Genomic DNA, 55,742 nt, shown 5'->3' with positions numbered 1-55,742 from the left:
CAGGGGGATCGCGAGCTGACCCTGTTCATGGATCCCGCCAGCGGCGCCCTGCTAGGCACCATGGACAACAAGTGGAACCTGCAGGCGGTGGCCCGCGCCCTGCATGCGGAACTGCTGCTCGGCACCACGGGGGATCGCCTGATCGAGCTGGCCGCCGGTTGGGGAATCGTGCTGCTCATCAGCGGCCTTTATCTCTGGTGGCCCCGCAAGGGGCCCGGTGTGGGTGGCATCCTCTGGCCCAGAATGCACCAGCGCGGCCGCCTCTGGTGGCGGGATCTGCACGCCGTGGTCGGCTTCTGGGGCGCGGGTTTCCTGCTGTTGCTGTTACTGAGCGGCATGACCTGGACCGGTTTCTGGGGCGATCAGTTTGCCGCCGTCTGGAACCGCTTCCCGGCCGCCATGTGGAACGAGGTACCGAAATCCGCTCCTCTCGCCCGCACCCTCAACCATGCCCATGAACAGACGGTCCCCTGGGCCGTCGAGAGCACTCCCATGCCGAGCTCGCAGCCGGTTCCGGAAAGTCATGATCACAGCGCCATGAACCATGGCGGAGAGCACGACGGCATGGTCATGGCCAGCCACCGCATCCCCCTGCAACGGGTGGTGGAGATCGCCACCGAACGTCGGGTTCACCCGGGTTACAGCATCACGCCGCCGGCCGGTGACACCGGCGTCTACACCATAGCCCTGTTCGCCGACGATCCGCGCAACGACGCCACCCTGCACATCGATCAATACAGCGGCAAGGTGCTGGCCGACGTGCGCTGGCAGGATTACGGTCCGGTCGCCAAGACGGTGGAAACCGGCGTCATGCTGCACACCGGCAAGCTCTACGGCTGGCCCCACCAGCTCGTCATGCTGCTCATCTGCCTGATGGTGCTGGCCAGCTCGGTGAGCGGGCTCTGGATCTGGTGGAGCCGCCGTCCCCGGGGCAGACTCGCCGCCCCGCCGCTGCCTGCCAAGCTGCCTCCCATGCGCGGTGCCATCGCAGTGCTGGTGCTGCTCGGGATCTGCTTCCCGCTGGTGGGCGCCTCCATGCTGGTCATCTGGTTGCTGGACTGCCTCTTCTTCGCTCGCCGCACGGCCGTGGCACCCGCCAACTGAGATCACTCCCCTGCGATGGCGACAAACAACCAGAAGGGCCCCTCATCCGGAGCCCTTCTGGTCTCTTCCCCGCCCTATCTCATCGCCTCGACCAGTGCGATGATCTTCCGTGCCTTCTCGAAGTGGTCGAGTCTGTGGGTCTGGATCCACCAGGTCGCCGCCTCCATCAACAGCTCGGGGTCGTCGTTCCTGTTGGCGAAAAAGGCATAGAAGGAGACACCCACTCCCTCCCCCTTCCGGGCAATTTTCTGGTGGCAGACCTGGATGATTTTCTGCTTGAGCGAGTCGCGCATGGTGACGTTCCTGCCTGATGAGTGAAATGGCGGACAGCATACCTCAGCCTGCAAAAAGGGCTCCCATTCGGGAGCCCTTTGCATGACCGATAGCATGCCACTGGGTCAGGAGAGGGCCAGCCCCGCTGAGAGCAGCAGGCTGAACAGGAAGGCGCTGATGGCGGTCTTCTTGAGGGCGCCGGTCAACACCTCGCCATCGAGGCTCTCCCGCAGGGTACGGGCGGCATCGGTGAGCGGCTTCATGGCGGGCAGGAAGATCCAGGGCCAGACGCTCGCGGGCTGAGTCAGCAGGAAGGCGATGGTGGCCAGCAGCGCTGCCCCCAGCAGCCCCCAGTGATAGGCGATGGCGCGATGGCGGCCAAGCCGCACCGCCAGGGTGATCTTGCCGCTGGCGGCGTCCGTCTCGATGTCCCGCACGTTGTTGATGTTGAGCACGGCGGTCGCCAGCAGGCCGCAGGCGGTGGCAGGCAGCAACAGGTCCCACTCCAGGCTATGGGTGAACAGGTAGTAGGAGCCGAGCACCCCCAGCAGGCCGAAGAACAGGAATACCGAGATGTCCCCGAACCCCCGATAGCCATAAGGAGTCTTGCCCACCGTGTAGGTGATGGCCGCGACGATGGCCGCCCCCCCCAGCAGGATGAACGTCAGGATCTGCTGCCAGGCCTCCCCGAAGGCGCAGACCAGCAGGGAGAGCCCACTCACCACGGCCGCCAGCGCGGTCAATCCCATGGCCACGCACATCTGGTGACGGGTGATGAGGCCGGAGACCACGGCGCGCTGGGGCCCAATCCGCTCCCCGTTGTCGGCACCGGAGACCGCATCACCATAGTCATTGGCCAGGTTGGAGAGGATCTGCAGCAGGATGGCGGTCAAAAGAGAGAGACCCATGATGGCGCCGTCGAAGGCTCCCCGGCTGGCTGCGAGCCCCGAGCCCAGCAAAATGGAGGAGCACGCCAGAGGCAGTGTTCGCAAACGCGCCGCCAGCAACCAAACAGAGAAGGTATTTGTCATATTGTGATGGCCAAACAATCAGATATTGATCGTGTTAAGGGTTATCGAACCGGATTTCGGTATACTTGGCCCCTAGGGAGGTAGCTCCCCGGGCGATTTACATGGAAGAATGGGCAGATAATATATAGGAAATCATCGCCCTTTGGCATCAACCTGCGCCATCCTCCCCCGGAGCGATTGCGACTATCCGGCTCAGACAAGACATCCATGTTGGCTCAGACCCATCTCAAGCAACAACTGGACGCCCTGCGTCACAGCACTGTCAGCGGTTTCGTGCGGCTGCGCGTGGCGGCCAACGTCGACCTCTTCCCGGGCTGGCTGGCGGCGCAGACCCTCTACCCCCGCATCTATTGGCAGGCCCGTGGCCCCAAGAGCCCGGAGTATGTGGCGCTCGGCGCCATCCACGAGCTGACCCGGCCAGAGGATATCCAGCGAGTCTGCGATCTCGCCAATACGAGCAGTGAAGACAGCCCCCGCTACTACGGCGGCCTGGCGTTCGATCCGGCACAGCCCGGCTGGCAGGGGTTCGGTCCCTGCCGCTTCGTGCTGCCCCGTATCGAGCTGGTACGCCGTGGGGAGTGCATCAGTCTCTGCCTCAATCTCTGGTTGCCCGCTCAGGATAAGGTGCACGAGTTCGATGCAGAGCTGCAGGCGGCCGAGGCCGCCCTCGACGCCCTGCAACCGGAAGCGCCCCTGCCCACGCTGCAAAAACGGTCGTGGCAGCGCCGGGATGTCCCGGGCCCGGCCCAGTGGCAACGCCTGGTAGAGCGGGTGACGGACCCCGCCTTTCAGGCCCACACCCCCAAGGTGGTGCTGTCGCGGGAGAGCCTGCTCGAAAGCGAGGAGAGCATTCCCCCCCTCTGCCCCTGGTCCCTGCTGACCCAGTGGGCCCGTCACGCTCAGGAGTGCTTCCACTTCGGCTTCCAGTTCTCCCCCGAGCAGAGCTTCATCGCCTGCTCCCCCGAGCGCCTCTATCGCCGGGAGCAGTGCCACCTCTTCACCGAGGCACTGGCGGGCACCATTCGCCGTTCCGGGGACGAGGCGACCGACGCGGCCCTGGCCGCCGAGCTGCTGGCAGACAGCAAGAACCGGCTGGAAAACCGGCTGGTACACGCCGACATCCTCAGCCGACTGGCGCCGCTCACCACTGACGCCACCCTGACCGAGCCGCGCATCCTGAAACTGCGGCTGCTGCAGCACCTCAAGTGCGACATCGAGGCCGAGCTCAAACCCGGCGTGTGCGACTGGCAACTGCTGGCCGCCCTGCACCCGACCCCGGCGGTGGGCGGTGCCCCCCGCGAGGCGGCGCTCGCCTTTATCCGCGAGAGCGAACCCTATGATCGCGGCTGGTACGCTGGCGCCTGCGGCATGCTGAGCCGGGAGACCTCGGAGTTCTCGGTTGCCATCCGCAGCGCCCGCATCACGGCGCAGGGCATCAGCCTGTTTGCCGGCGCCGGCATAGTGGCAGGCTCGGAGCCCACCGCCGAATGGGCCGAACTCGACAACAAGATCGCCAACGTGCTCTCCCTGCTGGGATAGCGTTTTTCATCGACCCCTCACCGCGAGAGCCTTATGCCCGCCAGCCAATTGCCTGAGCACCGAGCGTTTGCCAGCCAGCATGCCACCTTCAATCACGTCTGGTCTTCCCTCCTGCTGGAAGAGCTCCATCGCCTCGGCGTGCGCGACATAGCGCTGGCCTCCGGCTCCCGCTCGGCCCCGCTCACCATGGCTGCCGCCGCCCACCCCGGCTTTCGCCGTCATCTCCACTTCGACGAGCGCGGCCTCGGGTTCATGGCGCTGGGGCTGGCCAAGGGAAGCGGTCGACCGGTGGCGGTGATCATGACCTCGGGCACCGCGGTGGCGAACCTCTGGCCCGCCGTGGCCGAAGCGCAGCTGACCGGTGTGCCGCTCATCATCCTCTCCGCCGACAGGCCCCCCGAACTCATCGACAACGGCGCCAACCAGGCCATCGATCAGCAGGGGATCTTCGGGCGCTACCCCGTCCATCAGCAGAATCTGCCGAGCCCCACCCCCAGTATTCCGGCCGCCTTCGTGCTGAGCTCGGTGGATCAGGCGCTGGCTAAACAGGCACTGACCCCGGGGCCGGTGCACTTCAACTGCATGTATCCCGAGCCCCTCTATCCCGGCGAGGCGTACCTGGACTTTTCCGACTACCTGGCGCCGCTCGGTGACTGGCTCCATTCAAGCGAGCCCTGGAGCCCCTGGCTGCAGGGCGAACAACACTGCCCACACCAGCCCGACTGGGACGAGCTGCAGGGCAAACGCGGCGTCATCATCGCCGGCCGCATTCAGGATCCGGCCGAAGCGCAGAGGGTGGCCCAGCTGGCGGAGCGCCTCGGCTGGCCATTGCTGGCGGACTTGCAGAGCCAGATCCGCTTCGACAGCCGCAATCTCATCCACATGGATCTCGCCCTGCAAAACAGCAGCTTCGTGACCGAGCTGGCCCGGGCCGAGGTGTTGTTGCAGTTCGGTGCCCGCCTCATCTCCAAGCGGCTCGGGCAGTTCATCAAGCAGCACCCCTGGCAGGATTACTGGCTGGTAGACCCGCAACCGGCCAGGCTGGATCCGGACTACCGGCTGCGTCGCCGGCTGGTGTGTACACCCAGAGCCTTTGCCACGGCTCATCCGGTGAACCATCGCCATCTGCCCTGGCACCGGCTGGCGGAACGCCAGCAGGGCATCAGCCAGCAGGTGCGCAGCGCCTGCGATCGCTTCTCCGAACTCGGGGTCTGCCATCGGCTGAACCGGCTCATCCAGGGCCAGCTGTTTGTCGGCAACAGCATGCCGGCCCGGCTGATGGACATGCTTGGCGAAACCGGCACGGGCCCCAGCAGGGTGATGACCAACCGCGGCGCCTCCGGCATCGATGGCCTGATCGCCACAGCCTTCGGTTTCTCCCTGTCGAGGGATGAGCCGACCACCCTGCTGCTCGGCGATCTCAGCGCTCTGCACGATCTCAACAGCCTGGCCCTGCTTGGCAAGGGGAGCCGGCCCCTGGTGGTGATCCTGCTCAACAACGACGGCGGCAGCATCTTCCGCATGCTGCCGGTACCGACCAGGGACTCGCTGCTGGAGACCTACTACTGCCTGCCCCACGGCCTGCATTTCGAGCACGCCGCCGCCATGTTCGGCCTGAACTATCGGGCACCGACCACCCTCGACGAATTTGAACGGGACTACGCCACCGCGCTGAAAACCGGGGCAACCCTGATTGAAATCAAGGTGCCGAGCAACGAGGTAGCCGAGGATCTCAAGGCACTGGGAAGCGTAATCCGTGGCAGCTAGTGCCGACCAGCCGACGCTGGTGCTGCTGCACGGCCTGCTCGGCGATGCCGACGACTGGCGGCCGGTGATCGCAGCCCTGCCGGAGATCGAATGCCACGCGCTGGATCTGCCTGGCCACGGCCGCAGCAAGGCGCGGCGGGTGACCGGCTTCGAGCAGGCCCATGAGTGGCTCTGTGAGGAGCTAGCCGCACGGGATATCGAGCACTACCGGCTGGCAGGCTATTCCCTGGGGGGGCGGCTCGCCCTCTATCATGCCAGCCAGTCCCCCGCCGGGTTGCAGGCGATCTTGCTGGAGAACTGCCATCCGGGCCTGCCGGTGGCCGAGCGCGCCGCCCGGCTCGCCCACGATGAGGGCTGGGCCCGGCGCTTCGAGCAGGAACCCCTGCCCCTGGTACTGGCGGACTGGTACCGGCAGGGGGTGTTCGCCGATCTCGACGAGACCGCCCGTGCCCGCCAGGCAGCCCGCCGTCTGGGCAACGAGGGCCCTGCCATCGCGACCATGCTGCGCGCCACATCGCTGGCCAAACAGCCGGATCTCGTCCCCTGGCTGAGCCATACCCGATTGCCGGTGCGCTGGATCTCCGGCAGCAGGGATCACAAATTCCATCGCCTGGCTTGCCAGCTGGTCAAGCAAGGCTGCAATATCAATCACTTGGCTTTGGATGGCGGGCACAACCTGCACGCCAGCCAGCCCGACACCTTTGCCCGGCTCCTGCGGGAGTGGGTCAACCAACCAGAAGAGAAGAGTCATGACTGACGCAATGACGGAAGCGCAACCCCATGCAACCGTCGCCCCTGACAGGATTGCCCGGCTGACTGCTACCACACCAGAAGGAAAACACCATGATTGAGGCAATGACGGAAGCGGAACTGTACGCTCCCATTGAGTGGCAGGATTGCTCCGCCGGTTACGAGGACATCCTCTATCACAAGTCCCTGGATGGCATTGCCAAGATCACCATCAACCGTCCCCAGGTGCGCAACGCCTTCCGCCCCCGCACCGTGAAAGAGATGCTGCAGGCCCTGGCCGATGCCCGTTATGACGATCATATCGGTACCATCATCCTCACCGGTTTTGGCGAGAAGGCCTTCTGCGCCGGTGGCGACCAGAAGATCCGCGGCGACTACGGTGGATACCGTGACGACGAGGGCACTCACCACCTCAACGTGCTCGACTTCCAGCGCGACATCCGCACCTGCCCGAAACCCGTGGTCGCCATGGTGGCCGGGTATGCAGTCGGGGGCGGCCACGTGCTGCACATGATGTGCGACCTGACCATCGCCGCCGACAACGCCCAGTTCGGCCAGACCGGTCCGAAAGTCGGCTCCTTCGACGGCGGCTGGGGCGCCTCCTACATGGCCCGCATCGTCGGTCAGAAGAAGGCACGCGAGATCTGGTTCCTGTGCCGCATGTACGATGCCCAACAAGCGCTCGATATGGGGCTGGTCAACACCGTCGTCCCCCTGGCCGAGCTTGAGCGGGAAACCGTGCGCTGGTGCCGTGAGATGCTGCAAAACAGCCCCATGGCGCTGCGTTGTCTGAAGGCTGCCCTCAACGCCGACTGCGACGGCCAGGCCGGCTTGCAGGAGCTGGCGGGCAATGCCACCATGCTGTTCTACATGACCGAAGAGGGTCAGGAAGGGCGTAACGCGTTCAACGAGAAGCGCCGTCCCGACTTCTCCAAATACAAACGGAATCCCTGATGACACTCGCCCTCTATCGCTACCAACTGCCCTTTACCCAGCCCCTGACCTTTCACGGCAAGGTGGAGGTGGCGCGAGAGGGCCTGTTGGTGCGCATTGGCGACGGCTGGGGGGAGATAGCCCCCCTGCCCGGCTTCTCCAGAGAGAGCCTGGCCGAGGCGCAAACCGAGAGCCTCGCCTGCCTGGCGCAACTGGCCCGGGGGCAGACCATGGCCCCCCGGCTGCCCTCGGTGCAATTTGGTCTGGACTGTGCGCGGCGGGTCTGGCCGGAACAAACGGCGGCACTGCCCGACCCCTATCCCCTCATTCAGGGCTCCCCCCAGGAGCTGCTCAAGAACTGGAAGCAGTGGCTGCACGAGACACCCCTCAAGGCCAAGCTGAAGGTGGCTCGCTACCCCATGCGGGACGAGCTGGCGCTGATCCGCCTGCTGCTCGACAGGCGCCCCAATCTCAAGCTGGTGCTGGATGCGAACCAGGGCTGGACCCGCGAGGAGGCCTGGGCCTTCTGCGGTCACCTGGATCCGAACCGGATCGAATACCTGGAAGATCTGTGCGCCGACTTCGCCGACATCGCCTTCGTCGCCAGTCGTACCGGTATGCCGGTGGCCCTCGACGAATTGCTGGCCCAGGGCAAGTCCTGGGAACCCATACCCCAGCTGAAAGCCCTGGTGCTCAAGCCGACCCTGCTCGGTTCCCTGGCCAACAACGAGGCCCTGGTGGCCCGTGCCCGCGAGCTTAAGCTGAAGGTGATCGTCTCCTCCTGTTTCGAGTCCGGTATCGGCCTCGGTCAGCTCGCCCGCCTCGCGGGGGAGTGGGCGCCGGATCAGGCCCCCGGGCTGGACACCCGACGCTGGCTGGCAAGGGATCTGCTGGACAAACAGGGTCAACCCGACCCAAGTCTGATGGAACCTCTGTTTCACCGTGACTGAAGGAGCCCCCATGCCGCCCGCCCGTGCAGCTGATGCCTCACTGGCAGCCTGCCCGGTGCGCCACTGGGCACAGGCGGCCCCCGAGCGCATCGCCATCCACGGCCACATCTCTCTCACCTATCGGCAGCTGGATACTCGGCTAAACGGCCTGTGCCAACAGCTGGCACAGGCAGGATTGAAGCCGGGTGATCGCCTCACCGCCGTGGTGCGCGGCGCCCTGGAGGATGTGCTGCTGGCCTGGGCCTGCGTGCGCAGCGGCCTCGTCTTCTGCCCGCTCAATCCCGCCTTCCCCCTCGTCAGACAGGCCGAGCTGGCGCGACAACTCGAGGTGGTCGCCTGCTGGTCGGCGGGAGAGATGCCACCCGGCCCTTGGCGGCGGCTGCAACTGGAGTTCGAGGCCGAGGGGGAGCCCCCCCCCGAGCCTCTGTGGCTGGATCCCAACCGGCCGAGCAACATGATCCTCACCTCGGGATCCAGCGGCAGCCCCAAGGCCGTGGTGCACCGCCTCGCCAACCACCTCGCCTCGGCCCGGGGCTCGACCACCCTGATCCCCCTCGATGGCGACTGCGGCTGGCTGCTCTCCCTGCCGCTGTTCCACGTGGGTGGCTACGCCATCCTGTTCCGGGTCTTCCTGGCGGGGGCCAGCCTGGTGCTGGACGATCGCACCCAGCCCCTCAAGGAGCGGCTCGAGCGCCAGCCCATCACGCATCTCTCGCTGGTGCCGACCCAGCTCTGGCGCCTGCTGGCGCAAGGCTTCGACCCCGCTCGCACCCGCTTGCGCGAGCTGCTGCTCGGCGGCGCCGCCATCCCTGAGCCCCTGGTCAACCAGCTCAAGGCCCTGGGGTTCACCCCCAAGTCGAGCTATGGCCTCTCCGAGATGGCCAGCCAGGTCTGCACCGGCCAGCCTGCCGGTGCCGGGGTAGTGGGCAAGCCCCTGCCCGGGCGGGAGGTCTGCATACGGCAGGGGGAGATCTGCGTGCGCGGCGATACCCTGTTTGCCGGCTATTTCCAGGCCGGAGCGCTGGTGCTGCCGCTGGATGAGGAGGGCTGGTTCCACACCCGGGACAAGGGTCACTTCACCCCGGACGGCGAGCTGGTGGTGGAGGGGCGGCTCGACAACCTCTTCATCTCGGGAGGGGAAAACATCCAGCCCGAGACCATAGAGCAGCGCCTTGTGGATCACCCCGCCGTGGCCCAGGCCCTGGTGGTGCCCATCCCCAGCGCACAGTGGGGGCAGCGACCCGCAGCCTTTATCGACTGGCACGGAGAACCTGTTCCCCACGCCGAGCTGGCCGCCTGGATCAGAGCAACACTGCCCGGCTTTATGGTGCCGGATCGCTGGCTGTCCTGGCCTGATCTGACTGGCAGCCTGAAACCCTCCCGCACCCTGCTCGCCCGTACCCTGCGGCAAGAGGAGTGACGTAGCCCCCCATATGGGGCTGAGTCCTTGCTATCAACACAGTCCCTTTTGGGGCTGTTTTTATGTTGTTTCCTCCCGAATACATGGTTCCTCGGCGCCATCTGGCGCGTTGATATTCTTTTGGAGCCCAATACCCTGTCTGGTCCCCACGTCACTCCATCCACCAAAGGGATCATGATGAATCACCTCTCTACCCGGCTGCTGCTCCTGGCAGCCCCCGGCCTGCTCGCCACCTCGGCGCTGGCCAGCTACTCCCCCGACTGGCAACAGTATCAACTCATGGGCGAAGCCAGCCGTCAGCTGGGGGATCGTCTCACCGAAGTGACCTACGAGCTGAGCGCCCGCAGCACCGACGCCCCCTATCAGCAGCTGAGGGTGTATCGCCGCTTCGACTGGCGCGAGGCCAACCTGGCGGCCCTGGCAGAGCGGCAGTGTGGTGAACCGCAACTCAAGATCGAGCAGGGCTGGCAGATCCGCTACCTCAGCTGTGAAGAGGTGGTGCCGGCCGGCAAGGCCGTCCCGGCCAGCAGCTATGACTTTGGCTACGGCATGAAGCAGGGCCGCTGGGAGCCACTGGCAGGCACCCCGACCGCACCGCGTCAGGATCGTCTGCCGCTGGCGGAGCGGGTCATCCTGGGTCACAGCGAGCAGGAGCTGGATCGCTGCGAGCTCAACGCCGAAGGTCGCTGTGCCGATCAGGCATGGCAGTACCAGCCCCGAGACTGGCAGCAGTTGAAGGTGCTGGAAGAGACCCCCAACGAACGGGATGGCAAGCTCGAGCAGATCTTCTTCCGCCTGCAACCCATCGCAGGCAGCCAGGCCGCCCGTCAGGTGAGCGAGCTGCACGTCTGGCGCCAGTACAGCTGGCAGCTGGACGAGACCAAGACACAGCAGGAGTGCGATGAGCCCCAGACCCGCCAGGAAGGGGACAAGACCATCAGCTACCGGGTTTGCCGCCAGACCCTGCCCGCCGGCAGCGAGGTACAGGTAGTACTGAAAGACACCGGCTATCAATACCCGGTCGGTGGCAGCGAATGGCAGACACTGCCGGAAACCGACGAGTGGCAGGAGAGTCGGGTGCTCAATCGCCCCATCGTGCTGGCCAGCAAGGAGGAGCAGCTCGACTGCCGCCGCGCCGATGGTCGCGCCTGCTCCGAGCCGGAACAACCGGGCACGGATCTGCTAGATGCCGACGCCGCCAGGATAGTGCAGGATGCCAGCGGCCAGCCCGCTCCCGTCTGGCAGGAGAACTATGGCCACGATGACACCAAGCTGCTGGCCGTATCCCGTGGTATCCAGAGCCTGCTGGCGGCCAATCAGCCCGCCCATCCGGCCATGAAGCTGCTGCTGGAATACGTGCGCGCCCACAACTATCACAACCATGGCAAACACAAGGAAGACGGCCCGGCCGCCGCCGAGGCACTGGCCGAGGCGCTGACCGCGCTCGGCGCCCATCCGCTGCTCTACCCGGAGCAGGCCAGCGATGAGGTGGGAGCCGTCATGGGCGCCTGGAGCATAGCCCTGCATGGCCAGTTCAAGAGCCCGGCGGTGCAGAGCCGGTTTGGCACCCTGCTCGGCCAGCTCAACCAGATGCTGGCCTACAGCACACAGCATGCCAGCGAGATCAACGGTCAGCATGCCTGGGCCACCGGTCTGTTCGATCTGCTCAACTTCCTCGACTTCGCCAGCGACCATAGCGACGCCTTCGCCGCCGACTTCCGCCAGCAGGATGGCGAGCTGCGCAAACAGCTGCACGCCCTCGGCATGAGCGAGCTGTCGCTGTGGCAAGGACGGGATGGCAAGGATCTGTTCCTGCTCAACAACGTGCTGGATGCCTACACCCGCCTCTATCGGGTCACCCGCTATACCCGTCCGGACGAGAGCGAAGGCTATCGCACCCTGCTGGATGGCTCAGTCATCGAGCTCATCCGTCATCACGGCCTGATCCCGGGTGGCCAGCAGAGCCAGGATCTGCTGGAAGAGATGTCACTGACCCTCTCCACCTACTACCTGACCTACACGGATCGCACCAGCGAGGCCTGCATCAGCGGTGACTTTGCCGGACTCTGCACCCCGATCAGACTGGAGGATGTGCTGCCGTTCGAGCACACCTGCTCGCCGACCCTGCGTCTGCGGGCCCAGGAGCTGAGCCAGGATCAGGCCGACGGCATCTGCCGCGAGCTGGGTGCCGAGGAAGAGCAGTTCCATCAGCAGATGGAAACAAGCTGGCAGCCGGTGGCGGACGATCTCAACGAGGCACTGGAGCTGGTGATCTTCGACTCCTCCGCCGACTGGAAGCGCTACGGCAGCGCCCTGTTTGGTGGCGTCTCCACCGACAACGGCGGCATCTACATCGAGGGGGATCCGGCCCGTCCCGGCAACCAGGCCCGCTTCTTCGCCTATGAGGCAGAGTGGAAGCGCCCGGCCTTCCAGGTGTGGAACCTGCGCCACGAGTACGTTCACTACCTGGATGGTCGCTTCAACCAGTACGGCAGCTTCGGCCACTACCCCCTCAATCGCACCACCTGGTGGTCGGAAGGGCTGGCGGAGTTCATCGCCCACGGTCAGTGCTTCGCCCGTGGCCTGGACAACGTCGCCGGTCGCCCGGCGGCCGAGCGACCAGCCCTGGCCGACATACTGCACCTGGATTACGACAAGGGGGGCGAGATGGTCTACTCCTGGTCCTATACGGTGCATCGCTTCCTCAGCGAGACCGGTCGCGGTGCCAGCTGGCTGGCCATGGCCCAGGCCCTGCGCAACCCGGATCAGCAGCAGGCGATGAGCGCCTTCGAAGCCGAGCTGGATGCGCTTATCGCCAATGACAGCGAGGCCTACCAGCAGTGGCTCGGCCGCGAGCTGCTGCCCTGGTGGGAAGCCAACAAGGAGTCTGAGGAGTGCAAGGCGAACGACTCAGCCCATTGAGGGTGAGCCATGAATGAGGAAGGGCGGCCATGGTCGCCCTTGTTTATGGCGCCCCTTGATGGACTCAAGATCGCGCCGGGCTCTGCGACAGCCTGTGCCCGAGTGACGCCATGGGAGCGCATCAAACCTGACGCGCCACGGCAACTTGTAATAGAATGGCCCCCTGTCATCTCTTACTTCAGATCCGAACCGCACCGCGCATGAAGAAGTTTGCCAAGATCCTGCTCGCCTGCCTCTGCCTGTTGCTGGCCTCCGTCGCCGCACTGCTGGGCTACAGCGAGTGGACCGTGTCGGACGCCCGTCACTACACCTACGACGACGTCGATGCGGTGCCCTACAATCGGGTCGCCCTGGTGCTCGGCACCTCCAAGTATCTGATCGGGGGCAGCCCGAACCACTACTTCAAATACCGCATCAAGGCCGCTGCCGAGCTCTACAACAACGGCAAGGTGGACTACATCCTGGTTTCCGGCGACAACGCCACCGTCCAGTACAACGAACCACGCCAGATGCGGCGCGCCCTGATCCAGGCGGGCATTCCCGCCAGCGCCATCTACAGCGACTACGCGGGCTTCCGCACCCTGGACTCCATAGTCCGTGCCAAGGAGGTGTTCGGTCAGGCCCGCTTCACCGTGGTCTCCCAGGCCTTCCACAACGAGCGCGCCATCTTCATCGCCCGCCACTTCGGCATCGAGGCGGTCGGCTTCAATGCCCTGGATCCCAGCGCCTATCAGGGCATCAAGACCCGGGTGCGCGAGGTGTTCGCCCGCCTGATGGGGTTGCTCGATCTCTACGTGCTGGACAAGGGGCCCAAGTTCCTCGGCGAGCCCATCGTCATCGGTGGTCCCATCCCCTGCCAGCCCCTGAGCACCATAGGGGCCAGCCAGCCCTGCCTGCCGATTCCCTCAGTGGCGCCGGTGCAGAAGCCGCTCGACAAGGCAACCAGTGCGGCAACGGCAACCAGCGCGGCAACGGCAACCAGTGCAGCAACGGCAACCAGTGCGGCGACGGCCACCGCCCCCTGAACAGACATAAGCAAGAGACCCGCCTGATGGCGGGTCTCTTTTTTTTATGAGGGAAGAAAAAAGGAAAAGGCTCAGACCAGCGCCTGCCGGTAGCGGCGTGCCACCTCGGCCCAGTCGATCACCTTGTAAAACGCGGCTATGTAGTCGGGACGCTTGTTCTGGTACTTGAGGTAGTAGGCGTGCTCCCACACGTCCAGCCCCAGAATGGGTACCAGCCCCTCCATCAGGGGACTGTCCTGGTTGGCGCTGCTCATCACCTGCAGGTGGCCCGCCTTGTCCACAACCAGCCAGGCCCAACCGCTGCCGAAGCGACTCAGGGCCGCCTGGGTGAAGGCCTGTTTGAAGGCCTCCAACCCGCCCAGGTCCCGCTCGATCGCCGCGGCCAACTCACCGCCCGGTTCACCGCCGCCTCGGGGGCTCATCACCTGCCAGAACAGGCTGTGGTTGGCATGGCCGCCACCGTGATTGCGCACCGCCCCCTGCACGCTCACCGGCAGGCTGTCGAAACGGGCGAGCAGTTCCTCCACCGGCAGGGCAGCCAGCTCGGGGAGCTCGACCAGGGCAGCATTGAGGTTGGTGATATAGGTCTGGTGGTGACGGCTGTGGTGGATCTCCATGGTCAGCGCGTCTATGTGAGGCTGCAGCGCGTCATAGGCGTAGCCGAGGGCAGGCAGGGTATGGCTCATGGTCGTTCTCTCTCTTGTTGGGCTCAATGCAATCGATGGGCGGGCTCGGTCTGGCACTGACATTGACCGAGGCAGCGCAAAATGCCGTCGTGATGACCGTGTTTTTGCACGAAGGCGAGCAGCTCGGTGCGGGTGCCGCGGCTATGGCGCAGGGCCGCCACCCGCAGGGGATCCGGGCTGGCGGGAGACTGGCTGGTGGCGAGCAGGCAGTCGTGGACATGGCACAACATGTCGGCGGCCCTGTCCGGCAGCGTCATGGCCACCAGCAGATCCGCCAGGTTGTGGTGGGCCACCACCAGGGCTGCCACGGCTTCGTCCGCATCCGGCCAGCAGGCGAACTGCTGACGGGCCAGCCACAGGGCCTGCTGGTAATAATCGAGCGCCCTGGCGTGCTCCCCCGCGTCGAAGTGGCGATTGCCACTCAGGGTCTGCTCCTTCCAGTGCGCCATACTGTTGTCCGCGTCGGTGGCGCCGACCCATCCCTTCACCCAGGTTACCGTCATGACTCAGCCACTTAAATGATAATAATTATTATTTAACTTATTTAATGGGCGGACACAAGGAATAGTTGGCGCGGCATTTTTGCCCATATGGGTAGGGTTTTTCTGCAATCCCCGGTTTAGTGATCCCCTCCACAGATACATATGAGTTCAGCTACCATGCTGCTGCTACTGGCATGAGGCCGGTGGCTGCCCCGGTGACGATCGACGATCAGAGTGCAGCCGGTTTTCACAAGGATGGTGAAGATGAAAAGATGGCTATTGGTGCTGTTGTGCGCCCTGCCCATGCTGGGCCAGGGGGCCGGTTATACCCAGACCCGCTACCCCATAGTGCTGGTGCACGGGTTGTTCGGCTTCGACAAGCTGCTCGGAGTCGATTACTTCTACGGTATCCCCCAGGCACTGACCCGGGATGGCGCCCGCGTCTATGTGGCGCAGGTCTCCGCCACCCAGAGTTCGGAGCTGCGCGGCGAACAGTTGCTCAAACAGGTGCAGCAGGTGCTCGCCATCACAGGAGCGGAGAAGGTGAACCTCATCGGTCACTCCCACGGTGGCCCCACCATTCGCTATGTGGCCTCGGTCGCCCCCGAGCTGGTCGCCTCCGCTACCAGCGTGGGGGGCGTCAACCAGGGTTCGGAAATTGCCGATCTGGTACGCGCCAGGGTGGAACCGGGATCGCCAGCCGAGCAGCTGGCGGTGGCCGCCGCCTCGGCGCTCTCCGGGATCATCTCGCTGCTCTCCGGCGGCAGCGACCTGCCTCAGGATCCCCTCGCCTCCCTCGATGCCCTGACCAGCTCGGGTGCCCAGCGTTTCAACCAGCGCTATCCGGAAGGGCTTCCCAGCCAGCATTGTGGCGAGGGGCCGCTGCGCGCCGCCAACGGCGTCTACTACTTCTCCTGGAGCGGGCGCGGCAACATGACCAACATCCTGGATCCGGTGGATCCGGCGCTGGCCCTGACCGGCACCTTCTTCCGCGAGCCCAATGACGGCCTGGTCGGGGTCTGCAGCAGCCACCTCGGCAAGGTGATCGGCACCGGCTACCGGATGAACCACCTGGACGAAGTGAACCAGTCGTTTGGCATCCATCACCTGTTCGACACCGACCCCGTGACCCTGTACCGCCAGCACGCCAACCGCCTGCAAGGATTGGGGCTATGAACAGGGGCGTGCTGATACTGGCACTGCTGTGCCCGACCCTGCTGCTTGGAGTGCTGGCGTTCTGCCCGAGTGCGGAGCCACCCTTGGATGCCGCCCCCGAGCAGGGAGCCCTGCGCCACCAGCTGGCCCAGCGCCTGGAGCGAGGCGAGACAGACGAAGAGGACCCGCTGCTGAGTCGCTATCAAGGCTTCCTGGCGGCGGAGTCCAGCCTGACGGTGCCGACGGATCCGGGCCTCGCCAGCCTGCAACTGCTGTTTGACGAGCGCGAGCAGTTGCGCCAGCAGAGCTTCACCCCTGCCGAGCAGGAGCAGCTGTTTGCCGAAGATCGGCTGATGGAGCAGTGGACCCTGCGCCGCAAGGCGCTGGCGGAGGCCGACGACGCTGACAGGGAGGCACTCGGTGAGGAGCTCGCTCTCTGGCTGGCGGAGCAGCCCCAGTGGTTTCGGGAGGCCGAGGCCAATGGCCGCCTGCTCGGCGATCTGCAGCGCCTGGAGCAGATCTCCCCCGCCGAGCGGGACGCCGTGCTGCTGGAGCAACTGGGACCGGAGGCGGTGGATCGGCTGCGCCAGCTGGCGCAGAGCCAGCAAGGGTTCGAGCAGCAGTTGGCGGGTTATCTGGCGGAACTCGAGCCACTGCGACCCCGGGATCGTGCCGAGCAGCAACGGACGATCCTGGCGCGCTGGTTCGATCCCGGACAGTGGCGGCGGGTAGAGGCTCTCACCCGGATAAGGCTGGGGGAGCCAGCATCCGAATGAGAAGGGGCCCGTAATGGGCCCCTCTTGCTGGTTCTGTTATTGCGGCTTGTTGGCGCCCGGCAGCGGCTGCCAGGTGAGGCGAGTCACCTGGGTACCCCGCACCTCGCAGGTGAGGCAAAGATCCTGCCACCCCTTCTCCTGGCGCAGAGAGACCTCTCCTTTCATGCCCTGCTCGCTCGTCTTGAGTTTCGCCGGCTCGGCGATCACCTTGTCGCCCTTGGCGAGCGTCATCAGCTTGTCATTGCAGAGCCACCGGGCCAGATCCGCCCCCTTCGGTTTGGCGCCTCCTTCGCTGGCCTTCTGCTCCGCCTGGCTCGGCACGAACAGCGCGCTCAGTTCAGCTGCCCGCCGGGTGAGCCAGGCTTCGCGCTGCTGCATGCTCATCTTGCTGACGAACTCTGCCGGCTGGCCCTTGTCATCAAGCCAGCGGGTCAGCTTGCCCTGGTCATCGAAGGCGAACTGGGCCGCGGGCTCCTTTACCCCGAACAGCTTGCCTCCCTTGAAGTAGTAACGGCTCTCCCCCTCCTGCTTGCCCTGCTCGTTCAGGATGGGCACGGCGATGATGACGGGGGCGCCGTCGATCCAGGCCTTGATATCTACCCCGTCATGACTGAACTGGCGTGTATCGAGGGCACTCTGTGCCCCCTTCTCCATCAGGGCGAACTGCTCGGCCAGGGTGGTGGCGAGCGAAGGCAGGGAACAGAGTCCCAGGGTCAGAGCGATCAGGGTATTGCGCATAAGTGTCCTGTGATGGGCCAAAGGCCGGGTTAACTCTCTACCAGCCAGGCCCTCAGTCCCTCCCGGTGAGCGTCGCTCAGGGGACGGGATTGACGAGTCTGGTAGTCAAAATGGATCAGGGTCGTCTCGGCTGTCACCGCCAGCTCGCCGCCCTGCCAGGCTTCCTGCCAGAGCGTGAAGGAGCTGGTGCCGATGCGCCGTACCCCCGTCTTGATCAATACCTGCTGGCCATAGAACAGTTCCCGTTTGAACTGCACCGCATAACCCGCGATGATCAGATGCCAGTTGTGCACATCCAGCTCGGGAGAGAAGAGGCGAAACAGGGGATCACGGGCCGATTCAAACCAGACCGCCGGTACCGTGTTGTTGATATGGCCGAGGGCGTCCGTCTCTTGAAAACGGGGTTGGATCTGCATTTCCAGCATGGATATCGACTCCTTGTCGTGGGACCGCGCACAGGCTAGCGCGCCAACCCTCATGACTCAAGCGTCCCGGCATCCGGGTGGTAGCCGTCTCCGGTTTCCGCTGCCGCCATCCCCTGTTCGGGTCTGAGCCATGCGCTGCGAAAATCGAACCAGCCGAGGGCCGTCATGCGCACCCCGTGCACGCCGACCCGGCTCTCCAGCTCCAGCCAGTGGTGAAACAACGGCACGAACCAGCCCCGGCGCTGCACCTCGGCCAGCAAGGCCCGCGGGCCGGGCTCGGCGCCGCTGGCGCGCCACTGCGTCAATCCCTGCCACAAACGCTGCTGGCCGCCCCACACCTTGCGCAGCAAGGGGGTGCCCTGGAGCCAGGCATAGGGGGCGAAGGCGTGCTCATGCTCCAGGTTCAAGGTGCCGAGCCAGAGATCCACGTCTTCATCGGCACCGCTCACCCAGCGGCCGTAATCCAGGGTGTGCACCTCGAGCCGGATCCCCTGCTCCCCGAGCAGGCTGGCCATGGCGCCGGCACACTCCTCAAACTCCAGGTGCTGGTTGAAGCAGGCCAGCACCAGCCGGGTCGGCAACCGTGCCGGCCTCGGCTCCTCGGCGGGCAGTGTCTCGCGCCAGTGGGGCAGCAAGCCGAGGGCACTGGTCCAGCCCCGTTGCAGCTCGGGGGCGACCCGTCCCATCAGGGCGATGGGGTTCAGCAGCCGGGTCAGCCACTGACGCAGAGCGGGATCCTGCAGCGGGGGGGATCTGTCGTCCTGCAGCAGGAAGTAGCAGCCCGATTCCAGTTCCGACTCACCACGCATGGTGCCGAGCTCGGGGCTGTCGCGCCCCAGCTGCAGGTGGCTCTCCAGCCGCTCCGCCAGCTCCGGCAGCATCCAGATGTCGATCTCGTCGAGCAGAGCCCGCAGGCCGAAGTAGTCGTCGAAGGCCTCGAGGCACAGCTGCAGGGGATCGTTGGCAACCACCTTGTAGGGGCCGGTACCGACCGGCTGCAGGGCAAAGCCCGCCTCTTCCTTGAGCTCGCGCGGCAGGATCGCCGCCACCGGCTCCGCCAGCAGATGGGGCAGCAGGGGATCCGGACTGTCGAGATACATATCCAGGGTGCGCGGCCAGGGGCTCTCCAGCCGTGCCAGATGGGCAAACAGCGGGCGTTCGCGCAAGGCATGCAGGCTCTCCATCACATCTTCCACCCCCAGCTCGCGGCCATGGTGAAAACGCACCGCCGGCCTCAGATAGAAGCGCCAGTGACAGGGGCCGAGGCACTCCCAGTGGTGAGCCAGATCCCCCTCGATTTCCCCATTTTCCTCATTTCGCCGGGTCAGGCCGTTGAAGATCTGCCGACTCAGGTGAATTTCGGAGCGGCGCAGGGGATCCGTGGGCAGCAGCTGGGGCAGCGGACGATAGTAGGGCACCCGCAGGATCTGGCGCCCCTCCCTGGTGGCCTGGCCGAGCTGCTCGATGAGCAGCGGGGTGAGCAAATCCAGCCGCCCTTCCGCCAGCCGTACCGCCTGGGTGAGCTGCCCCTGACTCAGCAGATCCCGCAGCCGGCGACGAGTCAGGCTCTCCTGATTGTCCAGCAGGATGAGCCGGGAACGTCGTCCCCTGCCCGCCTCGGCCGACCAGCTGAGCCAGCCCTGATCCTGCATGCGACGCAGCAGCAGGCGGGCGTTGCGCGGGGTGCAACAGAGCAGATCCGCCACCTCGGCGAGGCTGATCTCCCGCTCATCGCAGCCAAGCTGCTGGGCGAGCCGTTGAAATTGCTGGTAGAGGCGGTTGCTGGGCATAAAAGAGGAAATCCTTTTGATGAAGTTTGTCAGTTTTTACTTCCTCATTTTAGCTCAATACTGTTGGCGAACGTGAACACCACAGCACAGGAGCACCATCATGAGCCAGACCACCCCCCATGCACCGAACCGGATCCAGCAGATCCTGCGCCGCTACTTCCGCCGGATCCTGCCCCGTCCCCTGACCCTGATCGAGGATCCCATGCAGCAGCTCAACCGCCTGATGCAGTGGGACATGCACCAGATAGACGACAGGGAGTATCGTCGCCGCCTCTGAATGGGCCAGGACTCAGGACGGGAAAGGGCGCAGCAGGATCACAACCCCACTGGCATTGCTTTGCCGGATTGGGTGGTTTACATCGGCGCAGGGCCTGCTAGATTGGACGTCTATCCATCTATAACTGCTACCCAGCAACATCCAACAAGGAGTGTGTGATGAAAGATGCGACCCTGGCCCTGCACCACGGCTTTTCCCACGATCCCACCACCAAGGCGGTGGCCGTGCCCATCTACCAGACGGTGGCCTACGAGTTCGACAGCGCCCAGCACGGGGCGGATCTGTTCAACCTGGCGGTGCCAGGCAACATCTACACCCGCATCATGAACCCCACCAACGATGTGCTGGAACAACGGATGGCCGCGCTGGAGGGAGGCATCGCCGGGCTGGTGGTCTCGGCGGGTTCCGCCGCCATCACCTACGCCATTCAGGCGTTGACCGCCGCCGGCGACAACATCGTCTCCACCCCCCAGCTCTATGGCGGCACCTACACCCTGTTCGCCCACATGTTGCCGAGTTTCGGGGTCGAGGTGCGCTTTGCCAAGGATGACAGCGCCGAGGCCATCGCCGCCCTCATCGACGACAGGACCAAGGCGGTCTATTGCGAGAGCATCGGCAACCCGGCGGGCAACATCGTCGATCTGGCGGCCTTCGCCAAGGTGGCCCACGCCCGTGGCGTGCCGCTCATCGTCGACAACACGGTCGCCACCCCTGTGCTGTGCAAACCCATAGAGCACGGCGCCGACATCGTGGTACACAGCCTAACCAAGTACGTGGGCGGCCATGGCAACTCCCTGGGGGGCGTCATCGTCGACTCGGGCAAGTTCCCCTGGGCGGATCACGCCGAGCGCTTCCCCCAGCTCACCCAGCCTGAGCCCTCCTATCACGGGGTGGTCTATACGGACGCCTTTGGCCCGGCCGCCTTCATCGGCCGGGTGCGCACCGTGCCCCTGCGCAACACCGGCGCGGCGCTGGCCCCCATGAACGCCTTCCTGCTGCTGCAGGGACTGGAGACCCTGAGCCTGCGCATGGAGCGCCACGTGGACAACGCCCTGCGGGTCGCCCACCACCTCAAGCATCACCCCAAGGTGGCCTGGGTCAGCTATGCCGGTCTGCCGGATCACCCCCACTATCCGCTGGCGGAGAAGTACATGGGCGGCCGTCCCTCGGCCATCCTCTCCTTCGGTCTGAAGGAAGGGTATGAGGCGGGGGTACGCTTCTACGATGCGCTCAAGATCTTCAAGCGGCTGGTCAACATCGGCGATGCCAAGTCCCTGGCCTGCCACCCCGCCTCCACCACCCACCGCCAGCTGAGCGAAGCCGAGCAGGCCAAGGCCGGGGTCAAACCGGAGATGATCCGGCTGTCGGTGGGGATCGAGGCCATCGAAGACATACTGGCGGATCTGGATCAGGCACTGGAGGCCTGAGTCAGCCAACAGAAGAGCGGGCACTGCCCGCTCTTTTTTGTCTGCCGGTGAACCACTTGCCTCGCCCGTTCGTACACACAATCCCGCCACCGAATCGAGGTTCCCATGATAGTTCTGCACCACCTGAACAAGTCCCGCTCCCAACGCATCATCTGGCTGCTCGAGGAGCTGGGCCTGCCCTACCGGATCCAGGCCTACCAGCGCGACGCCACCACCTTCCTCGCGCCTCCCGAGCTCAAGGCCATCCATCCCCTCGGCAAGTCGCCGGTCATCGAGTTCGACGGCCGCGTGCTGGCCGAATCCGGCGCCATCACCGAATACCTGATCGCCCGCCATGCGGCCGAGCGGCTGGCGCCGGCCCCCGATAGCCCCGACTATCCCGAATACCTGCAGTGGCTCCACTTTGCCGAGAGCTCCGGCATCCTGCCGCTGCTGCTGGACATGTTCGTGCGAAAAGATGGCAGCCCGATGCGCTTCCTGCCGGACTACGCCAAGGCGGAGTGCGCCAAGGTGCTGGGCTATCTCAACGAGGTGCTGGCAAGCCGCCGCTATCTGGTGGGGGATCGCCTCTCCGGCGCCGACATCATGAACTCCTTCCTGGTGGATCTGCTGGCCCAGGGCGGCCAGCTGGCCCGGTTCCCGCACCTTGAGGCCTACTGGCAGCGGCTCAACAGCCACCCGGCCCGCCAGAAGGCGGCAGCCCTGGAGCGCGAGCTGGATCTGGGAGCCTGATCCTCTCCCCTCAGTGCCCCACCCCGGAATGCAAAACGCCCCGACAATCGGGGCGTTTTCTTTTCAGCTCGTCAAGCAGATGATCAGAGCGCGTGGGAAAGGATCCGCGCCACCTTGTCGGGATCGATATCCTGCTGCTCCCCGAGGGCGGTCAGGCCGAAGCGCTTGAGGTTGGAGCAGATGGCGGGGATGCAGCTCTCTGTCAGACCGTAGTCGGCGAGGCGGGTGCCCACCCCCATCTGCTGGAAGAACTGCTCGGTGCGGATAATCGCCTCCTCGATGCGCAGCGCCCTGTCCTCGCGGCCGGAGTGCCACACCCGTTCGGCGAACTGGGCCAGCTTTTCCTGCTTCTGGGCCGATTGCTCCCGCAGCAATGAAGGCAGCACCACCGCCAGGCTCTGGGCATGATCCAGCCCGTGCAGGGCGGTGAGCTGGTGACCTATGGCATGGGTGGACCAGTCCTGGGGCACACCGCGCCCGATGAGGCCGTTGAGGGCCAGGCTGGCGGCCCACATCAGGTTGGCGCGCACCTGGTAGTTGGTGGGCTCCGTCAACGCTCGCGGGCCGTTGTCCACCAGCACCTGCAGCAGGCCCTCTGCCAACCTGTCCTGCACCTCGCCCCCCACCGGGAAGGTGAGGTACTGCTCCAGGATGTGGACGAAGGCATCCACCACGCCGTTGCCCACCTGGCGCGGCGGCAGGCTGTAGGTGGTGGTGGGATCCAGCACCGCAAACCGGGGCAGCACCAACGGGTTGTAGAAGGAGAGCTTGGCCTCCCCCCGGCTCACCACGGCGGCCGGATTGCTCTCGGATCCAGTGGCTGGCAGGGTCAGCACGCAGCCGAGCGGCAAGGCCGCCTTGACCGGTGCCTTGTCCAGCAGGATCTCCCAGGGGTCCTCCCCCTCGAAGCAGGCCGCCGCCGCCACGAACTTGGTGCCATCCACTACGGATCCGCCGCCCACCGCCAGCAGGAAGTCGATGCGCTCGCGCTTGACCAGAGCCACCGCCTCCATCAACTGATCGTACTGAGGGTTGGCACCTATACCGGGAAACTCCAGCCACTCCCTTCCCGCCAGCGCCTGGGTCAACTGCTCATAGACACCGTTCTGCTTGATGCTGCCGCCGCCGTAGAGCACCAGCAGGCGGCTGCCTGCAGGGACAAGCTCCGGCAATGTGGCGATCTGGCCCTCCCCGAAACAGATGCGAGTAGGATTGGCATATTGGAAGTTGTACACGGCAGAGCCCTCGATTGAATGCATGCAGGAGGATTGTGCGCCAGCCGGCCCATCGGGTCAAAAAACGGGAGCAAGCCATCAAAATGGTGATCCGCCTCCTTCGGCATGATGGTACTCAGGTGTGACTTTGCTATGGTGTAACTGGAGAAGGGGTCACTCCCCTGCTCCATCATGGCGCCGCGCCATGTCGTCATCCTGACGCCTCTCACGGGGTTCTGTTTTCCAGCCATAGGGTCTAATCATGAAACTGAAGCACGCATGGATCGCAGGAGTGCTCACTCTCTGTGTCAATCCCCTGATACAGGCCGCCGAGGTCACCACCAATGTGGCCGTCACCCCGGGCCAGGCCAGCCTGGCCGAAGAGGTGAAAGCCGAGGCGACCGTTACCGCCATCGATCTCGCGACCCGCAAGGTCAGCCTGAAGAATGCCGAAGGCAAGACCTTCGATCTGGTTGCCGGAGAAGAGGTGACCAACCTCCAGAATCTCAAGGTGGGGGACGTGGTGGCGCTGCGCTACCTGCAACTGCTGGATCTCGAGCTGCTCAAGGGCACCGCCGGGGTGAGAAAACGGGTGGTGGAAGTAGACGGGAGCAAGGCGGCCGCCGGTGAGCAACCGGGCGCCGGGGCCGGCATGCAGGTGACCATCTATGCCGATGTCATCGACGTCGACAAGGCGCAGCAGACCATCAGGGTCAAGGGCGTGGACAATACCCTCACCCTCAAGGTGAAGGATCCGGCCCAGTTCGCCCTGATCGCCAAGGGGGATCAGATCAAGGCGGTCCAGACCACGGCCATCGCCATAGGGATAGTGCCAAAACCCTGAGGCACGCCCTCTACGGCAGGGAGGGCACTGGCGCTCCCTGCTTCATCTTTCCCCCGCATCCGGGGCAACATCTTGCCCATCTGACACTAAAGATTGCCGTTCGAGTCGGTGATGTCAGGCTTGGGCACTCTGCCCGCTCGACGACTTGCCGGTGAGCCTGTCCATGGCCGCCTTGAGCATGGCATCACGCTGCTCGGTCAGGGCCCGGGTCTGGGTCTCCCGCTCTTCGGCCGAGAGCGTCTTGTCGTCGGCCACCCCCTTGATCTGGCTCTCGAGATCGTCAAATTTTTTGCGATCGAAGCCGAGTGCCTTGTCCACCAGCTGCTGCACCACCGTATTGCTGGCGCTCCCGGCCAGGGAGGCGCTCTTGCCGCTTCTGGCAAGATGCTCGTAAGTCAGTACCTGCTGCGCCTTGCCGGTCAGCACCTGGCTGGAGAGGCTGACCTGCTGATCCCAGCTCCCCTGCTGGCTGTCATCGCCACTGAGGGTGGCCAGGGCACGGCTGTGGGACGCACTCTGGGCGAGTTGCTGACCATAAGGTTTGATATCCATGAAGGCTCCACGCTGCTGCCGGCCAAACCGGCGTCCGGGGAGACACTCCCCGCCAATCACCATGACTCAGCAAGTTGCAGGCCAACTTGACCACTCGCTGGCAGCGATCTGGGATAGAGGGTGGATGACGCCAGACGGGGGCGGCGGGCGGGATAGAAAACAGAGCGAGAAGAGGCACCCAGGGGTGCCTCTTCTCATCCCGCCGAGACGGGGTTCAGCGACGGCTGATCTGCAGCGGGCCGAAGGTCTGGGCCACCGGCATGATCTCTATGCTGTTGATGTTGACGTGAGCGGGCTGCTGACTGACCCAGAGCACGGTATTGGCGATGTCCTCCGGCTGGATGGCCTGCACCCCCTGATAGACGGTGGCCGCCTTGGCGTCGTCACCGTGGAAGCGCACGTTGGAGAACTCGGTACCGCCGCACAGACCAGGCTCCACATTGGTGACGCGCACCGCGCTGCCCGCCAGATCGGCACGCAGGTTCAGGCTGAACTGCTTCACGAACGCCTTGGTGGCGCCATAGACGTTGCCGCCCGGGTAGGGGTAAGTGCCAGCGATGGAGCCGATGTTGACCACGTGGCCGCGATTGCGCGCCACCATGCCTGGCAGCAGCAGGCGGGTGAGCAGGGTCAGGCCACTGATGTTGGTGGCTATCATCTGCTCCCAGTCTTCGAGATCCGCCTTGTGGGCGGGCTCAAGCCCGAGCGCCAGTCCGGCGTTGTTCACCAGCAGGTCCACCTCGCACCACTCGGCCGGCAGCCCCTCGATGGCGGCGCGGGTGGCGGCCTTGTCCTGCACGTCGAACGCCAGCGGCAGGAACTGCTCGCCCAGCTCGTCGGCCAGGGCGGCCAGCCGTTCGGCGCGGCGACCGGTGCCGATCACCCTGTAACCCGCGTTCACCAGCAGACGGCTGATGGCTTCACCAAACCCGGACGAGGCGCCCGTTACCATTGCGATCATCTGAACCTCCATTGTGATTTATCTTGTTGAAACAAAAAGAATTCATTCATCATCCAACTCGCGGCCCGTCGCTTTTCGCCAGATAAACACCGCCAGATGCAGCAGCAACAGGCCGCTGCCCCCCAGGGCAAACAGCAGGCCGGTGAGGGCGTTGACCGAGGTGTCGGCACCACACCACCACCAGACCAGCCAGCCCACCAAGCCGATGACGAGCGTCTGGATGGCGCAGATCGGGCAGCGCCCCAGCCTGGCCCTGATGGCGGTGGCAAGACAGTTGTCACAGCTCATGGCTGCCCCTTGATGTCGCGGCAGCGCGGCTCATGCTGACCCCGAAGGCGGTGGCAAGACAGTTGTCACAGCTCATGGCTGCCCCTTGATGTCGCGGCAGCGCGGCTCATGCTGACCCCGAAGGCGGTGGCAAGACAGTTGTCACAGCTCATGACTGCCCCTTGATGTCGCGGCAGCGCGGCTCATGCTGACCCCGAAGGCGGTGGCGAGGCAGTTGTCGCAGCTCATCCTCTCTCCTCTCTCAAGCCTGCTTCAGCGCCAGCACCAGCCGGTGCGCATGCTGGCCCGGGCCGTAGTAATCCGGCAGCCTGAGCCTGGGGCGAAACCCCAGCCCATGGTAGAGGGTCTGGGCTTCGGGGTTGGCATCGGCCACCTCGAGCCGGATAGCCCCCCAGCCCGCTTCCCGGCCCTCCCGGATCACCTGCTCCAGCAGGCGCCTGGCCCAACCCTGGCGGCGCACCGTCCAGCGAATGGCGAGGGTCTGGATGATGAGCCTGTTCCAGCCCCTGTGCTCCAGCACGCTGAGGTAGCCCATCAGTTGCGCCTTCTCATCCAGCAGCAGCAGGGTGCGCCCCCTGGCATGGCTGAGCAGGTAGTGCCAGCGGCTGCGGCCGAAGGCGACCTCGGGGGGAAAACAGTAGCGTTCCAGCTTCACGATGGCGCCCAAATCATCGGTTCGGGCCGTGCGCACGGTCAACACGGGGAGTCCTTGTTCGGTTATTTATCCTCAGCACCAGAAATGCGACTTGTATCACAAGTTACCAAGGCAGAATATTAGGCACTGTAACCTCTTGTTTCCCCTCGCGCCATTGTCGTGCTTGTCGGTGCATCGAAGCCCACTGGGGATCCTGCCTTTTCAGGCAGTCCTTTCTGTGGAGCCGAAAATATGAGTACCTATGTCATCGTCGACGAGCCGGGCGACTGGCCCTGTCGTGCCGATTATCTGCTGACCGCCCGCACCTATCTGCAACACGGCGTGCCGACCACCGGCGGCCGTCCCCGCATCATCAATCTCTGCCGCAGCCTGGAGCACCTGAGTACGGGCTATTACTGTTCCCTGCTGGCCCAGGCCCGCAGCCACCACTGCCTGCCGGGACTGCAGGCCATCAGCCGGCAGCAACCCCAGCAGCCACCGGCCAAGCTGTGGCGCAAGCTGCAGGGCTGGCTGGCCCGCCAAAGCGAGGACAGGATCCGGGTACGCGCCATCTTCGGCCAGTGCGAACAGAGCGAGCTGGCGGGGCTGTCCCGCTACTACTACGGCCTGAACCAGCTGCCGCTGCAAGAGCTGACGCTGAAACGAGGCCGTCACGGCTGGTCGGTGCGCCAGCAGCAGAGCCTATCCCCCCTGGCGCTGAGCCCGCGAGAGCGGGAGCTGATGCTGCAGCACGCCCAGGCCCTGGTCGGTACCGGGGACGAGGAGCAGACGGCGCCGCTCTATCAGCTCGCCATCCTGATGGATCAGAACGATGGCCGGGCCAGCAGCGATGCCCTGGCGATAGAGCGCTTCATCCAGGCCGCCGCCGCCCAGGGGATCCAGGCCGAAATTCTGGCGCCCTCCGCCATCGAGCGGCTGCCGGAGTTCGACACCCTCTGGCTGCGGGCCGAGACCGCGGTGGGCCACTACACCTTCGAGTTCGCCCGCCGTGCCGAGCAGCTCAAGATGCCGGTGATAGACAGCTCCCGCGCCATCCTCGCCTGCAGCAACAAGCTCTACCTCTACGAGCTGATGGTGCGCAGCGGCGTGCCCATGCCGCCCACCATGGTGGTGACCCGCCGTGGCCGCCACCAGGTGGACGAGCTGGTGCAGCGCCTCGGCCTGCCGCTGATGGTGAAGGTGCCCGACGGTGCCCAGGGCCGTGATCTCGCCATGGCCAGCGACGAGACCCAGCTCGCCCGCCTGCTGGACGAGGGGCTGGGCCGCTCCGCCCTGCTGCTGGTGCAGAGCCGGATCCCCGCCGAGTTCGACTGGCGCATCGGCTTTCTCGACGGCTCGCCGCTGTTCGCCTGCCGCCGCTACCGGCCGGAGCCCGGCAACCGCATCCGCCGCCGCAAGCACCCCCTCGACATGAGCCGGATCGAGGCGCTGCCGCTCACCGAAGTGCCGGAACGGGTGTTGCAGACCGCCCGCCGTGCCGTGCACCAGCTCGGCAACGGCCTGTTCGGGGTGGATCTGCGCCAGCAGGGCCAGGGCTGCGTGCTGCTGGAAATCATCGACAACCCCTGGATCCGTGGCGACATCGAAGACAGAGAGGCCAGGGATCTCTATGAACGCCTGGCCAGGGCCTTCCGGCAACGGCTGGAGAACCGGGGGCAGAGCACCCCTGACCGACCATAAACAAAGAGGGCCCCGTGCAGGGGCCCTCTTTGTGATGGGACAGGCGTTATTGCAACTGCAGGAAGCGACCACTGAGGGGTGGCAAGTCCACCGTCAGGCTGCTGCCTCCCATGGCCAGGCGCTCGCCGCTCTGCAGATCCACCAGGGCGCTGCCGCTGCGCAGCTTGCCAACCGGCACGGCATAGCTCTGGGGCGTGGTGGAGACGTTGAGCAGGTAGACTATCTGCTCCGCCGCCGTCTGCTTGATGTCGCCGTAGACGCTGCCCTCGGCCACCAGCTTGATCCTTTCCCCCTGATAGAGGGCGGGGTGGGCGGCACGCAGGGCCAACAGCTGGCCAAGCCACTGCTTGAGCTCGGCCTGCTCGCTGCTCGGGGCAAAGCCGGTGACACCGGGCACCTTGCCGTCGCTGCGGGCCACGTGATCGTCACACAGCCCCTGGGCCGCACAGTCGCCACCCACCTGGGCCGCAAAGCCCGGCACCTCGTCGCCAAACTCCTCGCCGTAATAGAGGGTGATAGGGCCGGAGCGTGCCGCCAGGAAGCTGAAGGCCGCCTTGTGACGCTGCCAGTAGTCCGCCGGATTGAAGTTGCCGCGCTCCAGCAGATCCCCGAAACGCACCAGATCGTGGTTGCCCAGCATCAGGTTAGGCATGGCGTGATCCGGGTAGTTCTCCACCTTGTTCCAGCTGGCATCGAGCACGCTGGCCCCCTGGCCCCCCTTGCCGGACTCCTCCACCGCCAGCGCCTGCACCAAGCCGTAGCGCAGCGGGAAGTCGAACGCAGAGGAGAGCGCCGGGTTGTCGCTGCTGCCGTAGGCCTCGTTACGGATGTCGTCGGCCCCCTTCCACACCTCCCCCACCATGTAGCCTAGGGTGCCCCACTGCTGGCCGGCAGCCTTGCGCGCCGCACTGACCTGCTCCACCTCGCTGCGAATGGCGCGCCACTCGTCCAGCCCTAGCTGATAGGCCTGATCGAGGCGCCAGCCGTCGATGCCGTACTGCTCGACCCAGTAGCGGGCCACTTCCTTGAAGTAGGCAAGGCTCTCGGGCTTGCCATAATCCACCAGCTGGCCAGGGTAGCCGGCGCCGCCACTCTTGAGGGCGGGCAGACGCCCCTCCGGCGAAGGCTTGCTCACCCCGACCCGGTTGACGTGGCCGAACACGCCGTCCAGGAAGACATGCAGCCCACGCTGATGGGCTGCCTCGACCAGTTTTTTCAACTGGGCATTGCTGCCGAAGTTCGGGTCCACGTTGAAGAAGTCGCAGGCGAAGTAGCCGGTGGCATCCAGCCGATCGTCCCCGGCCTGACCGGCACAGGAGTCGAACACAGGGGTCAGCCAGATGGCGTTGACGTTGAGGCTCTTGATGTGGTCCAGGCTGTCGATGATCCCCTGCAGATCGCCGTTGTGCCTGGAAGGACCGTAACCGACACCGTAGTTGGCACTGCCATCGCCATCGACGAAGGATTCCACCATCACCTGATAGGTGCGCAGGTTGCAGGCGGGCTGATCATCGCCGTAGCAGGCGCGGCTGTCCGAGGTGGGGGGCGGATTGACCACGGGGGGCTGGGGTTCGCTGCTGGAGCCCCCGCCGCCGCTGCCGCACGCTGTCAGTAACAAGGCGGCCCCGATCAGGCCGCCATGGCGCAACCTTCCTTGTTTCATTGTTATCTTCCCGCTGTGATGGTGCTGGCGCAAAATACGCCACCCTGGAGCCATGATAGCGGCCTCGCCAAAGCGGGTCTGTGACTGAAAACGTTACCTGACTCAACGCGTTAGCAGGCAAGGCTCAATGCGTGTTGCGATCGTGGAAGGCGTCGCGCTCGTCGATGGGCTTGATCAGGTGATAGACCTCCTGGGCCGACAGGGTGAAGCCTCCAGGCCACTCCAGCTGGTGGCGGCGATTGATGAAGACCCGGGCGAAGCGACGCTCGGTGTCAATGGCGGCAAACAGGGGCTGGCTGCGCCAGGGGGTCAGGTCCAGCACCCCGGTAGTGCCATCCGAGAGCACCACGAACAGGCACCAGTCATGCACATACTCCACATCGATGAAGACCGGCATCCCTTCGGCTCCGATTGAGAAAATCCGGCGCCATTATAGGCAAGCCTCCCGTCCCGCTTTGCAATGAGGATCACACAATGCCCAGTCATTTATGCTGTCTTCTGGCCAGGTCAGGAGCACACCGGCCAGCCGAAGAGCTGGTTGCTGCTGGTTTGTCGGCGTTCTCGGCGGCTCGCCGCTGGCCACCAACATCAACGATCTCTTTATGGAAGGCTGAGCCTGCGAACCGTGCGATGCCTTCGGCGAGTCCGTCAAGCAGGCAAACCAATCCGGCTGGCGGACGACAACCGGTTCCGGCATCACAGCCGGAGGTCATGAAGGATGCCACGCTGGCGCTGTACGATGACGCAGAATAGCCAGATGACCCTCCACAGGCGGGGTGAATAATATGGCTTACGTCTCCCAAATGATGTGCTGACGACTAAATGGGCTCTGGTTGGGTAGATTGGAAGATACGTTCCGACTAGGACGGCAGGCAGACGCAAGCCTGAACGATGGTGAGCGAAGCGGTATATCCGCAACAGGGATCACCTGCATCATGCCCTGAAAAACAATCCCCCGGTGCGGTGCATCGGGGGCTCAAGGTTGGCTGAAATGAGGTCTATCCACTGCCGAAGCGGATATGGACTGATGGGGATCAGGCCTGGCCTTTCGGCCTCACACCCAGGGTATGGCAGATGGCGTAGGTCAGCTCGGATCGGTTCAGGGTGTAGAAGTGGAAATCCTTCACCCCTTCCTGGCTCAACACCCGCACCTGATCGATGGCGATGCTGGCCCCCACCATGTTGCGGGTCATCTGATCGTTATCCAGCCCCTCGAACCGCTGATGCATCCAGCGCGGGATCTTCACGTTGGTAAAGCCGGCAAACTTGTTGAGGGTCTGGAAATTGGAGACCGGCAGTATCCCGGGCACGATTTCGGCATCGATGCCGATGGCGGCGCAGCGATCACGAAAACGCAGGTAGGTCTCCACATCGAAGAAGAACTGGGTAATGGCGCGGTTGGCACCGGCATCTATCTTGCGCTTGAGGTTGAGCAGGTCGGACTGCGCGCTCCTGGCTTCGGGGTGGCCTTCCGGATAGGCGGCAACCGAGATGTCGAAGTCGGCTTCGGACTTGAGCAGGGCGACCAGATCGGTGGCATACATGTCCGGCTTGTCGAGTCCGGGAGGCAAATCACCACGCAGTGCCACTATGTGGCGAATGCCGCTGTTCCAGTAGTCACGGGCAATGGTTCTCAGCTCGTCGCGGCTGGCATCGATACAGGTCAGGTGCGGCGCGGCGATGAGGCCGGTGCGCTCCTTGATGTCCTTGATCACCTTGTGAGTGCGATCCCGGGTGCCCGAGTTGGCGCCATAGGTCACGGAGACAAACTTGGGTTCCAGCACCTGCAGTCGTTCGATGGATTGCCAGAGGGTATTTTCCATCCCTTCGCTGTTGGGGGGGAAAAACTCGAAACTGACCGAAATGTTGTTACCCAAGTCAGCCAGACTCTGGTTGAGTGCCTCAACCTGACGCGCGCTGTGAAATCCCATCTGCTCTCTCCCTGTCCTACAACCGATTCCTGTACGTCAAAACGGATGTTTGGACGTCTAAACGTCTTCCTATCTTTATGAGAAAACGGCTCAAAGTCAACCTCGATTTACCCACGAAGGCGGGATAAGCGATTTTTTTTATTTTGCAATTCAACCCAAGTCGCGAGCGGCCCCATCCCAAAATGTCCTCAGGCACGCTATGATGCGGGCGGATCGTCCTGGACGTTCTGAATCTGCGTGTGATTGTTTGGCCGGGTTTCCCGGCCTTTTTTTAACTTCTCTCCCTCCCTGCCGATAATCAATTCAAGCATTTGCAGGAGCCTTGTCATGGAAGATCACCCCGGTTTTGCCACCGATTTGCTGTTCGATCGCTATCAGGGCGAGGTGACGGACCATCAAGGGTTCTGGGCCGTGCGCACCTCGACAGCCCCGGATTACTACTTCGGCAACTATCTGCTGCTCCCCACGCCCCCCAGCGACCGTGACAAGGGTTGGCTCGAAGCCAGCTTCGACAAGCTGATCGGCCAGGATCCCAGGATCCGCCATCGCACCTTCCAGTGGCCGCTGGCCGAGGGACAGAACAGCCGGGTCGCCGGCTTCGTGGCGGCGGGATACCAATACATGGAGTGCGTGGTGCTGGCACTGGAAGCCGCCAGCTGGCAGACACCGAGCGACCAGGACCTCGCCCCGGCCCGCCCCTTCACCCCTGCCGACTGGGATGACTGGCTGACCCTGGAGCTCGATGACAGGGACCCAGGTCATGAGGAGGAGAGCTACCTCGCCTACCTGCAGTCACGGCGCGACCTCTATCAGGCCATGATCGCCGATGGACTGGGACAGTGGTGGGGGATCTGGCATCAGGATCGCCTGGTCGCCAGTTGCGGCCTCTTCTTCACCGGCACCATGGGGCGCTTCCAGCTGGTTCGTACCCATCAGGATTGGCGAAACCGGGGCCTCTGCCGTCAGTTGCTGAGCCAGGTCGCCCGTCAGGGGTTCGAGCGAGCCAGGCAGCTCATCATAGTGGCCGACGAGCACTACCACGCCCAGCGGGTCTACCGCGCCCTGGGTTTCGTCCCGGTGGCGCGTATCGGCAGCCTGTGCCGCTGGACTCACCAGCCATAGGCGTCTGGCGCAAATGAAAACGGGAGGCTGATGCCTCCCGTTTTTTCATGGTGCAGCCCTTCAGGGTTGCGGTGCTTCCAGCTCGCTGGCCAGCGCCTGCTCGACGTCGGTCGAGGCAGCCGCCGAGGGAGCCACAGCCGCAGACACGGGGGACGCGCTCAGCGCGGTCGAGATGGCCGCGGATGACGTAGCAACGGAAGCCTCAACCGTGGCGGGCGCGGCAGAGACGGCGGCGGGAGCCGTGCATTGGCAGTCCACGGCCTTGGCCTGCTGGCCTTGATGCGGGGCATACCAACCCTTCAGCCCCTGCTCCAGCCGGTCGGCGGCGGCTTGCGGCGCCATGGTGCCGAGCAGCACACTCTGACTCACCTCGGCCAGCTCATCCCCCAGCTTGGGGGTGCCGCGAGAGAGGATCTGGGTGGCGACCCGGATGGTAGAGTCACACTGATCTCGCCACTCCATCATCTCTTTGGCCGCCGGGTTGGTGGCCTCGAAGAAGTGGTTGGAGAGGGAGAAGAACCCCGGCAGCGAATTGGTATAGAGCTCGGCAAACTGGGAGGTGGTCAGCCACTGCAGGAAGGTCATGGCGGCCTCCTTGTTCTTGCTGGCCGGGTTCATCCCCATGCCGATGTCGGTGTGATCGGTGAAGAAGCAACCGTCACCCTGCTTTGCCACAGGGGGGCGCATGACACCGAAGTCCACCTTGCCGGTGAAGGGGGCTATCTCCCAGGAGCCGGCCGCATAGAAGGCAGCCTTGCCGGAGGTGAATAGCTCGTTGGTAGTGGCGTAGTCACGACCCTCCCCCCCCTCGCCGAGATAGGCACGCCAGCGGGCCAGCTCCTCGAACACCTTGACGTATTGCGGGTTGTCGAGCCGCTCCTGGCCGCCAATCAGCGCCAGCCTGCCATCCTCCCCCTTCCAGTAGTTGGGGCCAATGTTCTGGAAGCCCAGCTCGGAGGCGACCCAGCTCTCGGAGCCACTCATGGCCAGCGGCACATAGCGACCATCCGCCTTCACCTTGTCGAGCACGGCGAAAAACTCGTCCCGGGTCTGGGGCACGGCCAGCCCCAGCTCGCTGAAGATCTGCTTGTTGTAGAAGAAGCCGTGAATGACGGAAGCCATGGGCACGCAGAAGGTCTGGGCCCCGCTGTCGGTCTGCCAGGGGGACTGGGCGAAGCTCGGGAAATTCTCCATCCCGGCCATCTCGCTCAGCTCCGCCAGATGACCCGCCTTGAACAGGGCCAGGGAGTCATCGAACGGGCGGCAGGTGATGAGATCCCCTGCCTTGCCCTCCTTCAGACTGGCCCAGAGCGTCGGCATGTAGTCGACGTTCTGCACCCCGTTGAAGCTCACCTGTATGCCCGGGTGAGCGGCCTCGAAGGCGGGGATGATCTTCTCCTCCCACAGGGCCTTGTCATCAATCCGCCAGCTTTCGATCACCAGCTCGCTGGCCATCAGCTGGCCACACAACAGGAGACTCAGGGCCCCGATCCACTTGTTAGCCATAAGTCCTCCTACACCTTGAAATGAGCGATCAATTGCTGCTGCTTGGCGACCAGTTCCGCCAGCACTTCACTGCTGCCTGCCGATTCACGGGCCTCCCGTTCGGTCTCGTAGGCCACGTCCGCAATGCCGGCGATATGACGGGCCACCCCCTGACTGACCGAGATCTGTTCCTGGGCCGCATGGGCGACCTGATCCGCCATCGACTTGATGGCACTCATCCGCTCGGCGATGGATTGCAACGCCTGATCCATGGCCCGGGTCTGTGACACGCAACCCTGGGTCTGCTCCTGGCTGCGCCCCATCACCTCCATCACCTGCTTGCTGGAGCTCTGCAGGTTTTCGATCATGGCCTGGATCTCTTCGGTCGAGGTCTGGGTCCGGTTCGCCAGCGCCCTGACCTCGTCCGCCACCACCGCAAAGCCGCGGCCGGCATCACCGGCCCGTGCCGCCTCGATGGCCGCATTCAGTGCCAGCAGGTTGGTCTGCTCGGCAATGCTGCGGATCACGTCCAGAATACTGCCGATGTTGTTGCTGAATTCCCCCAGCTTGTGGGTGATGCCGACCGCCTCCTCCATGGCGCCAGCCAGCTGTTCGGTGATCCGGCGCGTGGTCGCCACCTGCTTGCGACCGGCACGTGCCTCCTCGTCGGCCAGATCCACCTCGCGCTTGGTGCCATCTGTGGAGCGGGCCACCTCGGTGGCGCTCACCTCCAGTTCGGTGATGGCGGCGGCCACCTGGTCGGTCTGGCTCTTCTGATCCTGCACCCTGGACATGGCCCTTTCGCTTATCTCGGCGGCGCGGCTCGCCTCCTCCACCAGATGGCGGGAACCGGCGTTGATCTGGGAGAGCAACTCCCCCGTCTTGTCCGCCAGGGTGTTGATGGAACGAGTCAGGCTGCCGAATTCACAGCGGCTCTGGTAGTCGATGCGCCGGGTCATGTCCCCGGTGGCCATGCGATCCAGCGCCCGATCGATCAGCTGCAGCGGACGCTGTATGCTGCGGGCCGTGGTGTAACCGATGATGAGCGCGGCGGCGGCCGAGATGGCGGAGACGATCAGGATCCAGAAGCTGGCACTGCTGACGGCGTCATCGGCCCCGATCCGGCTCTGGCTGGCGATGCTGCCCGCCGACTTGCCCATCTCGTCCAGCAGCGCCAGGCTGTTGACCAGGCTGGTGTCGAGCTGCTGATTCAAGGTTTGCAGCGAGGCGGCAAGCTGCTGGGCATTACGCATGGTGGCCAGCAGCCCCTGCGGGCCGAGCGCCAGCTCCTGCATCCTGTCCAGATTGACGACGAAGCGCTGCCTCACGTCATCGGGCACCAGCACCCGCTCGAGCCGCTTGCGCGCCATCTCGATATCCTTGGCGAGCACCTTCTCCAGTTCGTTGAGATCTGTCTTGGCGTCGGCTCGACGGATATTCTTCAGATCCCGGGCGATGCCGGAGGTGATGAGTTCGGCCTTGTTGCGCATGGAACGCTTGCTGGCGGTCTGCTGCAACAGCAGATCGGCGGCCCACTGATAGGTGTCTTCCAGCCTGATAAAGGCCAGCTCCAGCTCATGACGGCGATCGAGGGCGGCTATCCACTGACCATGCTGGCTCAGCACCTGATCCGCCAGACCGTAGAACTCCCGGGTGGCCCCATCGACCTGACGAAAGCGCTCGCCCGCCTCGGCCACATCGTTGAAGCGGGCCATCTCCTTGCTCTGGGCAACGAAGCGCGCCTGCTGCGCCTTGAACTGGCTGGCCAGCTGCGGCAACTGGGTGGCATCCTCGCTGGTCCTGTAGGTCAGCACCCAGCGGTTGCTGTCCTGCAGTGCCCCCTTGAGCCCGGCGACGGCGATAACCAGGGGAGTGGCACGATCCGATACCTGGGACAGTCCCTCATTGATCCCCCGGATCTTCAGAATACTGATGAAGCCCAGCAGAACCAGCAGCAGCAACATCAGCACAAATCCGGCGATGATCCGCTGCACGATAGATAAACCCATGGAGACATCCTCACTCGTTGGGAAATAAAGGGGTTAACGCAGAGGCTATCGGCACGCCGAGGCAATGGAAGAGCAATAAGTGACACTTTGAGGGGCCGGATCACAGTTATTGCCCCGAGCCAGACAGAAAAGGGCCCGAACAGAGCCGGGCCAAAGAGACATGCTTGGTTGTCATGGCCTTGAGGCGGCCAACCCTGTCATCAGAAGCGATAGCCGACGCCAAACATGAAGGCAACCGGATCGATGGAGGTATTGATGGTGCCCACTGCGGTGTGCACGTCGGTGTCGATGTCGATGAGCCAGGCGGAGGCGTTGACGAACCAGCGGTCATTGATCGCCATGTCCAGCCCCACCTGACCCGCCAACCCCCAGGAGGAGTCGACGCTCACATCCGTGCCCGCCAGTGCCCCACGGCCCTCTTCATCGAAGAAGGTGGTGTAGTTGATACCGGCACCGACATAAGGACGCACCTTGCTGTTGGCATCACCGAAATAGTACTGCGCCATCAGGGTCGGCGGCAGGTGCTTGACCTTGGCGACCTCACCCAGCCCCGGGGTCGACACCGAGTGGGAGAAGGGGGTCGCCGCAAGCAGCTCGACGCCCCAGTTGTCCGTCAGCATGTAGGAGAGGGTCAGCCCCAGCTGCATGTTGCTGTCGATATCCAGCTCGCCGGTGCCGAGGACGTCGTCACTGCTGGTCTGGGGGGAGACAAAGGCCAGACCGCCACGCACCAGAATGTCGCCGGCCTGGTGGGCCAGGACGGCGGGGGAAGCAAAAGCGGCTGCGATCAGGAGAGGAAGGACTTTTTTCATCACATATTTCCTTTTTGTTTTCTTTCTATGTTGTAAGCCCGAAAACTATAAAAGGATGTGAATGACTGGTTATTGATTTGGCTCAATAGTTATCAAGAAATAGATGGATGTACACAACAGCTTCTAACAATCATAAAATCAACTCAAAATACTAAAAAACCATTTAAATACAGCACCTTGAAATATAAACACACCATAAGAACAGCCTTAAAATATCAAATAAATACACCTTAATCGCGCTCACATTGCCTTTTAACTGTTGTTTAATTATGCCGGTCAGCGTATTTTATTAAAGCAATGTAGCCATGCTGTAATTTAATCTTTATGAAACCACAAACACGCAAAGACAAAATCATCGGCATCCTGGCAGCCATCTGGGGCATCGGCTCCTTCCTGTTTATCCTGCTCGGCGTTCTGTTTGCCCTCGCCTTCCTGATGCTGGCTCACTGACACTCCGCCGTCACCGCTCATACTCCCGGTGACTGTCCTGCCGTGCCCGATCCAATGCCACATTCAGCCACTCCCAGGCTCAGTGTCTGCGCCCGTCGCTGACGCCGGCCCGAGGAAAGATCCCTCGCGTCCCTCTCGATCGCCCACAAAAAAGGGGCCAAGGCCCCTTGTCTGTCTGATGTGCCCTTACTTGTTCAGCAAGGGGGCCAGGAAGCGCGCGGTGTGCGACTCCTTGCAACGGCTCATCTCCTCCGGCGTCCCGGTCACCAGGATACGGCCACCGCCAGCACCCCCTTCCGGCCCCAGATCGACGATCCAGTCGGCGGTTTTGATGACGTCCAGATTGTGCTCGATGATGACGATGGTGTTGCCCCGATCCCGCAGCTGGTGCAGCACTTTGAGCAGTTGCTGGATGTCGTGGAAGTGCAGCCCCGTGGTCGGCTCGTCCAGGATGTAGAGAGTCTGGCCGGTGTCGCGCTTGGAGAGCTCCCGCGCCAGCTTGACCCGCTGCGCCTCGCCACCCGACAGGGTGGTGGCGGACTGGCCGAGGCGGATGTAGGAGAGGCCCACATCCATCAGGGTTTGCAGCTTGCGCGCCACCGCAGGGACGGGATCGAAGAACGCGCGGGCATCTTCCACCGTCATCTCGAGGATCTCGTGGATGTTCTTGCCTTTGTACTTCACCTCCAGGGTCTCGCGGTTGTAGCGCTTGCCCTTGCAGACGTCGCACGGCACATAGACATCCGGCAGGAAGTGCATCTCCACCTTGATGACGCCATCCCCCTGACAGGCCTCGCAGCGGCCCCCCTTGACGTTGAAGGAGAAGCGACCCGGCAGGTAGCCGCGGGAGCGCGCCTCCTGAGTGCCGGAGAGCAGCTCGCGGATCGGAGTGAACAAGCCGGTATAGGTGGCAGGATTGGAGCGCGGGGTGCGGCCGATCGGGCTCTGGTCGATGTCCACCACCTTGTCCAGGTGCTCCAGCCCTTCCACTTCGCGATAGGGGGCCGGCGTGGACTCGGTGGCCTTGTTGAGTTCCCGGTGGGCGATGCGAAACAGGGTGTCGTTGATCAGGGTCGACTTGCCGGAGCCGGAGACCCCGGTGACGCAGGTCATCACCCCGATGGGCAGATCCAGGTTGACGTTGCGCAGGTTGTTGCCGCTCGCCCCCTTGAGCTTCAACCACTTGCCGGTGAGCGGGGTACGCTCATCCGGAATGGCGATCTGCTTGCGACCGGAGAGGTAGTCACCGGTCAGCGATTCGGGGTTGGCGATGATCTCTTCCGGCGTCCCCTGGGCGACGATGGCACCACCGTGCACGCCGGCCCCGGGGCCGATATCGAGCACATGATCGGCGAGGCGGATGGCATCCTCGTCGTGCTCCACCACGATCACGGTATTGCCCAGATCGCGCAGATGAGTGAGGGTCTTGAGCAGCCGCTCGTTGTCCCGCTGGTGCAGGCCGATGGAGGGCTCATCCAGCACGTACATGACCCCCACCAGACCGGCGCCGATCTGGCTCGCCAGCCGGATCCGCTGCGCCTCGCCGCCGGAGAGGGTCTCGGCGCTGCGAGACAGGCTCAGGTAATTGAGGCCGACGTTCACTAGGAAGCCAAGCCGCTCGACTATCTCCTTGAGGATCTTCTCGGCGATCTGGGCGCGCTGGCCGCTCAGGTTCAACCCCTCGAAGAAGGCGAGCGCATCGCCGATGGACTGCTCGGCGATGGCCGGCAGGTTGCGGTTGTCCACGAAGACATGGCGCGCCTCTTCCCGCAACCGGCTGCCACCGCAGCTGGTGCAGGACTTGTTGGCAATGTACTTGGCCAGCTCTTCCCGCACCGAGTTGGATTCAGTCTCCCGGTAGCGGCGCTCCATGTTGTGCAATATCCCCTCGAACGGATGCTTGCGTACCACCACATCGCCACGATCGTTCATGTAGCGGAACTCGATCTCGGTGCGACCGGAGCCGCGCAGGATCACTTCCTGGGTCTTGGCTGGCAGATCCTCCCAGGGTGCCTCCAGATCGAACTTGTAGTGCTCGGCGAGGGATTTCAGCATCTGGAAGTAATAGAAGCTGCGTTTGTCCCAACCGCGGATGGCGCCACCGGCCAGGCTCTGGCCCGGATCGTGGATCAGCTTGGCGGGATCGAAGTACTGCTGCACCCCGAGACCGTCGCAGGTGGGGCAGGCGCCGGCCGGGTTGTTGAAGGAGAAGATGCGTGGCTCCAGCTCCGACATGGAGTAACCGCACTCGGGGCAGGCGAAGTTGGCGGAGAAGATCAGCGGGGCAATCCCCTCCTCCCCGTCCATGGGCGCCACCAGCACGATGCCGCCGGAGAGGGTCAGTGCCGTCTCGAAGGACTCCGCGAGGCGCAGCGCCAGGTCATCACGCACCTTGAAGCGATCCACCACCACTTCGATGGTGTGCTTCTTGTGCAGCTCCAACGGGGGAGGATCGGAGAGATCGCACACCTCCCCATCGATGCGAGCACGAATGTAGCCCTGGGCCGCCAGGTTCTCCAGCAGCTTGGTGTGCTCCCCCTTGCGATTGCGCACCACGGGCGCCAGCAACATCAGCTTGGTGCCTTCGGGCTGGGCCAGCACCTGATCCACCATCTGGCTGATGGTCTGGGCGGCGAGCGGGATGGCGTGGGTCGGACAGCGCGGCTCGCCGACCCGGGCAAACAGCAGACGCAGGTAGTCGTAGATCTCGGTGATGGTGCCGACGGTCGAGCGCGGGTTGTGGGAGGTGGACTTCTGCTCGATGGAGATGGCCGGCGAGAGCCCCTCGATATGGTCCACATCCGGTTTCTCCATCAGGGAGAGGAACTGGCGGGCATAGGCGGAGAGCGACTCCACATAGCGGCGCTGGCCTTCGGCATAGAGGGTATCGAACGCCAGGGAAGACTTGCCGGAACCGGACAGGCCGGTGACCACGATCAACTTGTCGCGGGGCAAAATCAGATTGATGTTCTTGAGGTTGTGGGTGCGGGCACCCCGGATCACGATTTTTTCCATCTTGTTGCGCGCTCGATACGGGAACCAGAGCGGGCCAGTATGGCATAGAGACTACTGGATGAATAGACAGCCTTTTATCATCCCATCCCGGCGCTCAGAGATACTCCTTGGCCCAGCTCACCGCCTGCAGGCGGTTCTTGACGTTCAACTTCTTGAACACGTTATAGAGGTGGGATTTGATGGTGTGTTCGCTCACGAACAGGCTGTCGGCAATCTCGGTGTTGGAGGCCCCCGTCATCAGGTGGCGGACTATCTCCTGCTCACGGGCCGTCAGCAGCGTCTGGTTGCGCAGGGGCTGGCCGCTTCCCTTGCGGTAGTAATCCACCAGATCGCACAGCAGATGGCGCGGGATCCAGTACTCCCCCTGCAACACCTTGCGGATGCCGATCACCAGCCTGTCCAGGTTGTCCTGACGGAAGAAGAGCCCACTGGTATGAGGCCACATTAGCAGCAGCTCCCGATCCGTGCTGGTCGGGGCATTGAGCAGCACGGCACTGGCCTCGCCGAAACGGCTGCAGATGGCCTTGCTCCAGTCTGCCTGCTGAGCCGACTTGAGATAGTCCAGATCGATCAGCAGCAGCGTCTGAGCTCCGGTTTCGGAGGGCTCAGGCAAGGCATCCAGCTCCCCGACCAGCAAGATGGACAAGCCAAGCTGTTCGCTGAGGTGACGCTGGAAACTGGTGGCTTGTGCATTATTTTCGGTGATCAGCACTAGGGGATATTCGGGCGTCATCAAGAGAACTTCCTTGCACATTCGAGTCGGGGTTTTCGGCAAGGAAGAGTACCAATCCCCCTCCTGGCTGCAGCATTAAAAAAGTATTAGACGCCGTTGTGATTCCTTTGAAGCTCAGCAATTTTCCAGCCAATACAAATGACTAGCACGCCCCCCCCATTTGGGGGTCAGGTAGTGCCGACCACCACCATAACAGGCCTTGGCCGTCGTTGCAGCACTCTGCTCCGCCGTCCCCTTGCTGGTGGGCCCCTACCTCGGGTAAGTTACTCGGACGCCAGCGGCGGGGTTTGGTGCTCGCCGGGACAGGAAGGTGTGCGCTCATCTTCGCCAACTGGTATTATTGCGGGTAAACGCTGCGGCGGTGGCCGATAAACGCGTCGGTTGAATCTGGCACAGCCGTGACATGCGTGAAGATGAGGCCCATCCGTGGCGCACATCTCATTGCAAACAAACGACATATTGAATGGGCCCAGGCATTTGGCCTGGCCGGTATACATAAGGGTGGAAGAGAGATTATGGCCAGTCGAGGCATCAACAAAGTCATTCTGATCGGTAACCTGGGGCAAGACCCGGAAGTGCGCTACATGCCGAGCGGCGGTGCCGTGACTAACATCACCCTGGCCACCTCCGACACCTGGCGCGACAAGCAGACCGGTGAGCAGAAAGAGCGAACCGAGTGGCACCGCGTGGTGTTCATGGGCAAGCTGGCCGAAGTGGCCGGCGAGTACCTGAAGAAGGGTTCCCAGGTCTATGTCGAAGGCAAGCTGCAGACCCGCAAGTGGCAGGATCAGAGTGGCCAGGAGCGTTACACCACAGAGGTGCTGGTCGACAGCTTCACCGGCGTAATGCAGATGCTGGGCGGCCGTCCGCAAGGCGGCGCAGGCCAGGGCATGGGTGGTCAACAGTCCCAGGGCAACTGGGGTCAGCCACAACAGGCCGCCCCCCAGCAAGCGATGCAACGCCCGGCCGCCGCCCCGCAGCAGAATATGCAGCCGCAGGGTGGTTACGGTCGTCCTGCCCAGCAGCCTCAGTCTGCACCGCCGGTCTACAACGAGCCGCCGATGGATTTCGACGACGATATCCCGTTCTGATCTACAAAAAGGCCCTGATCACTCAGGGCCTTTTTGTCTGTTTCTGACGCATTCACCCCCACCCTCATCATGTTGTTGCGACGATCCGGCCCCTCCTCTCTTCCTCGCCCCGACTTGTCGCTATCATCTGGACGTAACACTCCTCCGAGAATAAGCATGAGTTATCCTGGTCGCCTGCTGCGCCTCATCTTGCTGGTGTTTGCTGCCCCTCTGGTCGCCGAGCCGCTACGAGTGGGAGTGAGCTTCGCCATCCCTCCCTACGTGATCACCCACGAAGATCGCGGCATCGAGCTCGATCTCCTGCGCGAGGCATTCGCCGGCAGCGATCATGTGCCCGAGTTCACCTATCTGCCTCTCGAGCGGACCTTCCGGATGCTGGAGGAAGGCAAGCTGGATGCCATCATCAACGTCAAGCCAGGCATGCTTAACAATGCCCACCTGTCACAGGCGGTGATCACCTTTCACAATCGGGTCTTTACCCTCGACAAGACGGCATTTCACACCATGAGGGATCTGCAGACGCTGCGCGTCAGCGCCTTCCAGCGGGCACGGCAGATCCTGGGAAAAGAGTTTGCCGAGCTGGTCGATCAGAACCCCCACTACGAGGAAGTGGCACGGCAGGAGGGGCAGGTACAGAAGCTGCTGCTGGGACGTACGGATGCCGTGATCCTGGAGCAGCGGGTATTCTACTACTACATGACGCAACTGCTCGGGCAGACAGAGGGCAGCGTACGCTACTCCTCCGATCGGGTCAGACAACATGATCTCTTTCCCCCTACCCAGTACCACTTCGCCTTTCGCCAGGCGACGGCGCAGCGGTGGTTCGATCGCCAGTTGAGCAGGATGAAGGAAGATGGGCGCTATGAACGGATCTTTGCCGCCTATGGCGCGTCGCCATCGTATAGAAACATAAAAGCCAGCCCATGACGGACTGGCTTGATACTGGCCCCAGAGGAACAACAGTGTAGTGGAGCGTTACTTCATCGCGCCGCCATTTTTCAGGTCGGCTTTCTGCCGTTTGGCCTCGCGCTTCTCTTTCAGTGACATCTGCGGTTTTTTCTTGGCATCTTTGCCGTGATGCTGTTCTTTGTTGCTCATCATCAGACTCCAAAAATGTTACCAGGACAGTTGGAATGAGATTCCAGCATGTCATCCGAATCATAGATCACAGTACGCTAGCAGTGACGATCGAGGATCGCACTGGCACCAGCATACCCCCACCCTCCATCGGGATCCAGCCTCACTGGACGGCAGTGTCGCGCAGGGCGTGGACCTCGTCATCTACGTTCCGACAAACCGCAATAACCGGCTTGTATCAGGGCGAAAACCGGCAAGAAAACGCACTCAAGTTGCCCTTTTGGGGTCAAGAGGACGATTACATAAGAGTCGGCTTCCGGAGTGTGTTAGGGTGAACCATCACCTGCCGCAGGAGTGCGCCATGAAAAAGCTGGAAATGAAAGATCTTACCGAGGCCGAAAAAGCCGAGATCACCCTGTTGCTGCAGAAGGCCCAGGCCAATGCCGATCACACCCTGACCAACGGGGAACGCAACAAGATCCGTGAAGAGGGACGCCTGAAAATCGCAGAGGATCGCGCCAAGGCAGCCAAGGCGGCCTCCGCACTGGCACGGGAGAAGGCCAAGGAACGAGCCAAGAATCAGGTGCTGCCTGAAACCTTCAACTGGGCGGATTCCGTCAGCAACAAGTACCGCAGCAAGCGATAATTTCCGCCTCCCATGTCCGGATGCTTGTGCTGTCACCCGGACATGAGCCTACATACTGCCCTTTCCCATACCGGAAATTTATAGATAACCTTCTGGTATAAAACGATTTTATCAAGATAAAACGCTAACCCCTCCTCGTCGGGCCGGAATTAATACCAAGATAAAGATTGCCATGACGGAGTGAGCGTGTTCTAATCGATTTCGATGGTTCGGTAGTTCAGACCTGATTATGTTAGGCAGTCATTTTAAAGCAGTGATTTGTGCATAGAGTTGTCCCAGATGATTCTCGCCAAATAATTCTCCTTCTTTAGTGCTCCCCATACGTATTGCTGACGAAAAATCATGGATTGCTACAAACGTAGCGTTTCAACATCACTATTCAAGGAAATTATTATGTCTAACAAAATGACTGGTACCGTAAAGTTCTTCAACGCTGAGAAAGGTTTTGGCTTCATCTCCCCGGCTGACGGTGGCAAAGACGTGTTCGTACACTTCTCCGCTATCCAGTCCACCAGCTTCAAAACCCTGGACGAAGGTCAGCGCGTTGAGTTCACCATCGAGCAAGGCCAGAAAGGCCCGGCTGCTGCCAACGTAGTTGGTCTGTAATTCAAGCCAGGAAGCCTTTTCGTCAACCGGAAAGTCCTTCTGCAAGAATTGAAAAAACCCGCCTAGGCGGGTTTTTTGTTGCCTGCTTTTTACCTCTCTACCTTTCGCCTCTCTCAATCCCCTCCCAGATCCCACCTCACCGTCGTTCCACCGCCGCAAGTCCCCTGTAATCACCACCGGATACAACGAGGGCGCCAACATGGCGCCCTCGTTACTGATGGATGAATGCGAGCGTCCTCACAACGGCAGGCTGATCCTCGCCTCCAGGCCACTCTCGGGGCGATTGTGGAGGCTGAGCTCCCCGCCGTGCTGGTGCACCAGGGTCCGGGCGATGGCGAGCCCCAGCCCCACGCTGCCCGATTCGGTGTTGCGGGCCTCATCGAGGCGCACGAAGGGTTTGAATACCTCCTCCAGCTGGCCCTCGGCGATGCCGGGCCCCCGATCGCAGACCAGGATCAGCAGCTCGGATTCGGTGCGCACCAGTGACACCTCGGCGCCCCCCGCGTATTTGATGGCGTTGCCGATGAGGTTTTGCAGCACCCGGCGCAGGGTATTGGCGCGGCAGGCATAGACCTGCTTGCCCTGTGCCAGGCAGATGACGGGCTGGCCGGTATCCGCATAGTCATCGCACAGGCTCTCCAGCAGGCTGACCAGATCCAGCTCCCGGGTCGCCTCCTGCTGCCCCTCCTCCCGGGCGAAGCTCAGGGTCGCCGCCAGCATCTGCTCCATCTGTTGCAGGGTCTGCTGGAATCGCTCCTTGTCCTCGCCGTCTGCCAGAAACTCGCTGCGCAGCCGCAGGCTGGTGATGGGGGTGCGCAGGTCATGGGAGATGGCGGCCAGCATCCGGGTTCTGTCCTGCACGAAGCGATCGAGCCGGGTGTGCATGCGGTTGAAGGCCTGGATGGACTCGCGGATCTCGGTGGGCCCCTCCTCGCGCAGGGGCTCTATGTCCTCCCCGCGCCCCAGCCTGTCGGCGTTGGCGGCCAGCTGTTTGAGGGGCAGGGTCGCCCGGCGGAACAGCCAGATCATCAGGCCTATCACCAGGCTCGCCACCAGCAGCAGGTTGAGGGTGGTCTGCCAGGACCAGCTCACCGCCTCCTTGTCCACCAGGGAGCTGAACTGCAGCCAGCCCCCGTTGGGCAACTGGATGGAGCCATAGAGCCGCATGTCCTGGGGCGGCGGCATGCCGTTGCGATCCTTCATCATGCGGTTGTGGTGCTGCCAGGCCCGGCTGCGCTGTATGTCCTGCTTCAGCTCGGCGCTGATCTCCACCGACAGGGACGACGGATACCCGAGCTTGGCCCGTACCAGCTTCTCGAAGCGGGGGCTGCGGTTGTCAGGTTGCAGCGGCTCGTCGGCGAGGCGCAGCAGCAGGGTCTCGCTGCGGCTCGCCTTGAGGATCTCGTGATAGAGGGAAGGGGGGGAGAGGGAGAGCAGCCTCACCACAGAGATGATCCGCTGCATGGCGTTACGGCTGTTGACGTAGCCGAGCGCCTCCTCTCGATCCGAGCGGTAGATCTGGATGCTGAGCAGCTGGATCAACACCAGTCCCGCCAGGGCCACCAGCACTATCTGGCCGGTCAGCCCCTTGGGCAGCAGCCTGGCGAAGAAGCCCTTGATCATGCCGGCCTCACTCCTGGGTCACGTCGGCGGCGAACAGATAACCGCCGCCCCAGATGGTCTTGATGAGCTCGGGATTCTTGGGATCCCGCTCCAGCTTGCGGCGCAGCCGGCTCACTAGGGTATCGATGGCGCGATCGAAGGCGACCGCCTCCCGGCCACGGGCCAGATCCAGCAGCTGATCCCGGCTCAGCACCCGCTGGGGCCGCTCCAGAAACACCTTGAGCAGATCGAACTCGGCGGTGGAGAGGCTCATCCCCACCCCCTCCTCGTCCACCAGCTCGCGGCGATTGATGTCGAGCAGCCAGCGATCGAAGCGCAGATCCCGGGTCAGGGCCTCGGGGACGGGCTGGATCTCCGCCTGGGTGCGGCGCATCACCGCCTTGATGCGGGCCAGCAGCTCGCGGGGGTTGAACGGCTTGGCGAGGTAGTCATCGGCCCCCATCTCCAGGCCGATGATGCGGTCCGTCTCCTCCCCCATGGCGGTGAGCATGATGATGGGCAGACGGGACTTCACCCTGAGCTCGCGGCACAGAGTCAGGCCATCTTCCCCCGGCATCATCAGATCCAGCACCAGCAGATCGAACTCCCGCTCGTCCAGCAGCCGCTTCATCTCCTTGCCATCCCGGGCACAGCTGACACGCATGCCGTGTTGTTCCAGAAAGCGCTTGAGCAGATCGCGGATCTCGCTGTGATCGTCGACCACCAGAATATGAGGGCTGCCTTGGTTCATCATTGTCTCTCCCGTTATCGAGCTGGGGCGATTATACGAGAATCAATCGGGCGGGTTGTGTCAAAGTGTGCCAGAGCGCCAAGATGCCACACTCTGCTACAAAATAGGCTTCAACTGGCAAAATTCAGACACTTCCACGGTGTTTACTGGATACCAAGGCGAAACAGCCTCTACCCGTATTCATCCGACAGGAGTTACCCATGAAAAAGCTGACCAAGACCCTGCTGACCGCCACCCTGATCCTCGGCCTGCCGCTCGGCGCCTATGCCGCCAGCGAGGCAGTCTCCACCGCCCAGCCGACCCAGGCCACGGCGGCCGGTTGCCCCATGGACGGTTCCGGCATGATGGGCGGCAAGCACCACGGCGGTCGCCACGACAAGATGGCCCGCATGAAGAACATGACCCCGGAACAGATCCAGGCTCACCTGCAACAGCGCTACGACAAGATTGAAGATCCGGCCAAGAAGGCCGAGTTCGTGAAAAACCTCGGCCTGCGTGCCGACGGCATGATCAAGCACGCTGAGGTGATGAAGCAGTTCGCAGAAGCAAATCAGTAAGTCGAGGCGATGAAGCAGTTCGCAGAAGCGAACCAGTAAATCGACGCAAACCAGCAAGCAAGATAACGACAGGGTGGCCATGGCCACCCTGTTTTTTTCGTGTCCGCTCAACCGCCCTGTCCTGCGACTGACGCCGCATGGCGCCACTTTTCTGCCTCCCTGCACCGGGATATGTGAGCGATAACAAACGTTTTATTTTCGAAATAGCTAATAATGGCGGCTCAAATAACAGGATCGGGCAAGGCCCCGGCCACAGTGGACAGGAGTCGTTATGGGATGGAATCTGGGCACAATCAAGGGGCGTTATACCGCCGTCTTCCTGGGGTTCATGGCGCTGGTGTGCGCCCTGACGGTGATCGGCATCCAGCTCTGGATCAAGCCGGCGCTGCAGAAGGCCGGTGAGCAGAATGTGGCGCTGCGGGTCAGCGAGATAGCCACCGACATCCGCGACCAGCTCAACGGGGTGCAGAGCCAGTCCCGCAGCATCACCCAGCTGGTGGCCCAGCTGCCGAGCGAGCAGATCGACGCCCTGCTGCCCGCCCTCATCGATCAATACGGCAACGCCATGGTCTTCGGCGGCGGCATCTGGCCCCTGCCGGAGAAACGCGAGGCGGGCCGCGCCAAGTTCAGCACCTTCTATCACAGGGACGCGGCCAACGCCCTCATCCCCAACACCTACTGGAACTCGGCCGAGGCACCGAACTACTTCGAGCAACCCTGGCACAAGGCGGGGCAGCAGGCTCCCCGCGGCATGTGCGTCTGGGCCGCCGCCTACAAGGATGGCGCCAGCCAGCAGCCGAGAACCAACTGCGCCATGGGGATCTACCGGGACGGCGCCCTGTACGGGGTGTCGACCATAGACGTGACTCTGGGGTTCTTCAACGAGCTGGTGGCCAGGAAGGAGCAGGAGATAGGCGGCCAGGTGATGATAGTCGAGGCTGACGGCAAGATCCTGAGCAAGAATGCCCGCCTCGGCGGCGACGTTGTGCTCGGCAATCTCTCCGCCCACGCCGACTACCCCTTCGCCGGTGCCATCGCCGGCCTGCTCGGCCAGGACGCGAGCAAGGGCTTGCTGCGCACAACCTTCCAGGATCAGGGAGAGGAGCAGACCCTGCTGATGGAGGCCATAGAAGGCACTCCCTGGCTGCTCGCCACCGCCCTGCCGACCCGTATCCTGACCCAGGACAGCCGGGACGTGCTCGCCACATTGGCCGCGATCCAGCTGCCCCTGGTGGGGCTGCTGTTCGTGCTCATGGTGCTGGCCATCAGCCAGCTCGGCAGCCGGTTGCAGACCCTCAAGCTCAACATAGATGCCCTCAGCGCCGGCGATGCGGACCTGACGGCCCGTATCCAGGTGAAGGGTCATGACGAGCTGGACAACATAGCCCTGTCGGTGAACCGCTTCATCGCCTACCTGCAGCAGATGATGGTGCAGGTGACGGACGCCACTGACCTCATCACCCGGGAGCTGGCACAGCTCGATCAGCAGACAGGTCAGGCCCGACGGATCCTCGGGGAACACGCCAGCGAGACGGATCAGGTGGTCACCGCCCTCACCGAGCTCAGCTCCACCGCCGACAGCGTGGCCCAGCACGCCAGCGACTCGGCCAGCTTCACCGAGGCCGCCAATGGCCAGGCCGCCAACTCGCGCAAGGTGGTGGGCTCGGCCTCCGCCAGCGTGGTGGCCCTGATCGACGAGGTGGATCTCGCCGCCGCCAAGGTGCTGGAGATGCAGGAGGATGCCAAGCAGATCGGCAGCGTGCTCGGGGTGATAGGCGGCATCGCCGCCCAGACCAATCTGCTGGCGCTCAACGCCGCCATCGAGGCAGCCCGGGCCGGGGAGCAGGGACGAGGCTTCGCCGTGGTGGCCGACGAGGTGCGCGCCCTGGCGGCCCGCACCCAGAACAGCACTGCCGAGGTGGGCAGCATGCTGTCGCGCCTCACCCAGGGGGTAGCCGAGGCCGTGGTCGCCATGGAGCAGACCAAGCGCAGCTGCCAAGCCGCAGCCGACACCACGGGTCAGGTCACCGGCGGGCTCGACAGCATGGCCGACTCTGTGGTGCAGATCCACGATCTCAGCAGCCAGATCGCCACCGCCGCCGAGGAGCAGAGCCGGGTGACCGAGGAGATCAACCGCAACATGGTGAGCATTCGCGACATGCTGAACCTGCTGGTGCAAAACGGCAGCCAGACCGAGCAGAGTGCAGCGTCACTGCTCGGCTCCAATCGCCAGCTGCTGGCCCTGGTGCGCCGCTTCAAGGTGTGATGGCGAACGCCAGCCAGCAAAAAGGGGCCCGAGGGCCCCTTTTTCATGCACGTCGTTCAGACTCAGGCCTTGGCTTTGTCGGCCAGGTTCAGGGTCTTGACGGTTTCGCCTTCAAACTTGATGACGACGCTCTTCTGAGCGGCTTCGGTATCCTTGAACAGGGTCTTGGAGGTCTCTGCCAGCATGGGAGATACCTTGTTCAGGGCGCTCAGGTCATAGGTCCACACTTCCAGACCGGCTTCGGTCTTGGTGCTGGCCGGGGCGCCCAGCTTGTCCTTGATGGCCTGCTTGTTGGAGCCGCCTTCCTTGATATCCAAGGCCGTTTTGATCGCTTCGTTGGAGGCGCTGTCCACGGCAGTACCGGCCATCTCTTTGGCGGTGCTGGTGACGCTGCTGGTCACGGAGTCGGTCAGGGAATCCATCAGGCCGGCGTGGGCAACCAGGGGCAGGGCGGTCAGGGCAATCAGAAGGCACTTTTTCATTAAGATACATCTCACAGGAATGAAAGAGCGCGCATCAGACCAGTGAGCTCGATTGGAGTCAAGATGATCCCAAGGTCAAGCCGCATTCGGGGGGGAAGAGGGACTATCGGCTGGACAGGGCGGCCGGGGACGGATAGCGGCCCCCCTAGCCAGAGAGCTGATCCTTGCCCGCCAGCTTGGCCCGGTAGAGCGCCCTGTCCACCCGCGCCATCAACTGGTTCAGGGGTTCATCCGGCATGGACTCCACCAGACCGAAACTCAGGGTGATGGGCTCCACCCCCTTGACCCTGGCATAGCCCAGTCGCTGTCGCAGCTTTTCGGCCACCACATGGGCCTCCGCCAAGCGGGTGTTGGGCAGCACCAGCATGAACTCGTCCCCCCCCCAACGGGCCAGCAGATCGATCTCGCGGATGGAGCCGCGGGTCAGGCGCACTATATCGATCAGGGTCTGATCCCCCACCCCGTGGCCGTGGCGATCGTTGATCTGCTTGAAGTCGTCCACGTCCATGGCGATCACGGCGAAGGGCTCCTTGAAGCGCCGGGCGCGCTCATACTCCAGCCGGACGGCCTGCTCCAGCCGATAGCGGCTGGCGGCCCCGGTCAGGGAGTCCGTCTCCGCCAGGCGGCGGTTCTCCTCCACCTGGTGTTGCAGCGCCAGGTTGAGCCGCTCCAGCTCTGCGGTGCGCTCCGCCACCTGCTGCTCCAGCGAGCGATTGTGCAGCTCCAGCCGGGCATAGAGCTCACGCTGGGCATGGATATCCCGATGCGCCCCTATCATCCTGGCCACGGATCCATCCGGATTGCGCGCTATGATGCGGCCACGATCCTCTATCCAGATGAAGTCCCCGTTGCGGCAGCGGCAGCGGTACTCGACCCGGTAGTCAGGGGCCACCCCGCTCAGATAGGCGTCGAAACAGGCCATCACCCGCGCCAGATCGTCCGGATGGATCACGTTCTCCCAGGTGAACACCGTATTGTTGAGAGAGTGCGGTTCATAGCCCAGCATCTGATACCAGCCCGGATTGCGATAGACGAAGCCGGTGTTGGCATTCCAGTCCCAGATCCCGTCGCTGATGACCTCCAGAATGCCGTGTACCGCGGCCTCATTGAGATCCTGGATCCTGATAGTGTCATTGTCCTGCAGCATGGAAACCATCCTTGTTCTGCTCCCCCGCGCCACTGCGGGTGACTCGAGTCCGGCGGTTGAACATCATTGAAAAATGCGGCCGCCTGCCGGGCTACCCGATGACGACTGCCTGCCTGCAATCCCTGTCATGACAAGGTTATCGGCCGCCCCCAGGCTCCCCTGAATAACAGTAGCAGCAGGGCCTGCCGCCAATCTTGAGCGCCGTCACGCCTTCCCTCTTTTGTCTGCCCGCCCCCTTGCACCAGGGTGGTGCACCCCCTTGGCGCAGCTCTGCCCAAATGGGGCACCTCCCGTCACTCCCTCTGACTGCCATGAAATAAATCATTGAATCAATAGGGAAAAATTCTTGGCGCAATATTTGCCTTTGTCTGAATGAACCACCAAGGATTGGGGACATTGCATGAAGTTAATCACTGCCATCATCAAGCCGTTCAAACTCGATGACGTTCGCGAAGCCCTCGCCACCCTCGGCGTAGAGGGGCTGACGGTCTCCGAGGTCAAGGGGTTTGGCCGTCAGAAGGGGCACACCGAACTCTATCGGGGCGCCGAATACCAGGTGGATTTCCTGCCCAAGGTGAAGCTGGAGATCGCCACCCAGGCCGACAACGTCGAGCCCATCATCGAAGCCATCAGCCAGGCCGCCCACACCGGCAAGATAGGTGACGGCAAGATCTTCGTCTACGACCTGCTGGCCGCCGTGCGCATCCGCACCGGCGAGACAGACGCAGACGCCCTTTGATACGACTGGAACCGAGGAACACGACATGGAAGAGTTGATCACATCCGTCAGCGAGCTGCGCTATGCGCTCGATACCTTCTACCTGCTGATCTCCGGCGTGCTGGTCATGTGGATGGCCGCCGGGTTCGCCATGCTGGAGGCGGGCCTGGTCCGCGCCAAGAACACCACAGAGATCCTGACCAAGAACATCCTGCTCTACGCCATCGCCTGCGTCATGTACCTGCTGGTCGGCTACAACATCATGTACGTGGACAACGGCGCCGGCGGCTGGTTGCCGAGCTTTGGCAGCCTGATGGGCAGCCAGGCCGAGGATGCGGGCCACTCACTGCACGCCGACTTCTTCTTCCAGGTGGTGTTCGTGGCGACCGCCACCTCCATCATCTCGGGGGCGGTGGCCGAGCGGATGAAGCTCTGGTCCTTCCTGCTGTTCTGCGTGGTGATGACAGGCTTCATCTACCCCATAGAGGGCTACTGGAGCTGGGGCGGCGGCTTCCTGAAAGAGGCGGGCTTCTCCGACTTCGCGGGCTCCGGCATAGTCCACATGGCGGGCGCAGCCGCAGCCCTGGCCGCCGTGCTGCTGCTCGGCCCCCGTCGCGGCAAATATGGCAAGCAAGGGGAGATCCATCCCATCCCCGGCTCCAACCTGCCGCTCGCGACCCTGGGCACCCTGATCCTCTGGATGGGCTGGTTCGGCTTCAACGGTGGCTCCCAACTGGCGCTCTCCAGCGCCGCTGACGCCACCGCCATCGGCACCGTGTTCGTCAACACCAACGCCGCCGCGGCCGCCGGTGTGGTCGGCGCCCTGCTGGTCAGCAAGCTCACCTGGGGCAAGGCGGATCTCACCATGATCCTCAACGGCGCCCTCGGCGGTCTGGTCGCCATCACCGCCGACCCGGCCTCCCCCAGCCCGCTGTTCGCCAGCCTGATCGGCGCCCTGGCCGGTGCCCTGGTGGTCTACGCCATCGTCGCCTTCGATCGCCTGAAGATCGATGATCCGGTCGGTGCCATCTCGGTACACGGCGTCTGCGGCCTGTTCGGCCTGATGGTGGTGCCCTTCTCCAACACGAGCGCCACCTTCGGTGCCCAGTTGCTCGGTGCCGCCACCATCTTCGGCTGGGTCTTTGTCGTCTCTCTGGTCGTCTGGAGCCTGCTCAAGGCCACCATGGGTCTGCGGGTCAGCGAAGAGGAAGAGCTGATGGGCGTGGACATGCACGAGTGCGGTGTCGATGCCTACCCCGAGTTCGTCAGCATCAAATCCAGCATCTAAGCACGCCATCTGCTTGCGGGGCCCGGGGGACACCTCGGGCCCCGTTTTTTTTTTGGGCGCCCTCAGCGCCCCTTGAAGGCGGGGTGATGCAACCGGCGATAGTGACTGGGCGCCAGCCCATGCTGGCGCTTGAAGGCGGTGGAGAAGTGGTATTCGTTCTTGAAGCCGCACTGCTCGGCCAACTGCTTCACCGGGTCGGCCCGGCTCGCCAGCAAGAGCGCCGCCCGCTGCAACCGCAGCCGTTGCAGCAGCGCCATGGGCGCCAGCGTGAAGTGCTGCTGACAGAGCCGATGGAGCTGACGCTCGGAGAGGTGCAGGGCGCCGGCCATGCGCGCTATGTCCCACGGCTCGGCGAGCGCCTCTTTGAGCAGCAATTCGAGGCGCAGCGCCAGCCGCTCGCCGCGACTCTGCCCCTCTCCCTTTTGCAGCAGGCGGCGCAGATAAAAGCCGAGCTGCTCCACCAGCAGCGCACTGAGCAACGGGTCCTGGTGGCGCTCCTGCTCCGCATAGAGGTTCTCAATGGTGCGAAGCAGAGTCCCCTGCTGGGAGGTGCAACCGAGCCGGGGGTGGCTGGCGAAGGCATCCCAGGGGGAATCTTTGTGCAGCAGCAGCCACACCAGATCCCAGTCGCCCTTTGCCGTCGGCTGTTGCTGCGCTGGCAACTGCGTCTCTGCTAGCCCCGTCTCCGCTAACTGCATCTCTGGCCACTGCGTCTCTGGCAACCGATAGCAGAGCGGTTCCCCCGCCGGGATCAGGGCCCACTCTCCGACCTGCAACCGCTCGCGGCGATCCCCCACCTGCACCTCCCCCTCGCCACCCAAGGTCAGCAGAAAACAGTGCACATCGGCAAAGCGGCGCGCGATGCGGTAACGGGTCTTGAGGCGCGAGTAGCCCGCCAGCCACACCTGCTCCTGGCCGAGGGCGGGCAGCAGGCTGTCGCAGCAGATCTGCTCGCGGCAGTCGGGGGAGACATCGACAAGATCGGTGTTGGCAGTTTCAGACATCATCAGGACGGGCTCAGCCATGTCGAAGGGACAGGCCCCAGCATAGCATTGAGGGCATCAAGTCACAGGAGACCAGCCATGCATATCCATCACGTCGCCATCTGGGCGCAGGATCTGGAGGCACTCAAGGCATTCTACTGCACCCTGTTTGGCGGGCAGGCCAATGAGCGCTACCACAATCAAGCCAAGCAGTTCAGCTCTTACTTCGTGCGTTTCGAAGGGGGCGCCAGCCTGGAGCTGATGCACACCCCCATACTGTTTCCGGCAGATCTCAGTCTGCCACACCCGCTGCAGGGGCTGGCCCATATCGCCTTTTCCCTCGGCAGCGTGGAGGCGGTGGACAAGATGACGGCGCGCCTCAAGCTGCTCAAGGGCGCCGAGGTGAAACACCTGGACGGCCCCCGCTGGACCGGCGACGGCTATTACGAGAGCACCTTCCTCGACCCGGAAGGCAACCGGCTGGAGCTGACCATCTAATACCTGAATGATCCCCTCACCCTGACCCTCTCCCAACGGGAGAGGGGATAAAGCGGCACCGGGGATATGATCGCCAACCATGCCGATTCGGTTGACAGCAAAAATAGCCAGCCACGTAGGTTCGATTAGCGAAGCGTAATCGGACGACGTATTTTCTCCCTTCTCCCGTTTATTAAAAAAGGAGGAGAAGGGCTGGGGATGAGGGGGAGGAAAAAAGAGATTACGCGGTAAACGTTGGGCTTCGTTACGCTCAGCCACAACCTACACAATCGGTAGGTTGGTGCTGAGCCTGCGAAGCCCAACATACCTCAGAGATCCCCTCATTTTTAGAGACTCAAATAATTCCAAGTGGGCGGGTATATAAGCGGTGTTGCTTCAGGTAGTAGATAAATTTATCCATCAACAAGACCGCAT

At 63.4% G+C, this 55,742-nt stretch carries 53 protein-coding genes (1 of these 53 running past the window's edge); 27 read left to right on the top strand and 26 right to left on the bottom strand.

All coding sequences use genetic code 11. The features are described 5' to 3' along the window. On the top strand, positions 1–1,104 hold the 3' portion of the coding sequence (locus ACB039_RS18010; protein ID WP_371166163.1) for a PepSY-associated TM helix domain-containing protein. The gene continues 291 nt to the left of window position 1, outside the view; 1,104 of the gene's 1,395 nt are visible here — the last part of the coding sequence; the start codon falls outside the window, past its left edge; its stop codon occupies positions 1,102–1,104. Between the two features lie 74 nt (positions 1,105–1,178). Here the strand turns inward: ACB039_RS18010 and ACB039_RS18005 are convergent, their stop codons facing one another. Continuing rightward, positions 1,179–1,397: a DUF6500 family protein gene (locus tag ACB039_RS18005; RefSeq protein ID WP_005327038.1), complete on the bottom strand. Its 219-nt coding sequence runs from the start codon at positions 1,395–1,397 to the stop codon at positions 1,179–1,181. 105 nt (positions 1,398–1,502) lie between these two features. Beyond that, positions 1,503–2,408 carry a 1,4-dihydroxy-2-naphthoate polyprenyltransferase gene (locus ACB039_RS18000; RefSeq protein WP_041207095.1) on the bottom strand — a complete coding sequence of 302 codons (906 nt, stop codon included), beginning with the start codon at positions 2,406–2,408 and terminating at the stop codon, positions 1,503–1,505. 207 nt (positions 2,409–2,615) lie between these two features. Here ACB039_RS18000 and ACB039_RS17995 point away from each other — a divergent pair, with 207 nt between their 5' ends. The 8 genes from ACB039_RS17995 (at position 2,616) to ACB039_RS17960 (ending at position 13,714) form a co-directional block, all read left to right on the top strand. Continuing rightward, complete coding sequence (locus ACB039_RS17995; RefSeq protein WP_161506848.1) at positions 2,616–3,947, top strand: isochorismate synthase MenF; 1,332 nt, start codon at positions 2,616–2,618, stop codon at positions 3,945–3,947. 33 nt (positions 3,948–3,980) lie between these two features. Beyond that, complete coding sequence (gene menD, locus ACB039_RS17990; protein ID WP_371166162.1) at positions 3,981–5,714, top strand: 2-succinyl-5-enolpyruvyl-6-hydroxy-3-cyclohexene-1-carboxylic-acid synthase; 1,734 nt, start codon at positions 3,981–3,983, stop codon at positions 5,712–5,714. Further along, positions 5,704–6,471 (top strand): 2-succinyl-6-hydroxy-2,4-cyclohexadiene-1-carboxylate synthase, encoded by a 768-nt coding sequence (menH, locus tag ACB039_RS17985; protein ID WP_182786747.1) that lies wholly within the window; start codon positions 5,704–5,706, stop codon positions 6,469–6,471. The genes menD and menH overlap by 11 nt, the downstream gene beginning before the upstream one ends. Before the next feature lie 86 nt (positions 6,472–6,557). Beyond that, entirely contained in the window at positions 6,558–7,418 is an 861-nt protein-coding gene (menB, locus tag ACB039_RS17980) for a 1,4-dihydroxy-2-naphthoyl-CoA synthase (RefSeq protein ID WP_005329409.1), read from the top strand. Next, on the top strand, positions 7,418–8,347 hold the full coding sequence (gene menC, locus ACB039_RS17975) for an o-succinylbenzoate synthase (RefSeq protein WP_182786749.1): 930 nt from the start codon (positions 7,418–7,420) through the stop codon (positions 8,345–8,347). Before menB ends, menC begins: the two co-directional genes overlap by 1 nt. A 10-nt stretch (positions 8,348–8,357) precedes the next feature. Continuing rightward, a complete protein-coding gene (locus ACB039_RS17970) occupies positions 8,358–9,767 on the top strand; it encodes an AMP-binding protein (protein WP_371166161.1) in 1,410 nt (469 codons plus the stop codon). 177 nt (positions 9,768–9,944) lie between these two features. Beyond that, complete coding sequence (locus ACB039_RS17965; RefSeq protein WP_042649386.1) at positions 9,945–12,689, top strand: collagenase; 2,745 nt, start codon at positions 9,945–9,947, stop codon at positions 12,687–12,689. 155 nt (positions 12,690–12,844) lie between these two features. Further along, positions 12,845–13,714, top strand: a complete 870-nt coding sequence (locus tag ACB039_RS17960; protein WP_082030051.1) for a vancomycin high temperature exclusion protein — start codon at positions 12,845–12,847, stop codon at positions 13,712–13,714. A gap of 71 nt (positions 13,715–13,785) precedes the next feature. Here the strand turns inward: ACB039_RS17960 and ACB039_RS17955 are convergent, their stop codons facing one another. After that, positions 13,786–14,400, bottom strand: a complete 615-nt coding sequence (locus ACB039_RS17955; protein ID WP_139751037.1) for a superoxide dismutase — start codon at positions 14,398–14,400, stop codon at positions 13,786–13,788. Positions 14,401–14,423: 23 nt separating this feature from the next. Then, the gene (locus ACB039_RS17950; RefSeq protein ID WP_139751042.1) at positions 14,424–14,849 is read right to left on the bottom strand and encodes a hypothetical protein; all 426 of its coding nucleotides are present in this window, start codon (positions 14,847–14,849) and stop codon (positions 14,424–14,426) included. Between the two features lie 297 nt (positions 14,850–15,146). Between ACB039_RS17950 and ACB039_RS17945 the strand changes: the two genes are divergently transcribed. Next, positions 15,147–16,058: a triacylglycerol lipase gene (locus tag ACB039_RS17945; protein ID WP_043128902.1), complete on the top strand. Its 912-nt coding sequence runs from the start codon at positions 15,147–15,149 to the stop codon at positions 16,056–16,058. Continuing rightward, a complete protein-coding gene (locus tag ACB039_RS17940) occupies positions 16,055–16,813 on the top strand; it encodes a lipase secretion chaperone (RefSeq protein WP_371166160.1) in 759 nt (252 codons plus the stop codon). The genes ACB039_RS17945 and ACB039_RS17940 overlap by 4 nt, the downstream gene beginning before the upstream one ends. A 36-nt stretch (positions 16,814–16,849) precedes the next feature. On the opposite strand, the gene ACB039_RS17935 is transcribed toward ACB039_RS17940, so the two are convergent. Genes ACB039_RS17935 through sgrR form a run of 3 tightly spaced genes read right to left on the bottom strand, consistent with a single transcriptional unit; the run spans position 16,850 to position 19,766 of the window. Continuing rightward, on the bottom strand, positions 16,850–17,551 hold the full coding sequence (locus ACB039_RS17935) for a hypothetical protein (RefSeq protein WP_371166159.1): 702 nt from the start codon (positions 17,549–17,551) through the stop codon (positions 16,850–16,852). Between the two features lie 29 nt (positions 17,552–17,580). Then, complete coding sequence (locus ACB039_RS17930; protein WP_025325530.1) at positions 17,581–17,976, bottom strand: thioesterase family protein; 396 nt, start codon at positions 17,974–17,976, stop codon at positions 17,581–17,583. 50 nt (positions 17,977–18,026) lie between these two features. Next, positions 18,027–19,766: an HTH-type transcriptional regulator SgrR gene (gene sgrR / locus ACB039_RS17925; RefSeq protein WP_371166158.1), complete on the bottom strand. Its 1,740-nt coding sequence runs from the start codon at positions 19,764–19,766 to the stop codon at positions 18,027–18,029. Positions 19,767–19,866: 100 nt separating this feature from the next. Between sgrR and ACB039_RS17920 the strand changes: the two genes are divergently transcribed. From ACB039_RS17920 to ACB039_RS17910, 3 genes are all read left to right on the top strand, one after another. Further along, on the top strand, positions 19,867–20,043 hold the full coding sequence (locus tag ACB039_RS17920; protein ID WP_371166157.1) for a hypothetical protein: 177 nt from the start codon (positions 19,867–19,869) through the stop codon (positions 20,041–20,043). A 158-nt stretch (positions 20,044–20,201) separates the two neighbouring features. Beyond that, entirely contained in the window at positions 20,202–21,470 is a 1,269-nt protein-coding gene (locus tag ACB039_RS17915) for an O-acetylhomoserine aminocarboxypropyltransferase/cysteine synthase family protein (protein WP_371166156.1), read from the top strand. Positions 21,471–21,575: 105 nt separating this feature from the next. After that, complete coding sequence (locus ACB039_RS17910) at positions 21,576–22,202, top strand: glutathione S-transferase family protein (protein WP_371166155.1); 627 nt, start codon at positions 21,576–21,578, stop codon at positions 22,200–22,202. A gap of 83 nt (positions 22,203–22,285) precedes the next feature. On the opposite strand, the gene ACB039_RS17905 is transcribed toward ACB039_RS17910, so the two are convergent. Next, the gene (locus tag ACB039_RS17905) at positions 22,286–23,461 is read right to left on the bottom strand and encodes an iron-containing alcohol dehydrogenase (protein ID WP_082030048.1); all 1,176 of its coding nucleotides are present in this window, start codon (positions 23,459–23,461) and stop codon (positions 22,286–22,288) included. A 217-nt stretch (positions 23,462–23,678) separates the two neighbouring features. On the opposite strand from ACB039_RS17905, the gene ACB039_RS17900 reads away from it, so the two are divergent. Next, positions 23,679–24,260 (top strand): hypothetical protein, encoded by a 582-nt coding sequence (locus tag ACB039_RS17900; RefSeq protein ID WP_041206510.1) that lies wholly within the window; start codon positions 23,679–23,681, stop codon positions 24,258–24,260. Between the two features lie 114 nt (positions 24,261–24,374). Here ACB039_RS17900 and ACB039_RS17895 read toward each other — a convergent pair whose 3' ends face one another. The 4 genes from ACB039_RS17895 to ACB039_RS17880 form a co-directional block, all read right to left on the bottom strand. Then, complete coding sequence (locus ACB039_RS17895; RefSeq protein WP_268423713.1) at positions 24,375–24,812, bottom strand: hypothetical protein; 438 nt, start codon at positions 24,810–24,812, stop codon at positions 24,375–24,377. Positions 24,813–25,026: 214 nt separating this feature from the next. Beyond that, positions 25,027–25,773: an SDR family oxidoreductase gene (locus ACB039_RS17890; RefSeq protein WP_270823577.1), complete on the bottom strand. Its 747-nt coding sequence runs from the start codon at positions 25,771–25,773 to the stop codon at positions 25,027–25,029. A 42-nt stretch (positions 25,774–25,815) separates the two neighbouring features. Further along, entirely contained in the window at positions 25,816–26,061 is a 246-nt protein-coding gene (locus tag ACB039_RS17885; protein WP_371166154.1) for a DUF3624 family protein, read from the bottom strand. A 241-nt stretch (positions 26,062–26,302) separates the two neighbouring features. Then, complete coding sequence (locus tag ACB039_RS17880; RefSeq protein ID WP_371166153.1) at positions 26,303–26,761, bottom strand: N-acetyltransferase family protein; 459 nt, start codon at positions 26,759–26,761, stop codon at positions 26,303–26,305. Between the two features lie 186 nt (positions 26,762–26,947). Here ACB039_RS17880 and ACB039_RS17875 point away from each other — a divergent pair, with 186 nt between their 5' ends. Beyond that, on the top strand, positions 26,948–28,396 hold the full coding sequence (locus tag ACB039_RS17875) for a RimK family protein (RefSeq protein ID WP_371166152.1): 1,449 nt from the start codon (positions 26,948–26,950) through the stop codon (positions 28,394–28,396). 46 nt (positions 28,397–28,442) lie between these two features. On the opposite strand, the gene ACB039_RS17870 is transcribed toward ACB039_RS17875, so the two are convergent. The 3 genes from ACB039_RS17870 to metF all read right to left on the bottom strand — a co-directional run bounded on the left by ACB039_RS17870 (position 28,443) and on the right by metF (position 31,990). Then, on the bottom strand, positions 28,443–30,059 hold the full coding sequence (locus tag ACB039_RS17870) for an alpha-amylase family glycosyl hydrolase (protein ID WP_371166151.1): 1,617 nt from the start codon (positions 30,057–30,059) through the stop codon (positions 28,443–28,445). Between the two features lie 124 nt (positions 30,060–30,183). Next, a complete protein-coding gene (locus ACB039_RS17865; protein ID WP_005328751.1) occupies positions 30,184–30,456 on the bottom strand; it encodes a DUF2442 domain-containing protein in 273 nt (90 codons plus the stop codon). Positions 30,457–31,093: 637 nt separating this feature from the next. Continuing rightward, the gene (gene metF / locus ACB039_RS17860) at positions 31,094–31,990 is read right to left on the bottom strand and encodes a methylenetetrahydrofolate reductase (RefSeq protein ID WP_025328549.1); all 897 of its coding nucleotides are present in this window, start codon (positions 31,988–31,990) and stop codon (positions 31,094–31,096) included. A gap of 327 nt (positions 31,991–32,317) precedes the next feature. On the opposite strand from metF, the gene ACB039_RS17855 reads away from it, so the two are divergent. Next, entirely contained in the window at positions 32,318–33,112 is a 795-nt protein-coding gene (locus tag ACB039_RS17855; RefSeq protein WP_182786779.1) for a GNAT family N-acetyltransferase, read from the top strand. 60 nt (positions 33,113–33,172) lie between these two features. Here the strand turns inward: ACB039_RS17855 and ACB039_RS17850 are convergent, their stop codons facing one another. The 3 genes from ACB039_RS17850 to ACB039_RS17840 all read right to left on the bottom strand — a co-directional run bounded on the left by ACB039_RS17850 (position 33,173) and on the right by ACB039_RS17840 (position 37,418). Beyond that, on the bottom strand, positions 33,173–34,618 hold the full coding sequence (locus ACB039_RS17850) for an ABC transporter substrate-binding protein (protein ID WP_182786781.1): 1,446 nt from the start codon (positions 34,616–34,618) through the stop codon (positions 33,173–33,175). 8 nt (positions 34,619–34,626) lie between these two features. Further along, positions 34,627–36,606 (bottom strand): methyl-accepting chemotaxis protein, encoded by a 1,980-nt coding sequence (locus tag ACB039_RS17845; RefSeq protein WP_043128873.1) that lies wholly within the window; start codon positions 36,604–36,606, stop codon positions 34,627–34,629. Positions 36,607–36,806: 200 nt separating this feature from the next. Further along, positions 36,807–37,418: an OmpW family outer membrane protein gene (locus ACB039_RS17840; protein ID WP_041206519.1), complete on the bottom strand. Its 612-nt coding sequence runs from the start codon at positions 37,416–37,418 to the stop codon at positions 36,807–36,809. 324 nt (positions 37,419–37,742) lie between these two features. Between ACB039_RS17840 and ACB039_RS17835 the strand changes: the two genes are divergently transcribed. Beyond that, complete coding sequence (locus ACB039_RS17835) at positions 37,743–37,868, top strand: hypothetical protein (protein ID WP_371166150.1); 126 nt, start codon at positions 37,743–37,745, stop codon at positions 37,866–37,868. A gap of 186 nt (positions 37,869–38,054) precedes the next feature. On the opposite strand, the gene uvrA is transcribed toward ACB039_RS17835, so the two are convergent. Both uvrA and ACB039_RS17825 read right to left on the bottom strand, forming a co-directional pair. Beyond that, entirely contained in the window at positions 38,055–40,883 is a 2,829-nt protein-coding gene (gene uvrA, locus ACB039_RS17830) for an excinuclease ABC subunit UvrA (RefSeq protein WP_005328767.1), read from the bottom strand. Positions 40,884–40,977: 94 nt separating this feature from the next. Further along, positions 40,978–41,616, bottom strand: a complete 639-nt coding sequence (locus ACB039_RS17825; RefSeq protein WP_139750669.1) for a LuxR C-terminal-related transcriptional regulator — start codon at positions 41,614–41,616, stop codon at positions 40,978–40,980. A gap of 515 nt (positions 41,617–42,131) precedes the next feature. Between ACB039_RS17825 and ACB039_RS17820 the strand changes: the two genes are divergently transcribed. Together ACB039_RS17820 and ACB039_RS17815 are read left to right on the top strand one after the other, a co-directional pair. Continuing rightward, the gene (locus ACB039_RS17820) at positions 42,132–42,707 is read left to right on the top strand and encodes a single-stranded DNA-binding protein (protein ID WP_005328769.1); all 576 of its coding nucleotides are present in this window, start codon (positions 42,132–42,134) and stop codon (positions 42,705–42,707) included. Between the two features lie 156 nt (positions 42,708–42,863). Beyond that, a complete protein-coding gene (locus ACB039_RS17815) occupies positions 42,864–43,634 on the top strand; it encodes a substrate-binding periplasmic protein (protein ID WP_371166149.1) in 771 nt (256 codons plus the stop codon). 48 nt (positions 43,635–43,682) lie between these two features. Here ACB039_RS17815 and ACB039_RS17810 read toward each other — a convergent pair whose 3' ends face one another. Further along, positions 43,683–43,805 carry a hypothetical protein gene (locus ACB039_RS17810; RefSeq protein WP_080675244.1) on the bottom strand — a complete coding sequence of 41 codons (123 nt, stop codon included), beginning with the start codon at positions 43,803–43,805 and terminating at the stop codon, positions 43,683–43,685. 340 nt (positions 43,806–44,145) lie between these two features. On the opposite strand from ACB039_RS17810, the gene yjbD reads away from it, so the two are divergent. Then, positions 44,146–44,430 (top strand): DUF3811 domain-containing protein, encoded by a 285-nt coding sequence (gene yjbD / locus ACB039_RS17805; RefSeq protein ID WP_025328558.1) that lies wholly within the window; start codon positions 44,146–44,148, stop codon positions 44,428–44,430. Between the two features lie 393 nt (positions 44,431–44,823). Then, a complete protein-coding gene (gene cspA, locus ACB039_RS17800) occupies positions 44,824–45,036 on the top strand; it encodes an RNA chaperone/antiterminator CspA (protein ID WP_025328559.1) in 213 nt (70 codons plus the stop codon). Between the two features lie 237 nt (positions 45,037–45,273). Here cspA and ACB039_RS17795 read toward each other — a convergent pair whose 3' ends face one another. Together ACB039_RS17795 and ACB039_RS17790 are read right to left on the bottom strand one after the other, a co-directional pair. Beyond that, positions 45,274–46,659 carry an ATP-binding protein gene (locus ACB039_RS17795; RefSeq protein WP_371166148.1) on the bottom strand — a complete coding sequence of 462 codons (1,386 nt, stop codon included), beginning with the start codon at positions 46,657–46,659 and terminating at the stop codon, positions 45,274–45,276. 7 nt (positions 46,660–46,666) lie between these two features. Then, positions 46,667–47,389 carry a response regulator gene (locus tag ACB039_RS17790; RefSeq protein WP_025328561.1) on the bottom strand — a complete coding sequence of 241 codons (723 nt, stop codon included), beginning with the start codon at positions 47,387–47,389 and terminating at the stop codon, positions 46,667–46,669. Positions 47,390–47,589: 200 nt separating this feature from the next. Between ACB039_RS17790 and ACB039_RS17785 the strand changes: the two genes are divergently transcribed. Then, on the top strand, positions 47,590–47,946 hold the full coding sequence (locus ACB039_RS17785) for a hypothetical protein (RefSeq protein WP_106885609.1): 357 nt from the start codon (positions 47,590–47,592) through the stop codon (positions 47,944–47,946). 271 nt (positions 47,947–48,217) lie between these two features. Further along, positions 48,218–50,212, top strand: a complete 1,995-nt coding sequence (locus tag ACB039_RS17780) for a methyl-accepting chemotaxis protein (protein WP_234570128.1) — start codon at positions 48,218–48,220, stop codon at positions 50,210–50,212. A 62-nt stretch (positions 50,213–50,274) separates the two neighbouring features. Here ACB039_RS17780 and ACB039_RS17775 read toward each other — a convergent pair whose 3' ends face one another. Both ACB039_RS17775 and ACB039_RS17770 read right to left on the bottom strand, forming a co-directional pair. Next, the gene (locus ACB039_RS17775; protein ID WP_106885607.1) at positions 50,275–50,694 is read right to left on the bottom strand and encodes a hypothetical protein; all 420 of its coding nucleotides are present in this window, start codon (positions 50,692–50,694) and stop codon (positions 50,275–50,277) included. Positions 50,695–50,839: 145 nt separating this feature from the next. Next, positions 50,840–51,841 (bottom strand): diguanylate cyclase, encoded by a 1,002-nt coding sequence (locus tag ACB039_RS17770; protein WP_371166147.1) that lies wholly within the window; start codon positions 51,839–51,841, stop codon positions 50,840–50,842. 400 nt (positions 51,842–52,241) lie between these two features. Between ACB039_RS17770 and glnK the strand changes: the two genes are divergently transcribed. Both glnK and ACB039_RS17760 read left to right on the top strand, forming a co-directional pair. Then, positions 52,242–52,580, top strand: coding sequence for a P-II family nitrogen regulator (glnK, locus tag ACB039_RS17765; RefSeq protein ID WP_371166146.1), 339 nt, complete (start codon positions 52,242–52,244; stop codon positions 52,578–52,580). Between the two features lie 25 nt (positions 52,581–52,605). Further along, complete coding sequence (locus ACB039_RS17760; RefSeq protein WP_371166145.1) at positions 52,606–53,847, top strand: ammonium transporter; 1,242 nt, start codon at positions 52,606–52,608, stop codon at positions 53,845–53,847. Between the two features lie 62 nt (positions 53,848–53,909). Here the strand turns inward: ACB039_RS17760 and ACB039_RS17755 are convergent, their stop codons facing one another. Continuing rightward, on the bottom strand, positions 53,910–54,854 hold the full coding sequence (locus ACB039_RS17755) for an AraC family transcriptional regulator (RefSeq protein WP_371166144.1): 945 nt from the start codon (positions 54,852–54,854) through the stop codon (positions 53,910–53,912). A gap of 75 nt (positions 54,855–54,929) precedes the next feature. Between ACB039_RS17755 and ACB039_RS17750 the strand changes: the two genes are divergently transcribed. Next, positions 54,930–55,328 carry a VOC family protein gene (locus tag ACB039_RS17750; protein ID WP_042648065.1) on the top strand — a complete coding sequence of 133 codons (399 nt, stop codon included), beginning with the start codon at positions 54,930–54,932 and terminating at the stop codon, positions 55,326–55,328. Positions 55,329–55,742 lie beyond the last annotated feature (414 nt).

It is taken from the genome of Aeromonas sp. S2(2024), assembly GCF_041402505.1.
GTDB lineage: Bacteria > Pseudomonadota > Gammaproteobacteria > Enterobacterales > Aeromonadaceae > Aeromonas > Aeromonas media.
This window is presented reverse-complemented; position numbering and strand designations above follow the sequence as displayed.

Excerpts from the sequence above, each read along its gene's own strand:
- ACB039_RS18005 (WP_005327038.1), bottom strand. The coding sequence starts at position 1,397 with ATGCGCGACTCGCTCAAGCAGAAAATCATCCAGGTCTGCCACCAGAAA.
- ACB039_RS18000 (WP_041207095.1), bottom strand. The coding sequence starts at position 2,408 with ATGACAAATACCTTCTCTGTTTGGTTGCTGGCGGCGCGTTTGCGAACA.
- ACB039_RS17995 (WP_161506848.1), top strand. The coding sequence starts at position 2,616 with ATGTTGGCTCAGACCCATCTCAAGCAACAACTGGACGCCCTGCGTCAC.
- menD (WP_371166162.1), top strand. The coding sequence starts at position 3,981 with ATGCCCGCCAGCCAATTGCCTGAGCACCGAGCGTTTGCCAGCCAGCAT.
- menB (WP_005329409.1), top strand. The coding sequence starts at position 6,558 with ATGATTGAGGCAATGACGGAAGCGGAACTGTACGCTCCCATTGAGTGG.
- menC (WP_182786749.1), top strand. The coding sequence starts at position 7,418 with ATGACACTCGCCCTCTATCGCTACCAACTGCCCTTTACCCAGCCCCTG.
- ACB039_RS17970 (WP_371166161.1), top strand. The coding sequence starts at position 8,358 with ATGCCGCCCGCCCGTGCAGCTGATGCCTCACTGGCAGCCTGCCCGGTG.
- ACB039_RS17965 (WP_042649386.1), top strand. The coding sequence starts at position 9,945 with ATGAATCACCTCTCTACCCGGCTGCTGCTCCTGGCAGCCCCCGGCCTG.
- ACB039_RS17960 (WP_082030051.1), top strand. The coding sequence starts at position 12,845 with ATGGCCCCCTGTCATCTCTTACTTCAGATCCGAACCGCACCGCGCATG.
- ACB039_RS17955 (WP_139751037.1), bottom strand. The coding sequence starts at position 14,400 with ATGAGCCATACCCTGCCTGCCCTCGGCTACGCCTATGACGCGCTGCAG.
- ACB039_RS17950 (WP_139751042.1), bottom strand. The coding sequence starts at position 14,849 with ATGGCGCACTGGAAGGAGCAGACCCTGAGTGGCAATCGCCACTTCGAC.
- ACB039_RS17945 (WP_043128902.1), top strand. The coding sequence starts at position 15,147 with ATGAAAAGATGGCTATTGGTGCTGTTGTGCGCCCTGCCCATGCTGGGC.
- ACB039_RS17940 (WP_371166160.1), top strand. The coding sequence starts at position 16,055 with ATGAACAGGGGCGTGCTGATACTGGCACTGCTGTGCCCGACCCTGCTG.
- ACB039_RS17935 (WP_371166159.1), bottom strand. The coding sequence starts at position 17,551 with ATGCGCAATACCCTGATCGCTCTGACCCTGGGACTCTGTTCCCTGCCT.
- ACB039_RS17930 (WP_025325530.1), bottom strand. The coding sequence starts at position 17,976 with ATGCTGGAAATGCAGATCCAACCCCGTTTTCAAGAGACGGACGCCCTC.
- sgrR (WP_371166158.1), bottom strand. The coding sequence starts at position 19,766 with ATGCCCAGCAACCGCCTCTACCAGCAATTTCAACGGCTCGCCCAGCAG.
- ACB039_RS17920 (WP_371166157.1), top strand. The coding sequence starts at position 19,867 with ATGAGCCAGACCACCCCCCATGCACCGAACCGGATCCAGCAGATCCTG.
- ACB039_RS17915 (WP_371166156.1), top strand. The coding sequence starts at position 20,202 with ATGAAAGATGCGACCCTGGCCCTGCACCACGGCTTTTCCCACGATCCC.
- ACB039_RS17910 (WP_371166155.1), top strand. The coding sequence starts at position 21,576 with ATGATAGTTCTGCACCACCTGAACAAGTCCCGCTCCCAACGCATCATC.
- ACB039_RS17905 (WP_082030048.1), bottom strand. The coding sequence starts at position 23,461 with ATGCATTCAATCGAGGGCTCTGCCGTGTACAACTTCCAATATGCCAAT.
- ACB039_RS17900 (WP_041206510.1), top strand. The coding sequence starts at position 23,679 with ATGAAACTGAAGCACGCATGGATCGCAGGAGTGCTCACTCTCTGTGTC.
- ACB039_RS17895 (WP_268423713.1), bottom strand. The coding sequence starts at position 24,812 with ATGGATATCAAACCTTATGGTCAGCAACTCGCCCAGAGTGCGTCCCAC.
- ACB039_RS17890 (WP_270823577.1), bottom strand. The coding sequence starts at position 25,773 with ATGATCGCAATGGTAACGGGCGCCTCGTCCGGGTTTGGTGAAGCCATC.
- ACB039_RS17885 (WP_371166154.1), bottom strand. The coding sequence starts at position 26,061 with ATGAGCTGTGACAACTGTCTTGCCACCGCCATCAGGGCCAGGCTGGGG.
- ACB039_RS17875 (WP_371166152.1), top strand. The coding sequence starts at position 26,948 with ATGAGTACCTATGTCATCGTCGACGAGCCGGGCGACTGGCCCTGTCGT.
- ACB039_RS17870 (WP_371166151.1), bottom strand. The coding sequence starts at position 30,059 with ATGAAACAAGGAAGGTTGCGCCATGGCGGCCTGATCGGGGCCGCCTTG.
- ACB039_RS17865 (WP_005328751.1), bottom strand. The coding sequence starts at position 30,456 with ATGCCGGTCTTCATCGATGTGGAGTATGTGCATGACTGGTGCCTGTTC.
- metF (WP_025328549.1), bottom strand. The coding sequence starts at position 31,990 with ATGGGATTTCACAGCGCGCGTCAGGTTGAGGCACTCAACCAGAGTCTG.
- ACB039_RS17855 (WP_182786779.1), top strand. The coding sequence starts at position 32,318 with ATGGAAGATCACCCCGGTTTTGCCACCGATTTGCTGTTCGATCGCTAT.
- ACB039_RS17850 (WP_182786781.1), bottom strand. The coding sequence starts at position 34,618 with ATGGCTAACAAGTGGATCGGGGCCCTGAGTCTCCTGTTGTGTGGCCAG.
- ACB039_RS17845 (WP_043128873.1), bottom strand. The coding sequence starts at position 36,606 with ATGGGTTTATCTATCGTGCAGCGGATCATCGCCGGATTTGTGCTGATG.
- ACB039_RS17840 (WP_041206519.1), bottom strand. The coding sequence starts at position 37,418 with ATGAAAAAAGTCCTTCCTCTCCTGATCGCAGCCGCTTTTGCTTCCCCC.
- ACB039_RS17835 (WP_371166150.1), top strand. The coding sequence starts at position 37,743 with ATGAAACCACAAACACGCAAAGACAAAATCATCGGCATCCTGGCAGCC.
- uvrA (WP_005328767.1), bottom strand. The coding sequence starts at position 40,883 with ATGGAAAAAATCGTGATCCGGGGTGCCCGCACCCACAACCTCAAGAAC.
- ACB039_RS17825 (WP_139750669.1), bottom strand. The coding sequence starts at position 41,616 with ATGACGCCCGAATATCCCCTAGTGCTGATCACCGAAAATAATGCACAA.
- ACB039_RS17820 (WP_005328769.1), top strand. The coding sequence starts at position 42,132 with ATGGCCAGTCGAGGCATCAACAAAGTCATTCTGATCGGTAACCTGGGG.
- ACB039_RS17815 (WP_371166149.1), top strand. The coding sequence starts at position 42,864 with ATGAGTTATCCTGGTCGCCTGCTGCGCCTCATCTTGCTGGTGTTTGCT.
- ACB039_RS17810 (WP_080675244.1), bottom strand. The coding sequence starts at position 43,805 with ATGAGCAACAAAGAACAGCATCACGGCAAAGATGCCAAGAAAAAACCG.
- yjbD (WP_025328558.1), top strand. The coding sequence starts at position 44,146 with ATGAAAAAGCTGGAAATGAAAGATCTTACCGAGGCCGAAAAAGCCGAG.
- cspA (WP_025328559.1), top strand. The coding sequence starts at position 44,824 with ATGTCTAACAAAATGACTGGTACCGTAAAGTTCTTCAACGCTGAGAAA.
- ACB039_RS17795 (WP_371166148.1), bottom strand. The coding sequence starts at position 46,659 with ATGATCAAGGGCTTCTTCGCCAGGCTGCTGCCCAAGGGGCTGACCGGC.
- ACB039_RS17790 (WP_025328561.1), bottom strand. The coding sequence starts at position 47,389 with ATGAACCAAGGCAGCCCTCATATTCTGGTGGTCGACGATCACAGCGAG.
- ACB039_RS17785 (WP_106885609.1), top strand. The coding sequence starts at position 47,590 with ATGAAAAAGCTGACCAAGACCCTGCTGACCGCCACCCTGATCCTCGGC.
- ACB039_RS17780 (WP_234570128.1), top strand. The coding sequence starts at position 48,218 with ATGGGATGGAATCTGGGCACAATCAAGGGGCGTTATACCGCCGTCTTC.
- ACB039_RS17775 (WP_106885607.1), bottom strand. The coding sequence starts at position 50,694 with ATGAAAAAGTGCCTTCTGATTGCCCTGACCGCCCTGCCCCTGGTTGCC.
- ACB039_RS17770 (WP_371166147.1), bottom strand. The coding sequence starts at position 51,841 with ATGCTGCAGGACAATGACACTATCAGGATCCAGGATCTCAATGAGGCC.
- glnK (WP_371166146.1), top strand. The coding sequence starts at position 52,242 with ATGAAGTTAATCACTGCCATCATCAAGCCGTTCAAACTCGATGACGTT.
- ACB039_RS17760 (WP_371166145.1), top strand. The coding sequence starts at position 52,606 with ATGGAAGAGTTGATCACATCCGTCAGCGAGCTGCGCTATGCGCTCGAT.
- ACB039_RS17755 (WP_371166144.1), bottom strand. The coding sequence starts at position 54,854 with ATGATGTCTGAAACTGCCAACACCGATCTTGTCGATGTCTCCCCCGAC.
- ACB039_RS17750 (WP_042648065.1), top strand. The coding sequence starts at position 54,930 with ATGCATATCCATCACGTCGCCATCTGGGCGCAGGATCTGGAGGCACTC.